We start from the raw sequence: 46848 nt of genomic DNA, 5'->3' as shown, positions 1-46848 counted from the left end.
GGGTGGGGGTGGCGAGAAGCGGGAAGCTCGCAGTGCGCTGCTCCGACGCTAGCGGCCAGGCTTTGGCGGTCCGGCGTGGGCCGTAGGCTAGCATCGTCGTGCCGGCGATGGCCTCCGCCGGGTAGAGCGTGGCGAACTTTCGGGCCGCCACGGTCCCCCAGGCGTTGGCGGTGGTCGTGTCCCAATGGCCGCGCGATTGGCGGAGCGAGGTGCCGACCATCATGCGCGGCGCATCGTCCTGCCAGCCGGGACGGCCGAGCGTGACGAGCGTCGCCTTGATCGCGGCTTCGTCGCCCGAGGACATCAGCCACCAGGACTGATTGCCCTGATCCGACAGGTCTAGGCGGGTGCCTTCATAGACGAGGCGGGTGCGCAGGATGTTTTCGCCTTCCGCGCGCAACGCGGGCGCGTTGGCGAGACCGGGGATGCGATCGAGCGCGGCGAGATAGTCGGCGAGGGTTGCGGTGGGCATCTCGGCGAGCGGGAGGCTGATCTGGCCGAGCATCGCGGGCGTTGCGGCGCCGGCTCTGGCGAGCGCGGACAAGGCGGCGACGCGCTGGAGGCGGACGTCGCCGTAATCCTCGCGCCGGAGGCGGCCGTCTAGGACTGCCTTCAGCGCCTCGATCATGCGGGTGCGGGCGGTGTCGGGGATCGACAGGCCGGCCTCTCCGGTGATCGACAGGACATAGGCGGTGAGCGCTTCGGAGCCGTTGAGGCTGTTGCCGGGGAAGTAGCGCAGCAGGCCGTCGGGTGCCTGATAGGTCGGGATCTCGCCCGCGAGGGCCGCCCAGCCGGCGGCGTCGCCGTGGACGACGATGCGCGACAGGCGTTGTTCGAAGCACTGGTAGGGGTAAGCGGCCATGTAATCGCGCACGCCCTTCAGCGGCGGGGCGAGGCTGTCGTCGAGGCGGATCGAAACGGTGCCGCGGCCCGGCAAGGCGCCGGCGGGGGCGGTGATCGGGATCTGCGAGCCGGCGCCGATGCGGGCGAGCGTCGAGGCCCAGATCTCCACGGGAATCGCGGGAATCACGTCCTGCGTCACGGTCAGGCGATCGGCGGCGCGGCCATCGGAAGTGCGCGCGCTGACTTGCCAGCGCAGGCGATCGTGGCCCTCGGGCGCGGTGAGGTTCCACGCGACGGCCTTGGCGCCGCCCGCTGGGATCGTCACCGTCAACGGACGGCCGGCGGCGACGCGGGGGAAGACGTCGACATTCGCCGTCACCGTCATCGGCTTGGCGGAGCCGTTGCGCAGCGTGAAGGCGGCGGCATAGGTATCGCCGGTGCGCACCATCGGCGGCAGGCCGGCATAGAGCGACAGATCCTGCGCGGTGCGGATGTCGGCGGTGCCGGTGCCGAACAGGTTCGCGCCATCGGTAGCGATGGCGACGAGCTTGAACGATGACAGCGCTTCGGACAGCGGCACGGGTACGCGCGCGCGGCCCTGCGCGTCGAGCGCGACGCGGCCGCGCCACAGCAGCACGGGCTGGAAGTTCTCGCGGTTGAGCCCCGAGGCGTCGCCGCCGCCGCCGCCGGCCTCGACCGCCTTGCGGCCGTAGTGGCGCTTTCCAACGACCTGAGTCTGCGCGGTAGCGGTGAGGACGGAGAGCGGGCGCTCCCCCATCATCGCGGACAGGACGTTCCAGCTGTCGTTGGGGGCGAGCTGGAGCAACGCCTGATCGACCGCGGCGAAGGCGACGTCGGCGGAGCGCGCGGGGCTGCCATCGGGCTTGCGCACCTGCACCGCGACTTGGGCGGTATCGCGCGGGGCGTAACGCTCGCGATCGGCCTTGACCGCGACGGCGAGCTGGTGCGCCTCCCACCCGACCTTTATCTTGGCGACGCCCATGCGGTAGGCGGGCTTGGCGAGATCGACCAAAGCGGTCGGCTCCTGCGCCTCGTCCGGCGTGCTGGACAGGCCGAGCGTGCGCGCGATGCGGTTGACCCAGGTCCAGAAGCCGCTTTCGACACGGCCGCGCACCACCATCACCGAAACGAAGACGTCGGGCGCATAGGCGCCGTCGAGCGGGACGGAGACGACCGGGTCGCTGCCCGACAGCTGCGTGACGAAGCTCGACAGCACGCCTTCGCGCTCGACCGTCACCAGCGCGGTCGCCTCGCGGAACGGCATGCGGACCTGGAAGCGCGCGGTCTCGCCCGATTTGTAGGCGAGCTGTTCGGGGACGACGTCCATGCGATCGCCATTGTCGCCGCCGAACCACCAATCCTCGTCGCCCGCCAGCCACACGCTGCGCACCGCGCGCGCGACGTTGCCGTCGGCATCGGTGGTGGTGGCGACGGCATAGACTTCGCCAGCGACGCCCGGGTCGGCGCTGCACTGCGCCAGCCCCTGTGCATCGGTGGTCGCGGTGCAGGATGCATCCAGCTTGGTGGTGCGCATCTGATTGTCATAGGCGTAGAAGCCGCCGATCAGCCGGCGGCGCGCGGTGAGGATCTCGCGGCTGTAGAGCGCGACCGATATCTTCTGGCCCTTGATGGGCTTGCCCGCGGTGTCGAGCGCGACGAAGCGCAGGCGCAGATCGTCCTGCTTCATCAGCCAGCCGTCGGTGCGGATGCCGAGCTGCACGCCCGAGGCGAAGATCGGGATGGTGCGCGACGCGGTCAGCGTTTCGCCGTTCGCATCCTGATAATCCATCTCGACCTGCATGTCGGCCGAGCCGTCGAGCGACTGCGGGACTTCGATCGTCTGGCGCGCGGTGCCGTCGCCGCCGAGTCGGGCGGGGAGCATCTGCGTGGGCGGGAGTTCGGTGCGTTCCTCCTCGCCGTCGCCGTTCAGGGGGCGCACGCCCTCCTGCACGGTGCGGCCGCCGAAGGTGAAATTCTCGTAGCCCTCGGGCGTGGCGGTCCGGGCGAACCAGCCGACGCGCAGGTCGACCGGCAGGCTGGAGGCGCCGCCGCCGGAGAGATAGCCGACGTAGAGATCGAGCGGCACGTTGGCGGGGCGGATCGCCGCTGCCTTCGGCCCGGTGACGGTCGCGCGCATGGTGGGCAGGCGATATTCGTCGAGCTTGAACGACTGGCTCGTCTCGATCGTGCGGCCTTCGGCGACGATCGACAGGTCGTAATCGCCCATCGGCGCGCCTTGCGGGGCGGTCCAGCTGTTCTCGCCGATGCCGTTGGCGTCGATCGCCAGCGGCAGCTCGAACTGCGTGTCCGAGCCGCGGTGCGACAGTTTGAGCGTGCCGCGCACGCCGGGGGCGAGCGCGAAGCCGGCGCCGACCGGGCGGCGCAGGATGTGCTTCATGTGGATCGTCTCGCCCTCGCGGACGAGCGCGCGATCGAAGAGGGTGTGGACGGTCTCGCCGCGGGCCGAATAGCCGTAGGGGAGATCGAAATCATACGGGCGGATGCCCTCGCCCCATTCGGTGAGCGTGAAGCTGTAATCGTCGCCGCGGCGGGCGGAGACCATCAGCGGGTGCGGGCTGCTGTCATAGTCGCAGCCGCCATAGGTTTCCGGCTCGGGCAGGCCGGCGGGGACGAACAGGCCGCCGGTGCGATCGGTGACGCCGCGCGCGAGCAACTTGCCGGTGCAGCTGTCGGTGATGCGCACCTCGGCATTGGCGGCGGGCTTGCCGTCCGAGAGTTGGGTAACCCAGGCGAGGCTGCGCTCGCGGCCCCATTTGAAATGGACCGCCATGTCGGTGACGAGTGCGGCGCTGGCGACATAGCGCGGCGTGTCGCGGCCGAGCAGCGCGCGGCCGAGGATCGGGCTGGCAAGCTCGACGACGTAGAAGCCGGGCTTGCCGAGCGGGATGCCGACGACCTCGAAATCCTTGCCCTTGCCGGGCAGCGCGACCTGCATCGGGGCGCCCTGCCCGGCCTTGAGGATCGGCTTCTCGCCGGTGTGATTGATGCGGATCGTCTCGCCGCCGCGCTCGACCTCCTCGATCTCGGTGCGGTCGGCTTGCGCCACTGTGCGGAGCCATTGCGCGATCTCGCCGTCGTCGGGGGCGACGCGGACGCGCTGGCCGCTGACGCCTAAGTTGCGGCCTTGCAGTTCGGGTTCGACGTTGCGGACGGTGACGGGGAGGACGCCGCCCTGCTTCGCCTCGAGGATGCCGAAGCCGGCGGCGAACTTCACCAGCGGCGGCGCCTGATCGAAGCGGATGTCGAGCGGGAAGCGTTCGGCGTTGGCGAGCGGGCGGCCGCTTTCGTCCTTGATCCCGGCCGGGATGGTGAGCTTCGCGGTGGTGGCGACAGGGAGCGGCGCGGCGAAGGTGATGTCGGAGATCGTGGCGTTGCGCTTGTCGCTATCCTCGAACTTGGGCGCGATGCTCTTGCCGTCGGCGGTTTCGATGCGGACCTTGGCCGCTTCGCTCATCGGTACCGGCGCGCTGAAGCGAACATGCGCCTTTTCGACCGGGCTGCATCCCGCCTGCGGGCCGACTCGGCCGCATTCGAAGCGGGCGGTGAACGGCTTGCGCACGGTGTAGTCGAAACGCTGGTCGGCGCCGGCGCGCTTGCCGCCCGCGCCGATGATGTTCGCGCCCCAGACCAGCGCCATGTCGCGGCCGGGCGGGAGCGCGCGGCGACATTTGAGCGCGGTGACGCTGGCGAGCGATTTCTGGCGATCGGCGGCGGCAGCCGGGATGGTAGTGGGGAGGCCGGCGGTTTCGAGAAAGTTGCGCGCCTCCCAGCGATCGCTGCCGAGTTCGGCCAGCAGCTTGCCGGGGGTGTCGGCGGGGAGCACGTCGACCGCGATCTTCTCGCCGAGGCCGTCGACTGCGCAATAAGCGTTGGCGGCGATCGACTGCGGCATCGCGGGCATGTTGGCGGCGACAAGGAAGACCTGGTCCTCCTCGATTTCCTCGCGCGTGCCGGGCAGCACCGCGCGCGCCGTCGGCCCGCCGGTGTCGAGGGTGAAGCTGCGCGTGTCCGCGAGGGCGTAGCCGCTGGCGCTTTTCAACCCGTCGCGAGTCTTCGCCTCGCACGTCGTGCCGCCGGGCAATGCGGTGGCAAACTCCCACACATAGGTCTGTTGATCGACCCAGCGGCCTTCGCCGTTGACGCTGCAGGTGACGGCGATCGGGGCGGCGGCGCGCGGGTCGCCGAGCGGGACCATCGCCTGGCTGAAGCGGATCGTGAAGCGGTCGATCGCGCCGCCGGCTCCACCCGGCGTGGCGAGCACGACCTGCGGGCTGCTGTCGCTGGCCACCGACGTGGGGGCGAGGAGCAGGGCCAACAGCGCAAAACCTACCGTCGGTTTCATTCACCCGCCCCCTTGTGGATCAACGCAGGCTAATGTCGGCGCACTTTATGTCCAGCGCATTGCGATCCTCTCCATCGCAGATGGGAGGACTAGGGGCGGCGCTTCAGCCTGGTCAGCGCGGTATCGAGCGCAGAGAGGAAGCGGGACCGGTCCTCCTTGCCGAACGGGGGTGGGCCGCCGATGCGGTCCCCGCCGGCGCGCAAGTCGCTCATGATCGCGCGCACCGCCACCGCATTGCCGATCGAGCTGCTGGTGAAGGGTTTGCCGTTGGGCGCGATCACCGCCGCGGCGCCGGCCTTGAGGCAGCGGTCGGCGAGGAGGATGTCGGCGGTGATCACCACTGTCCCGGCGGCGGTGCGCTCGGCGATCCAGTCGTCGGCGGCGTCGAAGCCATCACTGACCACTACGCGCTCGATCAGCGGGTGCTGCGGCACGCGCAGGTGTGCGTTGCTGACGATCGTGACCGGCACCTCCAGCCGATAAGCAACCCGATAGATCTCCTCCTTCACCGGGCAGGCATCAGCGTCGACCAGGATCCGGACCGCCGTCACTCGTAAACGATCGTGACGGCGTCGGCGGCCTCGCGGGCGATGCGGCGGGCGGTGTCGGTGTCGGCACCGCGGGCGAGTGCCACGCCCATGCGGCGATAGGGGCGCGTGGTCGGCTTGCCGAACAGCCGCAGGTCCACGTCAGCGCCGGGGGTGGCGAGTGCTTGAGCAACGCACTCGTAGCGGAAAGCGGTGGCATCGCGGTCAGCGAGGATCACCGCGGAGGCGGCGGGGCCGAGCAGCGCAACCTCCGGCACCGGCAGGCCGAGGATCGCGCGGGCGTGGAGGTCGAATTCGCTCAGGCCCTGCGAGATCAGCGTGACCATGCCGGTGTCGTGCGGGCGTGGCGACAGTTCGGAGAAGATCACCTCCTCGCCCGCGACAAAGAACTCGACGCCGAACAGGCCATAGCCGCCGAGATTGTCGACCACCTTGCGAGCCATGTCCTGCGCCTTGGCGAGCGCTTGCGGCGACATCGCGGCGGGCTGCCACGATTCCTGATAGTCGCCGCGTTCCTGGCGGTGGCCGATCGGCGGGCAGAAGCGCACACCGTCGCGGGTGCGGACGGTCAACAACGTGATCTCGTAATCGAAGGCGACGAATTGCTCGACGATCACGCGGCGGCGGTCGCCGCGCATGTTGTCGACGGCGTAGGCCCAGGCACGGTCGAGTTCCTCTGCGTCGCGGACGGTGCTCTGGCCCTTGCCCGATGAGGACATGACCGGCTTCACCACGCAGGGGAAGCCGGTGTGGGTGGCGGCATCGCGCGCTTCTTCCAGGCTTTCCGCATAACGGTAGCGCGAGGTTACAAGGCCGAGCTCCAGTGCTGCGACATCGCGGATGCGGTCGCGGTTCATGGTCAGCTGCGTGGCGCGGGCCGATGGCACCACGGTGATCCCTTCCGCCTCGACATCGGCGAGGATCTCGGTGCGGATTGCCTCCACCTCGGGGACGATGAAGTCGGGGCGGTGCCTGGCGATCGCGGCGCGTAGGGCGTCGCCGTCGAGCATCGAGAAGACCTCCGCCGCGTCCGCCATCTGCATCGCGGGCGCGCGCGGATAGCTGTCGCAGGCGATCACATAGGCACCGAGGCGCTTGGCCGAGATGGTGAATTCGCGGCCAAGCTCGCCCGAGCCGAGCAGCAGGATTTTGGCGGTGTGAGTCATCAGCGTTTCGCCACGGCGCGGGTGAGCGCGGTGCCGAGTTCCGCCGACTTGGCGTCACGCAGCGCGCCGCACAGGCGGATGTTCTCCAGCGTGCGATCGTAATCGAGCACGCCGGCGCCGGCCGCGCGGATCTGCTTGCCGACCCCCGCATCGATCTTCGCCGCGCGATCGATCCCGCATTGCAGCGCGAAGGTGCGCGCGATGCGGCCCGCGAAGATACCGTTCGCGCTGTTCAGCACCTTGTCGATGTTGGTGATGAACCAGTCCCCGGTGATCTCCACGGTGCCCGGCCCTTGCGCCAGCCGTTGGGCGAGATTGGCGCGGTCGAGCGACCGCAGCCGCTTGTCATCGAAGCCGAAGAACCAAGTGGCGACATCCACCCGGCCACTATCGGCCACCGCGCCGAACGCGGCGTCGCGCACCACCGGCTCCTCGCTGGCGAGGCCGACTTCCATGATCCGCTTGGCCGCGGGCAGCCCGCCGGCCTGGACGATCGCGCCGAAACCGTCGCCGAGATAGGTGACGTCGAGCGCGGCCCTGTCACCGCCGAGGTAGCGTTCGGCCGCCCCGCCGAGCTTGGCGAGCAGCGCCTTGTCCTGCGCCTCGCCGGCGAGCAGCGCGACGATGTCGGCGCGCAGCTTCTGGCGATCAGGATCATCCGACGCGTGGGCACCCGCCGCCGGATCGAAGCCTAATGCGGTGAGGCGCGGCGCAAAGGTGCGATCGAGGAAGGCGCGATAGGCCGGCACCGCGGTCGCCGGGATTACGCCGCGGCGGTGAAGCCCAGCGAGCCGCTGACCCCCATCGAGCGCGGCGTTGGAATCGGCGTTGCCGGCCATCGCCACGGTGCCCGCGAGCACGCGATCGGCGCTGGCGCGACCGGCGCGGAACGAGGCCCACAGGCTGTCGCTCGCGGCAATCGCCTCCGCGCCGGGCAGGCTCGCGAAGGTTGCGATCAGACGATCCCATTCGGCCGGTTCCAGATCGAAGCGGTAATAGCCGGTGCCGCCGGCGTTGGGCATCAGCGCGCCCGTGCCCGCCGGTGCGGCAAAGGTCGCGGTTTGACCGTCGAGCAACTGGCAGGCGCGGGTCGCGTCGACGCTGTAGCAGAAGGGCACCGTCCATTTGGTCGGCTGCTGCTGCTGCCCGATGAAGGTGTAGCGCGATTGGGTGGCGACGAGCTGGTTACCCTGGCGCTTGAGCGAGATCAGCGGCACGCCCTGCTGATCGACGAAGCTCTGCATGGCGGTGACGACGCGTGGATCCTGCGCGGCATCGGCGAGGCTCTTGAAGAAATCGGGCGTAGCAGCATTGCCATAAGGGTGGCGCTTGAGGTGCAGGCGAACGCCATCGCGGAACTTCTCGTCACCGAGATAGGCGGCGATCATCGCGATGACATGGCCGCCCTTGCCGTAAGTGATGCCGTCGAACGCGGAATCGATCTGGCTGTTCTCGGCGATTGGCTGATGGATCGGACGCCCGACCGTCAGCGAATCGGTGTTCATCGCGGTGAAGCCTTCCTCCAGCCCGCCGACGCCGATGTTGAGCTCGGGTCGCCATTCGCCGCCGATGCGGAAGCCCATCCAGTTGGCGAAGCTCTCGTTGAGCCACAGATCGTCCCACCACACCGGGGAGACGAGATCGCCGAACCATTGATGCGCAAGCTCATGCGCGACGACCATGCCGAACAATTTCTTCTGCGACACCGGCGCATCGGGGGCGAGCGCGATGATCCCGTCGCCGTAGATGTCGGCGCCGGCATTTTCCATCGCGCCGGGCATCACCGGCGAGCCGATCTGATCGAGCTTGGGGAACGGGAACGGCGTACCGAAATATTTCTCCAGCAGGCTGACGATGCGCGGCGTTTCGGCCTGGACGTAGGCCGTCTTGTCCTTGTGCGCCTGCGTCAGCACAGCCCCGAGCGGCAGCGGCGCGGCGCGCTCAGGCGTTGGCGGTACCGTCGCCATGGCGTGGACGAACGGGCCGGTGACCAGCGCGACGAGATAGGTCGGCAGCGGGCGGGTGGCGGCGAACTGGTGCTTTTCCAGCGCGCCGACGCGGGTGACGCCGGTTTCGGGCGCGTTGCTGACCGCCTTTGATCCGCGATCGGTGGTGATCGAGACGGTGAAGGGCGTCTTGAAACCGGGCTCGTCGAAGCTTGGGAAAGCGGCGCGCGCGTCGATCGATTCGAACTGCGTCCAGCTATACCATTGGTCGGCGACCTTGATCCGATAAAGGCCCGAGGCACTGTCGCCGAAGCTGCCAGTCCAGTCGAACACCAGCGTCACCGTGCCGGCCGGCAGCGGCTGCGCGAAATCGAGCCGCGCGGTGCCGGTCTTGTCGACCTGCGTGAAGGTGGCAGGGATGGTCTTGCCGGCGACGCGTGCGGATGCCTTCACCGCCAGGTCGCGGCCGTGAAGGTAGAGGCGTGTTGTCGCCGCTTTTACCGTAGCATCGATCTCGCCATGGCCGGAGAAGGTCTCCATCGACGGTCGGATGGTGAAATCCAGGCGGTAGGCGGTCGGCGTGGCCGCATCGGAAAGCCGACCCTTGGGCGCGGCCGGATCGGCGGTGATCGCGACCGGCGCTGCGGGTTGCGCCTGCGCCCATGCGCCGGTGGACAGGAGGGATGCCACTGTGGCGAGAAGGATGGCGCGCATGGAAGCTCCGTGACGGTGTTGGCGCAGGCGTAGGACCGCGGGCTGGCGGCGGCAAGATCGCTAGCCGCGCTTGTCGGGCGTCGACAGCGAAGAGCTGCCATCCTACGCCAGCGGCAGCGGTGCGCCGAGCGGGACCCGCGAGAGAAGTGGAGATAGCTTCATGGCCGATGCGCAGCCGCCCAAGGTGCTCGCGTTCGACGTGTTTGGCACGGTGGTTGATTGGCGTACCAGCATCGCCGCCGGATCCGCGGGTTATCTGGATCGGATCGGACGCGGGGACCTTGATCCGGCGGCGTTCACCGACGCGTGGCGTTCGCGCTATCTGAGCGGGATGCGCGCGTTTGCGAAGTCGGGGCGCCCCTTTACCGTGCTGGACGTGCTGCATCGCGAGATGCTGGACGACACGCTGCGCGCCGAGGGGATCGATCCCGCCACCGTGGATGAGGCGCTGCTGCAGGATTGGACCTTCGCCTGGCGGCGGCTGGCGCCGTGGCCGGATTCGGTGGAAGGATTATCGCGGCTCAAACGCGGGTTCCCGATCGTTACGCTGTCGAACGGCAACATCGCGCTGATGCTGGAGATGGCGCGGCGCGGCGGGTTGCCCTGGGACGCGATCCTCGGGGCGGAAGTGACCAAGGCGTATAAACCCGATCCGCGCGCGTATCTCGGCACGGCCGAAGTGCTGGGGCTGGCGCCGGGCGAGGTGTGCCTGGTGGCGGCGCATCATAGCGATCTGGCGGCAGCGCGCGCGTGCGGACTCAAGACCGCTTTTGTGGCGCGACCGCAGGAATATGGCGGGCGAGCCGCGCCGGACGCGCATCTCGCGCAGGATTGGGAATGGTCGGGAGATAGTCTGATCGCGCTGGCGATGCAGCTGGGCTGTTGAGGACAAACGACCTTCAGCGGCAATGCTTGCTGCTGTCACATGGTCAGCGAAGCACATATTGCCAGCGTTGCCAACGCGCATGAGTGGCCCTAGCGACGTTGCGAATTGTTCTCATTACCGGTGGTTCGCACAAGAGCATGACACGAGGGACGATCCGCGCCTGGTTCCTGGTCCACAAATGGACCAGCCTGATCTGCACCTTGTTCCTGCTGATGCTGTGCCTCACCGGGCTGCCGTTGATCTTCCATGACGAAATCGACCGGCTGATCGAGGGGCAGCCACAGGTCGGCGCGCCCGGCGTGGGCTCGTCCGGAACGAGCGCCAGCTTGCTGCCGCTCGACACGATGTTGGCGGTGGCGCTCAAGCAGCGGCCGGGCGAGGTGCCGGCGTTCATGGCTTTCGACAACGAACAGCCTTTGATGACGATCACCACCGCCCCCCGTCCGGACTCCCCCACGAATCAGATGACGGTGCTGGTGCTTGATCGCTCAACCGGAAAGCTGACGTCGACGCTGGATGAAACGGGCGTGATGCCCTTCCTGCTCCAGCTTCACACCGACATGTTCCTCGGCCTGCCCGGCATGCTGTTCCTCGGCGCGATGGGCGTCTTGTTCGTGGCCGCAATCGTGTCGGGCGTGGTGCTCTACGCGCCGTTCATGCGCAAGCTCGCCTTTGGCACATTGCGCGCCACGCGCAGTCGCCGGGTCAAATGGCTCGATTATCATAATCTGCTGGGCGTAGTGGCGCTCGCCTGGACCGTGGTGGTCGGGCTGACCGGGGTGATCAACGCGCTGGCGACGCCGATCAACCAGATGTGGCAGGCGAATGAGCTTGCCGGCATGACCCGCGCCTATGCCGGGCGCGGCGCGCTGCCGCCCTCGCAATATGGCTCGCTCGACAAGGCCATGGCCACCGCGCGCGAGGCGCTGCCCGGGTACAACCCGCAGTTCATCGGGTTTCCGGGCGGCGCCTTCAGCTCGGCGCATCATTATGCCGTGTTCTTCCAGGGCGATACGCCACTGACCGAACGATTGCTCACCTCTGCCCTGATCGACGCCGAAACCGGCACCTTCACCGACTCACGCCCAATGCCCTGGTATGCGGCGGCGCTCGCGCTGTCCCAGCCGCTCCACTTCGGCGACTATGGCGGGCTTCCGCTCAAGCTGTTGTGGGCTGCGCTCACGGTCTTCACGATCGTCATCCTGGGTTCGGGATTGTATCTGTGGCTGGGGCGGCGGCGCGCCTCGCCGGACGCGCTTGCCCGCGAGGTCGAGACGGGCGGCACGGCGGGGCTGGCGCGATGAAGCGGCCGCCGCAATCACTCGGGCAGATTTTCGCGGCGCCGCTCCTTATTGCTACGGCGAGCGTCGTCGGGCTGGTCTGCGCACTTACCGGCGAGGGATGGCGCGACGCCGTATCCTGGGCCGGGCTCGCGGCGCCAGTGACGGCCACCGTCTGGGCGATCAAGACGCGGCTGAGCTGAAACGCGGCACGCCCCAGCGAGGCGCGACCAACATCATTTCCATTCCGGAACGACGGAATTCTAAGGCGCGCACGATCTACATTGATGATCGGCACCCTTGATCCATGTTACGAAGAAAACGGATAGAAGCGGCCGTTACGGAAGCGACCATTCCGGCAATTGTTTGTTGGGGGCATCAGGTCTTTGAGCTTTGCCTGGCTTTATCGAACATTACCGGAGATCAAGCATGTATTTTCACGACAAGCGGCTCCAATACCCAGTGGTAGTGGAGAAGCCCAACCCGAATTTCGCCCGAATGCTTCAACAGGCGATCGGCGGCGTGGAGGGCGAAATCCGCGTCTGCATGCAATATTTCTTTCAGGCGTGGGGCAATCGCGCACCGACGTCCAAATATCGCGACATGCTGCTCCACACGGCAACCGAGGAGATCGGGCATATCGAAATGCTCGCCACCGCGGTTGCGCTGAACCTGGAGACGGCCCCCGCTTCGGTGCAAGAAGAAGGCGCGGCTGACGGCATCGTCGGCGCAGTAATGGGCGGCGGCAGCGCCAAGGCGTCAATCGAGGGCCTGATCCACAAGAACCTGCTGTCGAGCGGACTGTCAGCGATGCCGATGGATTCCGATGGCGTGCCGTTCAACATGAGCCACATCTACGCCAGCGGCAACATCGCGGCCGACATGTACAGCAACGTCGCCGCGGAAAGCACCGGCCGGGTTCTAGCCGTGCGGCTGTTCAACGCCGCGGAGGATGAGGGCATGAAGAAGATGCTCCACTACATGATCGCGCGTGACACGATGCACCAGCAGCAATGGCTGGCGGTGCTTGAGGAGCTTGGCGGCCCCGGCTCCAACCTGCCGATCCCCAATTCCTTTCCGCAGGAAATGGAAGACCAGCAGAACAACTACAACTTCTACGCCACCGCCGCGGACGGCTCGGTGCCCGAAGGTCGCTGGACCAGCGGCCCGACGATTGATGGCCGCGGCGAGTTCACCGTGTTCCAGAACCAGCCGCTGGGCGAAGAACCCGTGCTCGGGCCGGCACGTCCCGACAGCGCCGCTCAGGACAAGCAGATCGCGTAAGCAGCAGGCGGCCGGCCGCAGCTGCGGCCGGCCCAATTATAACAGGAGAGAACCATGACCAAGACGATGAGCCTGACCCTCGCGCTGGCGCTCGCCGGCACCGCCCTTCCCGTCGCCGCACAGACCCCGCCGCCGCCGCCGCCGCCCGAAGCCAAGATGCAGGCGCAGCCCTATGTCATGGCGGCCGGCAAGAGCGACCTGTACGAGATCAACTCGAGCCAGATCGCGGTCGACAAGGCGCAGAACCCGGCGGTGAAGCGCTACGCCCAGATGCTGATCCAGCATCACCAGAAGACCACGGCCGCCACCATGGCCGCGGCGCAAAAGGCCGGCATGACCCCGCCGCCTCCAGCACTCGACCCGGGCGCGACCCGCTCGATCAACGAGTTGCAAACTGCGGCCCCGGGCGATTTCGACCGCATCTATCTGGCGCAGCAGGTTCCCGCTCACCAGGCGGCGCTCGATCTGCACCGGAGCTATGGCGCCCGCGGTGACCAGGCACCCTTGCGTGCTTCCGCGAAGAAAGCGGTGCCGATCGTGCAGCAGCACCTCACCGCTGCCGAGCGGATGCTCAAGGCGGCCGGCGGCAAGAGGATGTAATCCGGGATGCGGGAACGTCGAGGTCCGACGTTCCCGCATCACCTTCGTTGTGCAGCACAACAAACAGGTCCGGCCATCGAGGCCGGCATTCATGTGCTGCTGGAAAAACTCATGGCGGCCAACGTTGCGGAGGCCGAACAGATCCAGGCTACCCAACGAGCAGGCGCCGCGCGCGCCAGAGGCGGTTCGATCAACCCTTGCCACAGCCCTCCAATCCGGTAATTTAACGACCGTAAATTGGAGAGGGGCTGACATGCTCAGCAAAGAAGTGCGACCGCCTGAGGACGCTATCACCGCCATGTCGCTGCCGTGGAGCGAGCGGGCAGTTACGGTCGAGCATCGCGAGGATGGCTGCACCTTGCTGCGCTCCCCCTATGTGATGCGCGACACGCCCCGCTCGATCGCGCACCTGTTCCTCGATCGCGTCGCCGAGCGCCCCGATCATCCGTTCATCCAGCAACGCGGCAAGGACGGCACCTGGCGTGGCCCGACCTACGCCGAGATGGAAACGCGCGCGCGCGGGATCGGTCAGTGGCTGCTCGATCACGGCGCGGGCGGCACCGGCGGGGTGATGATCCTGTCGGGCAATTCGGTCGATCATGCCGCGGTGATGCTTGGCTGCTATCTCGCCGGCGTGCCCTCCACCGCATTGAGCCAGGCATACAGCCTCGGCGCGAGCGACTTCACCAAGTTGCGTCACTGCCTCGCCACCGTCGCGCCGCGCGTGATCTTCGTCCAGTCGGGCGATGCCTTCGCTCCTGCGCTGGCCGAAATTCGCGCGCTGCGCCCCGACATGCTGATCCTGTCAGGGGACGGCACCAACAACAGCATCAGCCTCGATCAGGCCGCGGCCACGCCGCCGACGGCCGCGCTCGATGAGGCACTCGGCGCGCTCGACCACTCCACCGTCGCAAAATACCTTTTCACCTCCGGCTCCACCGGGATGCCCAAGGCGGTGCCGCAGACCCATGGCATGATGGCCGCCATGGTCGCCGCGCGGCATGGCCTGATGGCCGATCCGGACGAACGCTTTCCCGCGATCAGCGTCGACTGGATGCCGTGGAGCCACCTCAGCGCCGGCAACATCGGCTTCAATCACAATATCTGGGCCGGCGGCACGCTTTACCTCGACGACGGCCGACCGATGCCGGGCCAGTTCGCGACCACCTTGCGCAACCTGCTCGAACTCAAGCCACCGTTGTTCAGCTCGGCGCCGATTGCGTTCGAGATGCTGGTGTCGGCGCTGGAGAACGATCGCCAGGCCGCCGCCGACCTGCTGCCTGGTCTGCGCTACATGTCCTATGGCGGCGCGGCCCTCTCGCAAAATCTCGCCGATCGGGTGCAGCAACTCGCGCTGGACGTCACCGGCCGCACCATCCCGATCATCACCACTTATGGCGCCACGGAGGTGCAGGGCATCACCACCGTCCATTGGGACACCACCAAAGTCGGCATGATCGGGCTCCCGGTGCCCGGCGTAACGCTGAAGCTGACGCCGGTGGGCGACAAGCTCGAAGTGCGCGTGAAGGGCCAATCGGTGATGGCCGGCTACCTCAACGAGCCGGAAAAGAACGCGGAGGCCTTCGACGAGGAAGGCTATTACTGCCTTGGCGACGCCGCCCGCTTCGTCGATCCCGAGGATCCATCGCAAGGCGTCGCTTTTGACGGCCGGATTTCGGAGGATTTCAAGCTCACCAGCGGCACCTGGGTTTCGGTCGGCACGCTGCGCGCGGCGATCGTCACCGCCGCAAGCCCGCACCTGCGCGATCTCGTGATCACCGGCCAGGACCGCCCTTTCATCGGCGGCCTCGCCTGGCTGGCCGGCAATGATCCCGATGCAGTGGTGAAGCTGCGCGAGGCACTGACGGCGTTCAACCGTCAGGCCGGCGGCTCGTCGCGCCGCATCGCTCGCCTGCTGATCCTCGCCGAACCACCGAGCATCAGCGACGGCGAGATCACGGAGAAGGGCTACATCAACCAGCGCGCGGTGCTGGCACGGCGTGCGGCGGAGGTGGAACGCCTCTACGCGGCGGAGCCGGACGCTGACGTGATCCTGCTCGATTGAGCCCAGCGTCATTCCCGCGAAGGCGGGAATCCATACACGCAGGTCGCGCGGCCCTATCGCTGCCGCCAGAGAATATGGATCCCCGCCTTCGTGGGGATGACGGTGAGAGCAGACGTCACGGCCCAATTTCCCGTTCGTGCTGAGCCTGTCGAAGCACGTGCCACGCGAGCAAACCACTCCTGGCACGCCCTTCGACAGGCTCAGGGCGAACGGGTTATCGCGTGAAGGTCATTCGCCCACCCGCTCGATAATCAACGCCGGCGCCATGCCCCCGAACGCGCATTGCGTGATCAGCGCATAACGCCCACCGGTCCGCTCCAGCTCATCCAGCGCCGTGCCGATCAGCATCGATCCCGTCGCGCCGATCGGATGGCCGAGCGCGATCGCGCCACCATTGACGTTCACCTTGGCGCGATCGAGCCCGAGGTCACGGATCGCCTTCTCGGTCACGACCGCAAACGCCTCGTTGATCTCCCACACGTCGATGTCGTCGACGGTCAGCCCCGCCCGCTCCAGCGCCTTCTTCGCCGCGGGCACCGGCGCGTTGAGGATCAGCGTCGGGCAGTCGCCATGGTTCACCGCGGTGACGATCCGCGCACGGGCCTTCCAGCCGTTGGCCTTCAGCCCCTCCTCCGACGCGAGCAACAGCGCCGCCGAGCCATCGACCACGCCCGATGAAGTGCCGGCGTGATGCACCGGCTCCCACTCCAGGTCGGGATACTTCTTCTGGATCATCTGCTTCATCGTCGTGCCATCGGGCGAAGCGGCGACGTCGTTGATCGCGACAAAGCTGGGCTTCAGCGCCGCAAGGCTTTCCGCCGTGGTGCCGGGGCGGGGGAACTCGTCGCGGTCGAGGGCGATCGTGCCGTCGTCGTTATAGACCGGCACGACGCTGCGGTCGAACCGCCCTTCCGCCATCGCAACCGCCGCGCGGCGCTGGCTCTCCGCTCCGAACGCGTCGAGCTCTTCGCGCGAAATCCCCTCCATTCCCGCAATCGCGTCCGCCGCCACGCCGACGTGCGAAATCGGATGCGCGTCATACAGTGCATAATTGCCCTTGGCGCGGCCGAGCTGGGCGAACGGGGTGCCCTGTTCCCATGAATCCGCCTCGGCATGGTGGCTCATCATCTCGGTGCCGCCGGCGATCACGACATCCTCGAACCCGGCGATGATCTGCGACGCGGCAAAGCCAACGCTGCTGATCCCGCCGCCGCAATAGCGATCCAGCGTGACGCCCGACGCCTTGGTGTCATAACCCGCGTAGAGCGCCGACAGCCGCCCGAGATCGCCGCCCTGCTTGCCGCGCTGCTGACTGGTCGACCAGATGATGTCGTCCACCTTGGACGTATCAAGCTGGTTACGCTCCTTCAGCGCCTTGAGTACCGTGGCGCCCAGATGCTGCGGATGCAGGTGCGTCAGCGCTCCCTTGCCCAACTTCCCACCCCCGCGTGGGGTGCGGACGGCGTCAACGATATAGGCGGTGGTCATGTGATCGTGTCCTTGAAGACCGCCATTCGTCCTGAGCGAAGCCGAGGGGACATGCCGCGCGCGATACCGTTCGCGGCAGGGTCCCTCGACAATGCTCGGGACGAACGGAGCAGATTACCCTAATTGTTTATCCGAGCGTCACCGCGGCGCCATGCGGATCGCGCCGTCGAGCCGGATCGACTGTCCGTTGAAATAGGCATTGCGCACCAGTTCGAGAACCAGCGACGCATATTCCTCCGGCTTGCCGAGCCGCTTGGGGAACGGCACCGACGCGTTGAGATTGTCGAACACCTGCTGCGGCAGCTTGCCGAGCAGCGGCGTGCCGAAAATCCCCGGCATGATCGCGTTGACGCGAATGCCGAGGTCCATCAGGTCGCGCGCCATTGGCAGCACCATGCCGTTCACGCCCGACTTGCCCGCGCCATAAGCGACCTGCCCGATCTGCGCATCCTGGGCCGCCACCGAAGACGTCATGATGATCGTGCCGCGCTCGCCATCCTCCAACGGATCGAGGCTCGCCATGCCGAACGCGGCGAGCGACGCCATGCGATAGCTGGAAATCAGGATGCCGTCCGTGGCAAAGGCGAAATCCTCGGTCGAGAAGCGCGTGAACTCGCCAGTCTGCTTGTTGCGGCCGACTGTCTTGCCCTTGCGATTGGCCATCGCGCAGTGAACCAGGATGCGCTCCTGACCGTGCGCGGCGCGCGCCTTCTCGAACCCGGCGTTTACCGAGTCCTCGCTCATGATGTTGACGTGGCAGAACACGCCGCCGATCGCCTCGGCCACTTCCTGTCCCGCTTCCTCATTCAAGTCGAAGATCGCGACCTTGACGCCGGCGGCGGCGAGCGCCTCCGCACTGGCACGGCCCAGGCCCGAAGCGCCACCAGTCACGACGGCGGCAGTATCAGCGGTAATCTGCATGACGATATCCCTTGTTGGTCGAAGAAAAGCTCACGCGCCACGGCGCATCGCCACGGCGGCGCGCCAGAAGCAGAAAGCGGACAGGAAGGAGATCAGCGAGGTCGCGACCAGCGCATATCGCACCCCCTCCGCCTCGCCATAGCTGCTCGCGAACAGGTCGCTGATCAGGCCGGTCAGCAGCGCGCCAAGCCCCAGGCCGCCCGCGTTCAGCACGAACAGGAAGATCGCGGTCGCGGTGGAGCGTGACCGCTGCGGAATCATCCCCTGAATGCCGGCGAATACCGGGCCGAACCACATGTTCTTCAGGAACAGCGGCACGATCAGCAGCATCAGGATGGTGAGCCCACTTCCCGCGAAGAACACGCCGGCAAGCAAGGGGCCGGCGAGCAGCATCGAGATTGCCGCTACCATGCCGTAACCTCCCGCGTCCTTTGCCACGAACCGATCGCCCAGCCGGCCGCCCACCAACGTGCCGATCCCACCTGACACGCCAAGCACGATGCCCAGCGCCACGCCGACAAAGGCAAGCGGCCCGGCAAAGCCAACGCTCTGCGCCGCGGCGCTTAGCTCCGGCGTATAGTTGCGCAGGAAAAAGGACACGTAGAACGCTTGCTGGCCGTAGCCCACGAATGACGTGATCGCCGCTCCCGCCGCCAGCCACCAGAAAGCCGGCTGCTGGCGCAACTGGGCCAGCACTGCGCTGAGCGGCAGCAGGTTGGCGCGCGATGCGGGCGTACTGCTCGGGCGGGGATCGCGCAGCGTCGCAAAGGCGATCAGCGCGAGCAGGATGCCCGGCGCACCGGCGACCATGAACGCCGCACGCCAGCCATAGCTTTGTGCGACGATGCCGCCGAGCACGAGCCCCGCCAGCGATCCCACCGGCACGCCCATCGAAAAGGTGCCGAGCGCCGACGCGCGCTTGTTCACCGGCACGCTGTCGGCGATCAACGACTGTGCCGATGGCGTACATCCTGCCTCGCCAACGCCGACGCCGATCCGCGCCAGCAGGATCTGAACGAACGTCGTGGACATGCCGCACACCACGGTAAACCCGCTCCAAACGACCAGGCAGCCGGCGATGATCCGCCCGCGGTGATAGCGCTCGGCCAGCCGCGCCATTGGGATGCCAAGCGTGGTGTAGAACATCGCAAAGCCGAGGCCCGTCATCGCGCCAAGCTGCCAATCCGCCAGCCCGAGATCGCGCTTGATCGGCTCGGCCAGAATGTTGACGATCTGCCGATCGACGAAGTTCAGCATGTAGATGACGGTCAGCAGCCACACGCTGTATCGTGCGGCCGCCGCGCTGGGCAGCGGGAAGTCATGCGTCGCCGCGGGTGCGACCGTGTCGGCCTTTGCCTCGGCGACCTGCGCCAGCGGGTGTGTTGCGCTGCTCATGCCGCCATCTCCCCAGCGCTGTCTTCGGCGATCAGCGCATCGCGCAACCGCCGCTTGACCAGTTTTCCGGCGTCCGTTCGCTCGAGTGTCGATCGGAAGACATAACGGCGCGGCACCTTCACGGCGCTGAGCCCTTGGCGCGCGAACCTGTCCAGCTTGGCAGCAAGCTCAGGTTCGTTCGCCGCGGGCCACACGCGCGGCTCGACAAGCGCGACGACACGCTCGCCCATCTCAGCGTCCGGCATGCCGACCACCGCCACATCGGCGACATCGGGATGCTCCAACAGCCGATTTTCGATCTCCTGCGGATATATGTTCACCCCGCCCGAGATAATCATGAAGTTCGCCCGATCGGTTAGGAATAGATAGCCCTCGGCATCCACCCGCCCGATGTCGCCCAGCGTCGGCCAGCCATGCTGGTTGTACGCAGCTGCCGTCCGCGCGGGATCATTGTGGTAACTGAACGGGTTCGGATTGGCGAAGCGCACCAGCCCTTCCTCGCCCACCGGCAATTCCTCCCCGTCCTCGCCACAGATACGGATTTCGCCCTGCACTGCGCGCCCCACGGTGCCCGGCCGCGCCAGCCAGTCCGCGCACGTGGCGACCGTCAGCCCCACGCCTTCGGTGCCGCTGTAGAATTCGCCAATGATCGGCCCCAGCCAGCCGATCGCCTGTTGCTTGAGCCCAATTGGGCATGGCGCGCCGGCGTGGAACACCGATCGCAGCGAGGAAAGATCATGGCGCGCGCGCTCTGCCTCCGGCAGCGCAAGCATGCGCGCGAGATGCGTCGGCACCACTTGCGCCACCGTTACCCGGTGCTGCTCGATCGCGGCCAGCGCGTCGCTGGCATCGAACCGCTCCATGAGCACCACCGTTCCGCCGAGCCGGTGGATCGCCAAGCTCCAGCGCAGCGGCGCGGCATGATACAGCGGGGCGGGACACAGATAGACGCTGTCCTGCGCATAGCTGAAGAAGCAGGACCCGATTTCCACGGCGCGCGGCGCATGGTCGAAGCTGGCGGGCGTTGGCGACTTGATCCCTTTGGGAAATCCGGTGGTGCCGGACGAATAGAGCATGTCCGTGCCGGGCGCCTCGTCCGCCACCGGAGTTTCCGGCGATGTGCGGATGGCGGCGATCAGCGCATCGTCGAGCCGGGCCACCGGACACGGCAGAGCCGGCTCGCCCAGCCGCTCCAGCACCCTTGCCGACAGGATCGCCACGCGCGCCTCGGCATCGCGCAGGATGTACGACACTTCACCTTCGGTCAGCGCGGTCGGGATTACCAGATAATGCGCCCCAATCCGCTGCGCGCCCCACACCAGTTCGTAGAAGCGCGGGTGGTTCTCCGCCATCAGCGCAACCACGTCCCCCGTCTTCACGCCAAGCCCACGCAGCCAGTGCGCAACCTGATTGGCGCGCGTTTCAAGCTCGCGGTAAGTTACCTGCTCCCCGCTGCCCGCCATCACATAGGCGGGCTTGTCGGGCGTTGCGGCGGCAAAGCGGCGCGGGTGCATGAACGATCCTCTGCTTTGTTTGCGATCGGCAGCGTTGCTGCCTTATCGTTCGTTGGATGACCGGGAAGAACCGGGCCTCGCGGCGAGGCCCTGGAGCACGAAATCCACCGCGGCAGCTGTGTAGGTGCGGACAAAATTGTCCTGGGACGGCGCGCCATTCATCAGATTGCCGAATGGCACGCGCGTCGCGAACAGATATTGGCACGCGCCGACGATCAGGAAGTAGGCGTGATTGGGGTCGATCGGGCGAAATTCCCCCGCTGCGATCCCGGCCTCGATAATGCGGCGTTGCGCATGGATCAGCGGCTCGACGAAGCTTGCTTTGATCCGGTCGGACGCTTCGGTCCCCGATTCGCGAACCAGCCGGTTGAGCAGACCGTTGAGATACGGGTGCCGCGCATAGGTGCGGATGATGCCGGTGACATGCAGCGTCAGCTTTTGCGTCGGCGTGACGTCGAGGCTCAGCAAACCGTCTAGCTGTTCGAGCGACCTTGCAGTGTCTGACTCGACCAGCGCGGTCAACAAACCCTCCTTGCTGCCGAAATAATATTTCACCAGCGGCGCCGTCACGCCGGCACGGCGCGCGATCGCGTGGAGCGACACATCGCTGCTGCCGCTCTCGATCATCAGGTCGCGGGCTGCGTCGAGCAACACGCCGCGTCCCGAAGGGCTTGGCCGCGTGTTCGGCTGGCGCGCGGCGTCTGCAAGGGCATCGCTGTCAACGCTGGCGAGCGCAGCGCGCGATTGCTGCAGCAGACGCCCGCTCATGCGGTTATGTCCGCACGGCGGGCACACGAGAAGTTCCCGCCGCGCGACGATTGCGGTTCGGAAATCATCGCCCCTCCTGTTCGATGACGCAGCGCCATTACCCGGCGATGGGCCGATTTTTCACGCTTGTAAAGGCTTCGATGAAGGGGCATTAAGCCCGCCGTTGTTCATCCGTTAAGTGGATGAAGCGTGCACAAGCGTGTCGGCAGACAGCCTGCGGCGGGAACCGAGGTATCGGGCGCTGCAAGGCCAGGGATCGACGACGTGCGCAAGGGAGAGGAAAGGCCTGTGAAGCTTATCAACATGCTGGCGTGCTGCTCGGTTATCGCATTGAGCGCCACCACCGCCGCGGCGCAAACCCCGCCAACCGATCTCGGCACGGTTCCCGACGATGCCGTCGCCGGTGATGCGGCCAAAGGCACGCCCGGCCAGTCGCAGACCGACGCGCTCGATCCCGCCGCGGACGAGGCACCGCGCGCCTCCGCCTCTTCGACTGATGGCGACATCATCGTTACTGGCTCGCGCGTGGTTTCCAACGGCTATCAGGCCCCGACCCCGATCACCGTCGTCGGCAGCGAGGATCTGAAGAACGCGGCGCCCAACATCTCCGACGCGCTTCGCCAGTTGCCGCAGCTCACCGGCTCGACCGGTCCCTCCACCCCCAGCTTTACGCCCGGCGGCTCGGTGTCGAGCACGTCGAGTACCGCCAATCTGCGCAATCTCGGCATCACCCGCACGCTGGTGCTGCTCGACGGTCGCCGCCCGCCAGCATCGGGCGTCACCGGCACGTCCGACATCGCGGCCTTCCCGCAGCAGCTGATCAAGCGCGTCGACATTGTTACCGGCGGCGCCTCCGCGGCCTATGGCTCGGACGCGGTCGCCGGCGTGGTCAATTTCGTGCTCGACACCAAGTTCCGCGGTGTGATGGCGGAGCTGCGCAACGGCATCTCGACGCATGGCGACGGCCATAGCTGGGGCGCCGAGGCATCGGCCGGCTTCGGCTTTGCCGACGATCGCGGCAGCCTGATCGTCAGCGGCAGCATCATGGAACAGGATCCAATCGACGGCCGCCAGCGTGATTGGGCGAACCGCGGCTGGGCGACAATCCCGAACCCCACTTACACCCAGACCAACGGACAGCCGCAGCTGCTGCTGCGCGAGGACGTCAACCTCGCCGCGGCCACCTATGGCGGCATCATCACTGGCGCCCGGCGCGGCGCCACGCGCCTCACCGGCGCGAACCTCTCCGGCGCGCTGCGCGACATCCAGTTCGGCCCTGGCGGCGAACAATCGCTCTATCAGCACGGATCCCTTTTCACCGGAACCGTCGAGGTCGGCGGCGAAGGCCCGCGCTATCCGGCAGCGATCGTCTCGGATCTCAACAGCAAGAATGCCTTCGCGCATGCCGAGTTCGAGGTCAGCAACAATTTCTCGGTCTTTGCGGAAGGCTCCTACGGCTATTCCAAGAGCGCCTATCCGCTGCTGATGCCGTTCTTCATCGGCAGCAGTGGCATCGTCGTCCAGCGCGACAACGCCTATCTGCCGGCCAACATCCGCGCGATCATGGATGCCAATGGCTATAGCTCGATCGAGCTGGGCAAGCTGGACGGCACCTGGGGCCAGAACGAGGTGACCAACATCACCAAGACGCTGAACCTCACCACCGGCTTCAAGGCCGAGCTCGGCGGCTTCACCGTCGATGGTTATTACGAGCATGGCGAATCGCGCTACGAACTGCTCGCCGCCAATCAGCGCAACCGCGCCAACACGCTCGCTGCGGCGGATGCGGTGGTCAATCCGGCGACCGGCCAGATCGTCTGCCGTTCCTCGCTGACCAACCCCTCCAACGGCTGCGTCGCTTGGAATCCGTTCGGCACCGCGCCGATCACGCAGGCCCAGCGCGACTATATGGGCGGCAGCGGCTTCGCCCGGTCGATCGCCAAGCAGGACGTCGTCGCCCTCACCGTGCGCGGCAATCTGTTTTCCACCTGGGCGGGTGACGTCGCCGCAGCAGTCGGCGCCGAATATCGCGACCTGTCCGGGTCGATCGAGGTCGATCCGATCTCGGGCACCAGCGGCTTCATCGCCACCAATCCGCAAGGATCGGCCGGCAGCTATGACGTGAAGGAAGCGTTCGGCGAAATCCTGGTGCCGCTGTTCCGCGGCGACAATTTCCTGCAGTCGATCGATTTCAACGGCGCGGTCCGCCGCACCGATTACAGCACCAGCGGCGGCGTCACGACATGGAAGCTCGGCCTTACCAGCGAGATCATCGACGGGCTGCGGCTGCGCGGCACCTATTCGCGTGACATTCGCGCGCCCAACATCGGCGATCTGTTCGGCCCGCGCTCGCGCAACGTGGTCGCGATCATCGATCCGTTCCGCAACAATCAGGTGACGCAGAACGTCTTCACCTTCACCGGCAGCAACCCGAATCTGGTGCCGGAACGCGCAAAGACGATCGCGGCGGGCCTGTCCTACCGCCCCAGCTTCCTGCCGGGCTTCGGTTTCTCGATCGATTACTACAAGATCAAGATCGAGGACGCGATCACCACCTTGTCGGCGCAACAGCTGGTCAATCAGTGTTTCGCGGGTGACCAGTCGCTCTGCGCGCTCACTGTGCGCGGCGCCGACGGTCAGCTGAGCGATGTCAACGGCATCGCGCTCAACATCGCAACGGTGCAGATCTCCGGTCTCGATTTCGACGCCAGCTATTCGACGGACCTGTTCGGCGGAAAGCTAAGCCTGCGCGGCATCGCCACCTATCTCGACGATTACACGCAGGAAGCGCGCGGCGTGCAATCGGTGCAATATGCCGGCACCGGCTCCTTCCCGAGCTGGCGCGCGAACCTGCAGGCCACCTACACCTCGGGCGGCACCACCATTTCGTTGCAGGAACGGTTCATCGGCGCCCACCGGCGCGCCATTCCGCCCGTAACCGTCGATGTGGATCGCGTGCCGGAGGTGTTCTACACCAATCTCACGATCCGTCAGCAGATCGAGGCCGGGAACGCCAAGCCCGAACTGTTCCTGACGATCAACAACCTGTTCGACAAGGATCCGCCTCCGTCGGACACCAACAACATTACGCTCGGCACCTCGCGCGTGGTCGATCCGCTGCTGTATGACACGATCGGTCGCTACATCACGGTCGGGGGCCGTATCCGCTTCTGATCGCCGGGCGGCGGGCCTTGGGCTCGCCGCCGGCTTGTTCAATGGGCCAACGTGTGGCGAGCCGGCAGCCGCTTCACGACCTCGCGAAATGTTTCCAGCAACTGATCCGGGCTGACCGGCTTGGCGAGGATCGCGGCGGCATGGCGAAGCGCGCCTTCATGGTCGGGATTACCGGTGATGAAAATCGCCGGCGCCGACCCGACTTCGCGGTGAATCCGCCCCACGGCATCGGGTCCGCGCCCGCCGGCGCGCAGATCGACATCGCACAGGATCACGGCGGGCTTGTGCTGGTGGGCGAGGGCGACCGCCGCATCCGCCGTGTCGGCAATCGCAACCGAAGAGGCGCCGGCGCACATTGCGACATCCGCCACGAACTGCGCGAACAGCCACTGATCCTCGATCACAAGTACGTGGCGCATCCAGGTCTCCTTTGCGAGAACCGCTTCTTTCCACGCAAGTTCCAGAACACGACACCCGTCGACGGGCCGGAGCACTCGGGCGATGGAGGTAAGCGCTCAACATCCCGCCATGCTATAGCCGCCGTGACATGCGCCGCCACACACGACATCGTTGTGGTCGGCGACGCACCGGCAGGGCTGGCGTTCGTGCGCGCGCTGGCGAACAGCGGCTTTCCCGTGGCGCTGGGCGACCTGATCACCGGCGCCACCGTCACCAGCGTCATCACCGATGGTCGCGCCAACGTCACGCTGGCGGACGGGCGAACGACCCGCGCCCCCCTGCCGATTTGCCACTGAGCCTATCCTCCTATCGGCGATAAGAAGGACAGGAGCGACTCACGCCACCCATTCCGCCAGATCCGGCTGCTCTCCGATCAGCGCCAGTCCATGCGCGATTGAGGTCAGCTCACCCCCCGTCGCGATCCGCTCGCCGCCGAACCGCCGCTCGAAGATCGCTCGGATCGCCGGAATCAGCGATGACCCACCCGTCAGGAACACGCGATCGATCGCGGCCGCCTCAATCCCGGCCTTCGCCAAAGCGGCATCCATTGCCCCTTCGATCCGGCGCAGATCGTCCCCGATCCATTCCTTGAACTCGGCGCGGGTGACCGGCGCGGCAATCGCCACCCCGCCGCCGTCAAAGCGGAACTCCGCTTCTTCCGCTCCCGACAGCGCGCGCTTGACCTGCCCGACCGCGTCATACAGCGGAAAGCCTTGTTCATTCTCGATCAACGCGATCATCCGCCCGATCGGCGCGGGATCGGTCGCGTCCTTTTGCAGCCGCCGTAGCTCCTCCAGCGTGCGCCGGTTGCGCATCATCGCCAAACGGGACCAGTCGGCGAAATCGGCGAAATAGCCACCGGGAATGTCGAGCAACTTGCCGAATGATCGATACGTTCCGCCCTTGCCCAGCAGCGGCAGCAGCAGCTTGTCGACGATCCTTTGATCGAACCGGTCGCCCGCAATGCCGATGCCCGACGAGGCGAGCGGCACGCAGCGCCGCGCCGCCCCCGGCTCCGCCACCCGCACCAGCGAGAAATCGGTCGTCCCGCCGCCGAAATCGGCCACCAGGATCGTCGCCGGCTCGGTCAGTCGCGCGGCATAGCTGTACGCCGCACCCAGCGGCTCATAGACATAATGCAACTCGACGCCGAACCCTTCGAGCATCGCGTCATAGCGCCGCCGCGCCAGCGTTGGATCAGGCCGCGCCCCGGCATATTCCACCGGCCGCCCGACGATCACCCGCGCCGGCCGGGCGTCCAGCTGCCCGCCGGCATGCGTCACCAGCCGCTGCAGGAAGCGCTGCCCCAAATCCTCGAAGCGGAACGGCTTGCCGAAGATCAGCGCACGCTCGAACAGGGCGCTTGCCGCAACGGTCTTGAACGATTGCACGAAACGGCTGTCGAGCGGCGACTCCAGATATTCCCCGATCGCCCACGGCCCCGCCTCATGCGCCACGCCGTTCCACGCGCCTTCGTCTTCCCAGAAGCACAGGGCGGATCGAAACACCGCCCCAGTCGCAGCCTCGCCGGCAAACTCGATCAGCTGCGCCTCGCCGCTGCCATTGGCCAGCGCCGCAACGGTGTTGGTGGTGCCGAAATCGAGGCCAAGCGCGCTCGCGCTGCTGTCCACGGCCTGCTCCTTTGTCGCCGAAGGGAACCCGCCGTGCGGCGGCGCGCGGCTATGCCACGGCAGCAGAGCCCGAACAAGCAGGTGGCACTTGGTGAAAGGTCATCGTGCCGCTGAGCGCGCGCCACTTACCTCCAAACTGGCGTCACCCTGAACTCGTTTCAGGGGCCACCGTCCCTCACACCCCGTTCGGCGTGGGGGGGCGGTGGATGCTGAAACAAGTTCAGCATGACGGCAGCAGGGACTAGCTCACTCCTCCCCGGCACGGGGAGCGGGACCGCGACGCGCAGCGGCGTGGTGGAGGGCGCCGCCACAAGCGACACCGCCTGTGGACAGCCCCCCCACCAGCTTCGCTGGTCCCCCTCCCTGTGCCGGGAAGGAGCGAACAGCACACGCACTCAACCCCGCCCCTCACTCGTACCGCAGCGCCCGGATCGGGTTCGCCCGCGCCACCTTGAACGCATGCCCCGCGATCGTCACCACCGCGATCCCCAGCGCGAGCCCGCCCGCGACCAGGAATGGCGTGGGCGTCAGCGCCATTCGCGTGTCGAAGCCGTTCAGCCAGTCGCGCATCGCCCACCAGGCCAGCGGCCAGGCGATGACATTGGCGATCAACACCGGCCGGCTGAACTGCCACACCAGCAGCCGCACGATATCGGGCGTGCGCGCGCCCAGCACTTTGCGGATGCCGATCTCCTTGGTGCGGCGCTCCGCGGTAAAGGCGGCGAGCCCGAACAGCCCGAGACAGGCGATCACCACCGCTAGGATCGCAAAGCCGGCAAAGATCTGCGCACGCGTTTCTTCCGCTTCGTACAGATCCTGAACGATTGCTTCGCTGAACTGCGCCTCGAACGGCACGTCGCTGACGCTGTCCTTCCACACCCGCTCTACCGCCGCACGCGTGGCCGCGGGATCGCCGGTATAGCGGATCACCATGTGCGTCTGCCCCTCGCGCGTGCCGATGAACATGATAGGGTCGATCGGATCGCGCACCGATCGGAAGCGCGAATCCTTCACGACGCCCACAACGGTGATCGGCATCTCGCCATTGCCGGGCCCCACGCCCAGCCGGAACGTCTTGCCGAGAACCTCCTCCGGCGTGCGCGCACCCAGCTTGCGTGCGGCAAATTCGTTGACGACGATGTTCGATCCGCGCGCGACCAGCGCTTGCAATTCCTCCGGCTTTTCAGGGAAAGATCGCGTCTGATCGTCCATCGGCCGCGCCCGGTCGAACCAGCGTCCGGCGACCAGCTCGATCCCCATGGCCTCGCGGAAACCAACGTCCACCTTGTAGAAACCGAGGTTCACCGCCTCCGCGCGTCCGGGTACCAGCACGCCGGTGTTGTTGCTGTTCTTGGTCGCCACGCCGATGTCCGTGCGGCCGACCGCAACTACGCCGGGGATGCGCTTCATCCGCTCCGCGATCGGTTCGCCGCGCCCGATCAGCTGATAGCGGCTCATGTTGTCGACCTGCAGGATCTGGTCGCGCTTATACCCCGGATCGACCGAGCGAGCGTACACCGTCTGGCCATAGACGATCGCGGTGCAGATGATCAGCCCGATCGAAATGGCGAATTGCGCCACCACCAGCAGGCTGCGCAGCAGCCCGCTGCCCGGTGTTTCCGTGGAGGATTTGTTCGCCTTGAGCACGCTTGCCGGCTGGAAGCGCGACAGGAAGAACGCCGGGTACAGGCCACCGGCCACGCCGACGATCAGCATCAGCGCAAGCGCCGGCAGCAGCATGCCATTCTCGCCCAGATAGGTGAGGTGGAAATCGGCACCAAGGAACGCCGCGAACGGCCGCACCAGCAATTCGGCGAGCGCCAGCGCGATCAGCACGGCGATCCCCGCCACCAGCAGCGATTCGCCCACGAACTGGGCCACCAATTGCCGGCGCGTCGCGCCCAGTACCTTGCGCAGCGCCACTTCGCGCGCCCGCTGCCCGGCGCGGGCCGTAGCCAGATTGGTGAAGTTCACCACCGCCATCCCCAGGATCAGCACCGCGATGATGGCGAAGGTCGCGATGGTGCGGCGATCGTTGCCCGGCGACATCGCGCCCGCCTGAGCCTTGCCGAGATGAACGTCGGCGAGCGGAACCAGCGTCCAGTCGGTCTCGTCGCCGGCATTGTAGCGCGTGCCGCCGATGTTCTCGTCAGGAATGTTGCGCTTTTCCCAGGCGGGTAGCTGCGCGTTGATGGCGCCGGCGTCCGTGCCCGGCTTCAGCTTGGCATAGACCCAGCCGGACTGGCATCCCCAGCACGTCAGGAAATCGGGCTCCTGCGCGAAGTACGAAGGGAAGTCCCGCCGCACGATCGCATTGATGCGCAGGTGTGAACGTTTCGGCAAATCGGCCAGCACCGCATTGATGCGGTAATCGTAAGTGCGGCCCTTCTGGATCAGGCTTATCGTGCGTCCGACCACGTCGTCGGTTCCGAACTGACGGATCGCTTCCGAGCGTGTCAGCACCGCAGTATCGGGCGCGTTGAGCGCGGTCTTCGATCCCTTGAGGATCGGCAGATCCACCACGCGCAGGAAATCGCTGTCGGCGGTGAGGTAATCCTTGGCCGTCGTCACCTGCCCGTTCTTGGTGATCGACGGCGTACCGCCTAGCACATAGCTGACCGCCTCGACCTGCGGGAAATCCTTCTTCAGCCGCTCGGCGGTGATGTAGCTCGACATTTGGAGGAACAGCGGATTGCCGTCGCTCGGATCGGGCCACCACGTCTGGAATTGGTACGTGTTCTCGCCGTCCGGCACCCAGCGGTCGTAGCTGGTCTCATAACGGATAAACGCCAGGATCATCAGGCACGCCGCCATGCCGATCGCCAGCCCGAGCAGGTTGATGATCGAATACACCCGGTTCTTGGCCAGCGCGTTGACCGCGACGGTGAAGTAATTGCGCCACATGGCGGCCGTCCTCCTTCTGGCGTCAAGCCGCGCGGCGGCGTTCTTGCAGGATGCGCCCGTCGAGCATGTTGACGACGCGGCTGGCGTAATCGGCATGCGCTGGCGAGTGAGTGACCATCACGATCGTCGATCCCTCGCTGTTGAGCTGTTGCAGCATCCGCATCACTTCCTCGCCATGATTGGTGTCGAGGTTGCCGGTCGGCTCGTCCGCCAGGATCAGCTTGGGCGCCGCGACTAGTGCGCGCGCCACCGCCACGCGCTGCTGCTGCCCGCCCGATAGTTGGCTCGGCCGGTGCCGCGCGCGATGCGCGATGCCGACCCGGTCCATCACCGTCTCCGCTCGCGCCCGCCGCTCCTTGGCGGAGACATTGTGGTACAGCAGCGCCAGCTCGATATTGTCCTGCACCGTCAGTTCGTCGACCAGGTTGAAGCTTTGGAAGATGAAGCCGATGTTGGCCTTGCGGAAATCGGCCAGCTTCGCCTCGGACAACCCCGCTACTTCCGTCCCGTCGAACACGTACGATCCACCGGTCGGGCTATCGAGCAGCCCGAGGACGTTGAGCAATGTCGACTTGCCGCACCCCGACGGCCCCATGATCGCCACGAACTCGCCACTCGCAATGTCGAGATCGATCCCGTCGAGCGCCACCGTTTCGACGCTGTCGGTCCGGTACAGCCGTGCAACCTCGCGCATCCGCAGCATCAAACATCCTTTCCTTGAGTGAGGTCGAGCGCGTCCTTGTCGGCGAACCCGGTGTACGGGGAGATGATCACGCGCTCGCCCGGTGACAGGCCGTCGAGCACTTCGATCGAGTCGGCGCTGCGCCGTCCGAGCCGCACTTGGCGCTTCACCGCGGATCGCCCGTCCGGCGCCGCGACGAACACCCAGGCGCCGCCCGTGTCATTGTAGAAGCCGCCGTTGGGGATCAGCACCGCGGGCGCGGGATCGCTCAGTGTCAGCCGCGCCTGCACCGTCTGCCCGCGCTGCAAGCCCGCCGGCTCCGCCCCGACGAACTGCAATTCGATCTGGAACTGACCGTTCTGCACTTGCGGGAAGATCTTGGTGACGCGCGCACGATGATCGCGCCCACCAGCCTCGATTCGCGCGGTCTGCCCCACCTCGACACGGCCGAGAAAGAACTCATCCACCCCCGCCTGCAGCTTGTTGCGGCCGGGAGAGTCGATCTGCCCGATCCGCTCGCCGCGCTGCATGGACTGGCCGACCTGGATCGAGAAGCCCGACAATTGCCCCGCCACCGGCGCGCGCAGGTTGAGCGCGTCGAGATTGGCGCGCGCCAGCTCCAGCCCCGTCTGCAACGACGCGGTGGAGGCGCGCTGCTGCGCCAACTGGCCGCGCTGCAATTGCTCGTCGGTCGACCGCCCCTGCCGCACCACCGCCAGCCGTTGCCGCTCGTAGCGCAGCTGATCCTCGGTATCCGCGAACTGCCGCCCCGCGACAAATCCCTTGCGCGCCAGTGGCGCCTCGCGATCGAACTGGCGCTGCGCCTTTTCCAGCGCCAGTTGCGCCTCGAGCACCGATCGCTGGTTGGCGACACGCGTCTGCGCCAGGCTCAGTTCCTGCGATCGCATGTTGTTGATCTGCTGCTCGACCTCGGTCTGCCGCGCCAGCGTCGAAAGCTGAAGCTCCGCATTGGACAGGATCGCAATCGGCTGGCCCTTCGCCAGCATCGTGCCATCCTCGACCAGCACCTGCTCGACGCGACCGCCCTCGATTGCGTCGATATAAACGGTAAGCAACGGTGTGACGCGGGTGCGCAGGGGTATGTAGTCGTCGAACGTGCCACGCTGGACGGTGGCGATCGTCAGCCGCTCCGCCGCGATCGACTGCGTCCCCGCCCGCGGCGCCAGCCACCAGAAGAGCAATGCGGCGAGTGCCAGCGCGATCACGCCGCCGCCGATCACCGCTGCCCTCGGCAGCCGCTTGCGTTCCACCACCCGGTCCATCCCGCTGCCTGAAACGGGCGCGCGCGCGGCAGGTCGGTCCTGCGCCATCTGGAGAACGCTCATCGTGTCCGAATCCGGACAATGGTGTGCGAAACCGAACGGCTCACAGCGACACCGAAACGCTGAGATGCGGGGTATTGAGCGAGACGGCAAAGGTCGGCGTCACCGTCCGCGGCGCACGCACGAGAGAGATGGCCGCAATCAGCAGCAGCGCGAACAACAGCAAGCGGGCAAGAGGCGCATCGGTCATGCGAGAGGCCTTGCATGCGACGTGCCAATCGTCGTCATCCCCGCGGAGGCGGGGATCCATACGGGCGGACGGCGCGAGGACAACCGGCGCTGGCGTATATGGATCCCGCCTTCGCGGGGATGACGGAGGTGAGGCGAGCGTCATCCGCTTAACCGCCGTCATGCTGAACTTGTTTCAGCATCCACCGCGCCACAATCCATGACTTCGCCGGCGGATCGGTGGACCCTGAAACAAGTTCAGGGTGACGCCGCCCTTGGACAGCCGCGCCCCGCCAAAACCGACATGGCACAAGAATTGATTGTTCACTCCCGAACACTTGCATTACGAAAGTGGACGGGATGGGGCCTGAATTCGATCGCTGCGTAATCGTCGACGATGACGACGATATCCTGCTCGCCGCACGCCTATTGCTGCGCCCGCTGTTTCGCGAGGTGATCACTGCCCGCACCCCAGAGGACGCGCTGCCCAAAATCGAGCGCCACACCCCCGACGTCGTCCTGCTCGACGCCAATTTCGCGCGCGGTGCAACCGACGCCAGCGAAGGCCTCGCCTGGCTCGATCGCCTGACGCAGCTCGATCCGGAGATCGTTGTGGTGATGATCACCGCGCATGCCGGCGTCCATGTCGCCGTCGCCGCGATGAAGCGCGGCGCGACCGATTTCGTGCCCAAGCCCTGGTCGAACGATCGCCTGCTCGCCACGGTGCGCACCGCCGCGGCGTTGCGCCGTTCGCGCGTCGCCGCCGGCGCGCCCCGCCCGGCACCCGCATCCAAGTCCCCGCTACTCGGCCATTCCCCCGCCATGGCGCGCGTCCATTCGCTGATCGAGCGCGCCGCGCCGACCGACGCCAATGTCCTGATCCTCGGCCAGAACGGCACCGGCAAGGAAGTCGTCGCGCGCGAGCTGCACGCCCGCTCGCAGCGTGCCGGCCAGGTACTCCAAACGGTGGACCTTGGTGCAATCGCCACCGAACTGATCGACAGCGAATTGTTCGGCCATGTGAAAGGCGCCTTCACCGATGCCAAGACCGATCGCATCGGTCGCATTCAGGCCGCGGACGGCGGCACCTTGTTTTTGGACGAGATCGGCAATCTGCCGCTCCATCTGCAACCCAAGTTGCTCACCGCGTTGGAACAGCGGCAAGTCACCCCGGTCGGCGCCAACAAGCCGGTCAAGGTCAACATCCGTGTGATCGCCGCTACCAACATGCCGCGCGACCGGCTGATGGACGAACGCGTGTTCCGACAGGATCTGCTCTACCGGCTCAACACGGTCGAGATCGCTTTGCCCCCGCTCGCCGAGCGACCGGAGGACGTGATCGAACTCGCCGAGCACTTCCTGGCGCTCTACGCCGAGCGCTACAATCGCCCGCTCCCGACGCTTGGCGATGCCGCGCGCGCCGCGCTGATCGCGCATGACTGGCCCGGCAACGTGCGTGCGCTGCGCCACGCCGTCGAACGCGCCGTCATCCTCTCCACCCGCACGGTGCTCGATCCCGAGGATTTCGGGCTGGAGGCTGGCGTAAGCCGACCGGCCCCGACGCCGACACCACAAGCGGCCGACCTCAACCTCGACCGTGTCGAACGCCGCCTCGTCGAGGAGGCATTGCGCAAGCACGGCTACAATATCACCGGCGCCGCCGCCGAACTCGGCCTCTCCCGCGCCGCGCTCTACCGCCGCATGGAAAAGCACGGGCTGTAGCGCGTGACCGCCGTTATGATCGCCACCCCCACTTTCCTCGCCCGCCAGGGGGAGGTGGCAGCGCAAAGCGCCGACGGCGGGGGGCGACACGGAACACCCGAGAGCACTCCGCCGCCCGCGCCCTCCGACGCCTGTGGCACCACCTCCCCGTGGCAAGGGAGGAACGCCAGATCGCCGATCCGCCACCGATGGCCTCACCATGGGGTTTGACGGCCGCTTCACGCTCGGGCTGGTGTTCCGCGTCGCGCTGCTGATGTTAGCGTTGATGACGGTGGTTTGGGCGTTCCGCACCCCGTCGCTGCTGATGGTGCGCGTGGTGACGATCGGCATCGCCGCACTCGCCGCCGTCACCCTGTGGCGCCACGTTCAGCGCACCAACATCGAACTCGCCCGCTTCCTTGAGGCGCTGCGGCTCGGAGATTTCGCCGCGCATTTCCCCGAAAGCGGCGGCGCCGGCTTTGGCAAGCTCGGCGCCGCGCTCAATGGCACGGTCCGCCGCCTGCGCGAACAGCGCGGCCAGACCGATGCCGAGCTTCGCTACCTGGAGGCGCTGATCGACGACATGCCCGTGGCGGTGCTGACGGTCGATGGCGGCCGGGTGGAGCCGGGCAACAAGGCCGCGCGCGTGCTTTTCACTCGCCACTCAGGCGTTCGCCCGGAGGATTACAGCGTTTATGGCGCCACCTTCGCCCGCCGGTTGGCCGATGAGGACGCATCGGGCGAGGAAATGCTGATCCTCAACCTGGACGGCCGCGCCAAGCGCACGTTGGTGCGCCAGGCGATGCTCAATCGCCTCGGCCGCCGCACCCGCGCGGTGGTTGTGCAGCCGGTGCAGGAAACGCTGGATGCGGTGGAGATGGCGGCGCAGACCGACATCGTCCGGGTTCTCACCCACGAGATCCTCAATTCGCTCACGCCCGTCATGTCGCTGGCGCAGACCACCGCCGCCCTGCTCGGCGACGATAGCGTTGACGGCGCGCGCATCGCCGACGCGCGCGAGGCCGCCACGACATTGGCGCGTCGTACCCAGGGCCTGGGACACTTCATCGACAGCTATCGCGTCGTCGCGCGCGAACCCACCGTGGTGCGGCACCCCTTCCCCGCGGTCGAGTTCGCCGACGAACATGCCCGGCTATTCCGCGCCGAATGGCCCGACGTGATCTTGTCGGTCGATTGCACCGCCATGACAATCAACGCGGACCGCGCTCTGCTATCTCAGCTCCTTCTCAACCTGCTCCGCAACGCCGCCCAGGCCGCACGCGACCACCGCTCGGATCCTGCGGTGGCGCTGACGATCGCTCCCGCGCGCCCGGTGATGATCGAAGTCGCCGACAACGGCCCCGGCGTGCCGGCCAAACTGCGCCAAGAAATCTTTCTGCCCTTCTTCACCACCCGCGCGAAGGGCACGGGCGTCGGCCTCAACCTCGCCCGGCAGATCGCCGTCGCCCACGGCGGCACGCTAGAGGTCCATGACGCGCCGGCCGGCGGAGCGGCATTCCGCCTGCTGTTATGAGTCGGCACCTGCGGACGTTGATCGGGACCACTGCGACACCGATTGGTCATCACAAAGCTTCGTCACCCCGGCCTTGTGCCGGGTACAGCGTTCCACGAACTCAATAGCTCAAGGTGTGCGGCACCCTGGTGCTGGATCAGCGCGGCATGATGAAGTGCTCTTTCGGAGGACTCCACTTGATCCGGGGTCTCGCTTTCCGTCCCGTACCCCGCAAGCCCGACTGCGTGGGGCACACGCGCAGACTACGCCGCCGTCATCCCGGTGTTGTGCCGGGATCCACCGGCCCGCAAACTCGCCGGCACGAGAGCCGCGGAACGGTGATGCCGGAACAAGCCCAGCATGACCGGCCATAACGCCGGTCAGTTCGCCCGCGCTGCAAACCCGGAGGAACTCAGCGTCCGCCGCACCGCATCTCGCCATCCGGCAACCAGCGGCGCACGCACCTCTTCGTCCATCCCGGGCTCGAACAACTGCTCGCGCGACCAAAGCTTCGCCAGCTCATCCAGCCCCGACCAAACCCCCGTCGCCAGCCCCGCGTGAAACGCCGCGCCCCGCGCCGTCGTCTCCAGGTCGCCCGGCCGCTCCACCGCCATGCCGGTCAGGTCAGCCAGAAATCCGCACAGCCAGTCGTTCGCCGCCATGCCGCCATCGACACGCAGCCGCTCGGGCCGGCTGCCCCCATCCGCAACCATCGCCTCCGCCAGATCAAGCGTCTGATACGCCACCGCCTCCAGCGCCGCGCGGGCGAGATGCGCCGCGCTGCTGTCCAGCGTCAGCCCATGGATCGATCCGCGCGCCGCCGGGTCCCAATGCGGCGCGCCCAGCCCCACGAACGCCGGCACCATATAGACACCATGGCTGTTGGGCACCTGCGTCGCCATGTCATTCGTCTGGCTGGCATGGGTGATGATGCCCAGCCCATCGCGCAGCCACTTGATTGCCGCGCCCGCGACGAAGATCGATCCTTCCAGCGCATAGGTCGTCTCGCCGTTCAGCCGATAGGCCGGCGTGGTCAGCAGCCGGTGCTTGGACGTGATCGCTTCGGCGCCGGTGTTGAGCAGCATGAAGCAACCGGTGCCATAGGTCGATTTTGCCGCGCCGCGATCGAAACAGGCCTGGCCGAACAATGCCGCCTGTTGATCGCCCGCCATGCCGGCAATCGGAATCGAGCACCCGAAATGGCCCGCAACTGTGCTGCCGAAAACGCACGAATTGTCCTTCACCGCCGGCAAAATGCCCTCGGGCACCCGGAAAAGGTCCAGCAATGCCCGATCCCACCCCCCTTTGTGGATGTCGAACAGCATGGTTCGGCTGGCGTTGGTGACGTCCGTGGCGTGCACTTTGCCACCCGTCAGGCGCCACAGCAGGAAGCTGTCAATCGTCCCGAACGCCAGCTCGCCGCGCTCCGCCCGCGCGCGCGCGTCGGGCACATTGTCCAGCATCCAGGCGATCTTGGTGGCCGAGAAATAGGGGTCGATCAGCAGCCCGGTGCGGCTGCGCACCAGCTCCTCCGCCCCATCCGCGCGCAGCTTTGCGCACATCTCCGCGCCGCGCCGATCCTGCCAAACGATAGCGTTGTGAATGGGTTGGCCGGTCGCGCGGTCCCAAATGACGGCGGTTTCGCGCTGGTTGGTAATGCCGATCGCAGCAATGTCTTTGGGCTTGATGCCGCCCTTCCCGATCACCTCGCGCGCGGTGGTCAGCGCATCGCGCCAGATTTTCTCCGGGTCGTGCTCGACCCAGCCGTGCGCCGGATAATGCTGCGCGAACTCCGTCTGCGCGATCGCCACCCGCCGCGCCTGGTCATCGAACAGCACGCTCCGCGTAGAGGTCGTCCCCTGATCAATCACCAAGACGAACGAACCCACCACCCTCTCCCTCAAACCACCGCAATCGAACTTCACTGCCTTTCGTCCGAACGTCAAGTGATGTTTCGAGCTTTCGTATTTGCTTTCGTTTTCGATTGAGAGACGCTAATTGGGTTGGGGTTGGTGGAGTGGTTTGATGGATGGGGTGGACCTGCTGATCGTTGGCGGGGGGATCAATGGGGCGGGGATCGCCCGGGATGCAGCGGGGCGGGGGCTCAGCGTGCTGCTGGTTGAGCAGGATGATCTGGCCAGCCATACCTCGTCCGCATCCACCAAGCTGATCCATGGCGGGCTGCGCTACCTAGAATATGGCGAGTTCCGGCTGGTGCGCGAGGCGCTGATCGAGCGCGAGCGGCTGCTGGGCATGGCGCCGCACATCATCTGGCCGCTGGAATTCGTCCTGCCGCAGACGCAGTCGCCGCGCCCCGCCTGGATGGTCCGGCTGGGGCTGTTCCTCTACGACCACCTCGGCGGGCGCGAGAAGCTGCCGGGCACGCGCACCGTGAAGCTCGCCACCTCGCCATTCGGAAACGGGCTAAACCCCCGTGAAGGCAAGGCTTTCGTCTATTCCGATTGCTGGGTGGAAGACAGCCGGCTGGTCGTTCTCAACGCCATGGACGCCGCCGCCCGCGGCGCGCAGATCGAGACGCGCACGCGGCTCACCGACGCCCGGCGCGAGGGTGAGGGCTGGATCGCCACGCTGGAGGGCGGGCGCGAGGTGCGCGCCAAGGTGATCGTCAACGCCGCGGGGCCATGGGTGGCGGACGTGCTGGGCCGGGTACCCGATGCCCGCACCGACCGCGGCGTGAAGCTGGTCAAGGGCAGCCATATCGTGGTGCCCAAATTGTACGAGGGCAGCCATGCCCTGATGCTGCAAAACCCGGACCGCCGGATCGTTTTTGCGATCCCCTATGAGAATAAGTACACGCTGATCGGCACCACAGACGAGATCTGGCGCGACAAGCCCGGAAAAGCAGCGATCAGCGCCGGCGAAACCACCTATTTGCTCGATACAATCGCGCGATATTTCGACCGTCCGGTGTCGGAAACGGACATCTGCTGGAGCTATGCCGGAATTCGGCCGCTGTACGACGACCGATCCACCAATGCCTCTGCCGTGACGCGCGATTATGTGCTCGATCTGGATGCCGGTGAAGGCCGTGCGCCGATGCTGAGCATCTTCGGCGGCAAGATCACCACGTACCGCAAGCTGGCCGAGCATGCGATGAAGGAACTGGCGCGATTCTTCCCGAAAGCCGGGCCGGCGTGGACCGCGGGCGCGGTGCTACCGGGCGGCGACATGCCGGATGCGGACTTCGAGCGGTTCGTGCTGGGCTTGCAGGCGACGTACCCGGGCATGCCGCCCGCATTTTTGCGGCGGCTGGCACGCGCATATGGCACGAAAACCGAACATCTGCTCGGCAAAACGAAAACGACGCAAGAACTCGGCCGGTGTTTTGGCGGCGACCTGTACGAAGCGGAGATCGATTACCTCGTCGCGCACGAATGGGCGCGCACGGCCGAGGACGTGCTGTATCGCCGCAGCAAGCTGGGGCTCCACGTGCCGGAGGGCACGGCGGCGGCGCTCGACGCCTATCTCGCGGAACGGGCGCACGCGCCGGCATGAGCCAGCCGGTCGATCCGATGATCGCGCGGCATCGGGCGATCCTGGAGACCGCGCGTAACACCGGCAGCGTCTCGGTAGAGGCGCTGGCGGAAGCGCATGGGGTGACGCCGCAGACGATCCGTCGCGACCTGAACCTGCTGGCCCAGCAATCGATGCTGTCGCGCGTGCATGGCGGCGCGGTGGTGACATCGGGCGTCGACAATCTGAGCTATACCGAGCGGCGCCATGTCGCGGCCGACATCAAGGATGCGATCGGGGCGGCAGCGGCCGCGCTGGTGCCCGATGGCGCGAGCCTGTTCATCAACATCGGATCGACGACCGAGGCGATCGCGCGCCACCTGATCGGCCGCCGTGACCTGATGGTGATCACCAACAACCTTAATGTGGTGGACATACTGGCGGACAAGCCGGGCATCGAGGTGATTGCCGCTGGCGGGCGGGTGCGCGCCGGCGACCGGGCCGTGATCGGCGCGCTGGCGATGGATTTCATCCGCAGCTTCCGCGTCGATTATGCGCTGATCGGCGCGTCGGCGATCGAACGCGACGGGACGTTCCTGGATTTCGACATGGACGAAGTGCGCGTGTCGCAGACGATCATCGCACACGCGCGCAAGGTGATGCTGGCGGTGGATTCGACCAAGCTGGGGCGGCCCGCGCCGGTGCGGATCGGCGACCTGGGCGACGTGGATTATCTGGTTACCGATGCGGTGGACGACATACTGGAGGCTGCGTGCGACGCGGCGGGGGTGTGCGTGGTGGCTTGTCGGTGAGGGGTGACGTTTGCCGGCGACTTGTCGGTGAGCGGCGTGCCGCAGCCTCGGTCGTCATGCCGGGCCCGTCCCGGCATCCACGGTGCCACGTACTCTGTGACTTGGAATTTGCGGCATGGTGGCCCCCGGCACAAGGCCGGGGTAACGGAAGTGGTTTGTAGGCGGACGTTGAGCTTCTGGCGTGTCCCTCGACTTCGCTCGGGACGAACGGGGTGTGAGCGTGGAGCTTAATGGAGCTGCTTGGGTTTGGCATGTCCTCGCGCTGTCAGCTCAGCGATCGTCGCTGCTTCCCCGGCGAAGGCCGGGGTCCAGTTGGAAGACGCCCGACGGAGCTCACCGCGCTTCACACCGGCTTTCCCAACTGGGCCCCGGCCTTCGCCGGGGAAGTGCATTGCTTAAGAGGCGAGCATATTGATGGATCGGCTTGATTTCGACATGGCGCGCGCGCTGACGCGGCGGCGGTTGCTGGCAGCGGGTGTTGCGGGGAGCGGGGCGATGCTTGCAGCCAAGGCATTGGCCGCGGACGTCGACCTGCGGCTGCCGGGCGGGCCGTCGCGGCGGGCGATGACGAGCGACTTTCCGCAGAAGGGGGCGATGATCCTGCAGCGGGTGCGCCCTGCGCTGCTGGAGACGCCGATGGAGGTGTTCCAGCAATCGCTCTACACGCCCAACGACCGCTTCTTCGTGCGCTGGCATTGGGGCGATTTGCCGACCAGCATCGACGTCGAGACCTATCGCATCCGCGTGGGCGGGCATGTGTCGCACCCGCTGTCGATCTCGCTCGCGCAACTGCTGCGCATGCCACGGATCGAACTGGCCGCGGTGAACCAATGTTCGGGCAATTCTCGCGGGCTGTTCCAACCGCGTGTGCCGGGTGCGCAATGGGGCCATGGCGCGATGGGCAATGCCAAATGGATGGGGGTTTCGCTGCGCCACCTGCTCGACCTTGCCGGCGTGCGCGGGGGCGCGGTGGCGGTGCGCGTCGGCGCGATGGACAAGCCATTGGTCGCGGGTGCGCCCGATTTCGAGAAATCCTTGGGCGTGGATCATGCGCGCGACGGCGAGGTGATGCTGGCGTTCGCGATGAACGGCGAGCAATTGCCGCTGCTCAACGGTTTCCCGGTGCGGCTGGTGGTGCCGGGCTGGTATTCCACTTATTGGATGAAGATGGTGGACACGATCGAAGTGCTGCCCGCGCCCGACGATCGTTACTGGATGGCCAAGGCGTACAAGATCCCGTCCACCCCGCACGCCCATGTCGTGCCGGGGACGAAGGATTTCCCGAGCGAGCCGATCAACCGCATGAATCCCCGCTCGTGGATCACCAGCATCACCGATGGCGCAACCTATGGCTATGATCCGGTGCTGCCGGTCGAGGGGATCGCCATGGGCGGCGACGTCGGGGTCACGCGGGTGGAGATTTCGGGCAACGGCGGGCGGACGTGGGAGGCGGCGGCGTTGGGGCGCGAGGATGATCGTTACGGCTTCCGCCGCTTTACTGCGCGCATCGGCGTGCCGCGACCGGGGCGCGTGCAGGTGATGGCGCGGTGCACAAACGCACGGGGGGAAACACAGCCGATGGCGGCGAACTGGAATCCGGGCGGATATATGCGCAATTGCGTTGAGCCGATCACCGTGAGGCTGAGCTGATGCGCGCGCCGAGTTTTGGGGTGATCGCGCTGGTGCTGATCGGGGCGACTTTGGCGGTGCTGGTTGCGGTGAGCGGGCGTGAGCGTGCCGCTGTGCCGGTGGCGGCGGTCTCGGCGGCGCCGGATGCAACCTCGGTCGCTGGCGGGGGGATCACGCTGACATCAACGGCAATGGAACTCCCTGACGACGCGGCGGTGTTTCCGGAGGGGCCGAATGTGGATCTGGTCAACCAGCGGTGCCTGGCGTGCCATTCGACGACCATGGTGTTGAGCCAGCCCAAGATGACGGCACAGCAATGGCAAGCGGCGGTGGAGAAGATGCGCGACGCTTACCACGCGCCGGTGGCCGAAGGTGAGGTGGCGCCGATCGTGGCGTATCTGGCGGGACGGCAGGGGAGCTGATCGGGCGGGTGAAATTGGGGCTTTTATCCTCCCCGGCACGGGAAGAGGGACCAGCCGCAGGCTGGTGGAGGGGCGTTTCCGCAAACGTTACCTTTCGTAGGACCGCCCCTCCACCACCGCGCTGCGCGCGGCGGTCCCCCTCCCCTTGCAGGGGAGGATAGAACGTTTCCCCTCGCGCGTTTGTCACCTCCCGGACCGATACGACACGATCATGGTCGGACCTTCTTTTCTATCGCGCGGGCCATTTCGCGCCACGGACACGGCTGCGCCAGCGCCTACCTTTCTGGATGCTCCACTTCGCTCCCAAAGGCACCGATTGCGGACGCGATGGCGGCAGGCACGCGTGGTATAATCATGATGGCGAACAGTCCGCCTGCTATCATTGCAAGCTCGTGTTGAAGGGCACTCACTGGCCGAGCTGACGATCATGAGGGGGCTGAAGCAGTCTAGCCGCACTGCCGTCATGCTGAACTTGTTTCAGCATCCATCGTGCCGGGGGCACCGACCATGCGGGCGGATGGGTGGACCCTGAAACGAGTTCAGGGTGACGGCCTGGGTGGGGCGATGCTCCTATGTCCCACCGGCGGCTGACGGGTCGCACGCACCGATCGTCACGCCCGCGACATTATGTCCTATGGGACAGGCGCTCGGCTCGCTTATGGACGCCAGGATGAGCACCGCCCCGTCCGACACCGCGCGCCCTACCATCCGCGATGTCGCGCGCCTTGCCGGCGTTTCGATCAAGACCGTCTCCCGCGTCATCAACGACCAGCAATATGTCAGCGCCGAGAAGCGCGAGCGTGTGCGGCAGGTGATGGCGGAGATCGGATTTCAACCGAGCCAGGCGGCGCGTGCGCTGGCCGGGCATCGATCGCACCAGATCGCGCTGATCTGCGACAATCCCAATCCCTGGTATGTCTATGAGATTCAGCTGGGGGTGCGCGAACGCTGCGCACGCGACAAGATCCGCATGATCGCCCAGCCCTATGACCGCGCCTCGCCGACATTGCTGGAGGATATCGTCGCGCTGATCGACCAGTCGCATCCCGACGGGCTGGTGCTGGCGCCGCCCGCCTGCGACGACCAGCGCGTGATGGACGAGCTGATGCGGCGGGGGATCCCCTATGTGCGGCTCCAGCCGGGGATGCGGATCGAGGAAGGGGCGAGCGCGGCGATCGACAACAAGCGTGCAGCCTATGACATGACCGCGCATCTGCTGGAGCTCGGCCACCGGCGGATCGGCTTCATCGTCGGCGATCGCAGCTATGCCGCCTCGGGACAGCGGCTGGCGGGCTATGTCCGCGCGCTGGGCGACGCGGGCGAGGAGCTCGACATGGAATTGGTGCGGCAGGGGCGGTTCGATTTCGCTTCGGGCGAAGCGGCGGCGGAGGCGTTGTTGGCGCTGGCCGAGCCGCCGACCGCCATATTCGCGTCGAGCGATGACATGGCGGCGGGCGCGCTGGCGGCGGCGCACCGGCGCGGAATCCGTGTGCCCCGCGAATTGTCCGTCGTGGGGTTCGACGACGGGCCGACTGCGCAAATCGTCTGGCCGGCATTGACAACCGTGCGCCAGCCGGTGCGCGAGCTGGCCGATGCGGCGACGGACCTGCTGCTCGATCCACCAGGCGGGGGCGCGGCGCAGCAGCGACACTTGCCGCACGAACTCGTTATCCGCGGATCGTCAGCGCCGCCAAATGGTTGACGTGGCGCTGCGCGGGTGACACCGTTGTCCTACGACGGACGGAGAGGATGATGGTGGAAGGATTGGGCAGCACCCGCCGGTTGCTGATCGTGGGGCTCGCCTTCACTGCGATCATGCTGAACTATGTCGATCGGCAAATCATCGCGCTGCTGAAGCCGATGCTGCAGGGCGAGTTCGGGTGGAGCGACCGCGACTATAGCCACATGGCCTCCGCGTTCCAGTTTTCCGCGGCGGTGGCATTTCTGGGCACCGGCTGGTTCATCGACCGGATCGGGCTGCGGCGCGGGTTCGCGATCGGCGTGGGCGCGTGGAGCCTTGCGGGCATGGCGCATGCGTTCGTTTCCAGCGTGGGCGGGTTCGTCGGCGTGCGCGCGGCGCTGGGCGCGGCCGAATCGATCGGCACGCCGGCGCAGGTGAAAACCGCGGCGACATACTTTCCGCCCGAGCAGCGATCCTTGATGCTGGGGATCGGCAACATGGCGTCGAACTTCGGCGCGGTGGTGGCGCCGCTGACGATCCCGGCGCTGGCGCTGTGGCTGGGGTGGCGCGCGGCGTTCCTGATCGCGGGCGGGCTTGGGCTCGTCTGGGTGGTGGCGTGGCTGATCGTCACGCCGCGCGGGGCGGCGGGCAGTGCCGCCGCCGGGGATAAGGGCGCGAGCGTGCCATGGACGTCCTTGCTCAAGGACCGGCGGCAATGGGCGGTGATCGCAGCCAAGGCGCTGAGCGACCAGGTGTGGTGGTTCCTGCTGTTCTTCATGCCCGACCTGTTCCATCGCATGTTCGGGCTGAGCCAGGGCGAGCTCGGCGTGCCGATCGCGATGATCTATTTCCTTGCCGCGCTCGGCTCGCTGAGCGGGGGCATCCTGCCCACGTATCTGCTGCGGCGGGGCGTGGACGTGAACCGGGCGCGCAAGGGTTCGATGCTGCTCTATGCCTTGCTGATCCTGCCAGTGCCTTTGGTGCTGCTGACGGGCGATCCGTGGGTGGCGGCGGGGCTGCTGGGGCTGGGGCTGTTCGCGCACCAGGGCTTTTCCACCAACGTGTTCGCGATGACGGCGGATATCTTCCCGTCGCGGATGATCGGCACGGCGATCGGCATTGGGGCGTTTGCCGGCAACCTCAGCGGCATGGGGATGATCGAGCTCGCTGGCTGGTCGCTGGATCACGGGCATGGCTATACGCCGCTGCTGCTGATCTGCGGGGGTTCGTACCTGGTGGCGCTGCTGCTGATCCACCTCTTGGTGCCAAAGCTGGTGGTGGCGGAGCCGGGTGCGGCAAAGGTGGCGCCGGCGGGGCATTGAGGCGGGGCGGTTTCGTCCGATTGCTGCGCTTGAGCTTGCTTTCCGAGTTTCACCCCTCCGCCGGCGTCGGTGGAGCGGTGAATGCTGCAACAGGTTCAGCACGGCGGCGCGGGACCGCGACTTCCGCCTAGTTGCGGGTGCTGGTCGGGCACCGCTATGCTAATGCAGATGGCTGGGATCGGACCCGAAGAGTGGTTAGCGGCGGAACGCGGCGACCAGCAGGTTTCGCGTTCGCGATGAAAAGAGTGCTTGCGGGCATTTATTCACCCGCTTCGTTCGTGGTCTTGCCGGCAATTGCCTCGCTCCCGATCATGGCTGTTGAAGGAGAGGGCGACTTCATTGTTCCAGTAATGGGGGCGATGTGGGCAGCTTTGTCTTTCACTGCCTTCTGCGTCGGCAGAGGCTTTGAAAAACAGTCGGTTCGTCGCGCTTGTGCTACTGGGGCGGCCGTTTGGTCGTTGCTGCTCGCTCTTGCGATGTTCGGAATGACAATGGCCTTCATGGCCGATGGTGGTTGGGGCTGAATACCCACATCAGCCTCCGCTGCCCCCAATCCCCGGCATTGCGGTGCCTTCGCCTCGTGCCTTCATTGGATCCCGGACCAAGTCCGGGATGACAGCCGGGCCAGCGATCCGGATACAAGTTCGTTCCGCTCCTTTCCCCTCCCCGTCATGCCCCTCCACCCCGCACAAAAAAGACCCCCGGATTGCTCCGGGGGTCTTCAGCTCCTGATCCGAGCGGGGGTGGATCAGAAGTTGATGCGGCCGGTGACGCCGTAATAACGATCGGCGTCGCGCGGGATCTGGTAGCGGTAGGAGCCAGCCGGGCCGCCGTTCTGGATGGCGGCGGCGAAGCTCTGGTCGAACAGGTTGCGGACCATGAAGGTCAGGCGGAAGCGATCGTCCTGATCGCCGACGCCCGCCGACAGGTTGACCAGTCCATAGCCGTCGATCGTGCCCAGGCGGCGCTGCACCGCGTCGGGCGAGAAGAGCGCGAGCTGCTTCGACTGGTAATTACCCTGCGCGCCGAGGAACACGTCAACCACGCCGCCGGTGCGGACGCGATAATCCATGCCAAGCGATCCCTTCCACTTGGGCGCGAACGGCAAGGACGTGCCCGAGGGGATTACCGCCGTGGCCGGTGCGCCGGGTGGCTGGAAGAACTGATCGACGTGCGCCTCGGTGTAGGCGATGCCGCCCGAGATCGACAGATCGTCGATCGGGCGCAGCACCAGATCCGCCTCGATGCCGCGAGTGGAAACTTCGCCCGCGTTGGTGAAGCGGGTGACGACCACGCCAGCGACGAGATCCGGGTTATTGGCCTGGAAATTGTCATATTTGGCGTAGAAGGCCGCGAGGTTCAGCGTCAGCGCGCCGTTGAACAAGGTGTTCTTCAGGCCGATCTCATAGCTGTCCGACGTTTCGGCCGCGACGACATTGGTGCCGTTGCTGTTGAGATTGTAGAAGACGTTGAACGCCGGCCCCTTGTAGCCGCGCGTCCAGCCGCCATAGGCGACCACATCGCGGCTGACATCGAACTGGAGCGAGGCCTTACCCGACCAATTGTCGTTGGTCGTCTTGCCGCGCCAAGCGACGCCGTTCGACGCAGCCACGGCGCCGGTCTGCGCAGCGGCCGGCGTGGCGCCGGCGGCGAGCAGCTGGTTATAGCGATCGAACACGCCCTGGTCGAAGTTCGCGTTGACGCCGGGGCCCGCCAACGTGGTCGCGCGGCGATGCCACACGTTGAGCTGATCGGTGGTGTAGCGAACGCCGCCGATGAAGCGGAAGCGATCGGTGAAGTTCGCGGTGAACTGGCTGAACGCGGCGATATTCTGGAACACCGAACCGAAGGTCGCCACGCCGAACGGATTGGTGATCGCCGGCGCGCCCGGGCTGCCGCAAGGCACGAGCGCGGTCGGCGCCGCCGTGCCGCAATTCACCACCGAGCGCGAGAAGGTGCGTTCCGATGCTGCGCGCGAGTAATAAGCGCCAACCACGTAGGAAAGGAACTGCTGCGAGGGCGAGGTGATGCGCACTTCCTGGCTGAATGTATCGCCGGTCTGCGGGCCGAGATCGTGCAGCTGGGTGAAGCCGACATAGGGCGCGGCGAGGAAATCGCCGTCGCGCACTTC

The 46848-nt window shown here is 66.6% G+C and carries 34 protein-coding genes (1 of these 34 cut by a window edge); 17 read left to right on the top strand and 17 right to left on the bottom strand.

Translation table 11 applies throughout. From position 1 onward, the window contains the following. The 4 genes from SPHI_RS12360 to SPHI_RS12345 form a co-directional block, all read right to left on the bottom strand. The coding region (locus SPHI_RS12360) for an alpha-2-macroglobulin family protein (protein WP_076745262.1) at nucleotides 1–5227 on the bottom strand (5227 nt) is incomplete at its 3' end. A gap of 89 nt (nucleotides 5228–5316) precedes the next feature. After that, complete coding sequence (locus SPHI_RS12355; RefSeq protein WP_076745261.1) at nucleotides 5317–5778, bottom strand: YaiI/YqxD family protein; 462 nt, start codon at nucleotides 5776–5778, stop codon at nucleotides 5317–5319. Continuing rightward, on the bottom strand, nucleotides 5775–6941 hold the full coding sequence (gene purT, locus SPHI_RS12350) for a formate-dependent phosphoribosylglycinamide formyltransferase (RefSeq protein WP_076745260.1): 1167 nt from the start codon (nucleotides 6939–6941) through the stop codon (nucleotides 5775–5777). Before purT ends, SPHI_RS12355 begins: the two co-directional genes overlap by 4 nt. Further along, on the bottom strand, nucleotides 6941–9601 hold the full coding sequence (locus tag SPHI_RS12345) for a M1 family metallopeptidase (protein WP_076745259.1): 2661 nt from the start codon (nucleotides 9599–9601) through the stop codon (nucleotides 6941–6943). The genes purT and SPHI_RS12345 overlap by 1 nt, the downstream gene beginning before the upstream one ends. Nucleotides 9602–9761: 160 nt before the next feature. Between SPHI_RS12345 and SPHI_RS12340 the strand changes: the two genes are divergently transcribed. The 6 genes from SPHI_RS12340 to SPHI_RS12315 all read left to right on the top strand — a co-directional run bounded on the left by SPHI_RS12340 (nucleotide 9762) and on the right by SPHI_RS12315 (nucleotide 15716). Next, nucleotides 9762–10487, top strand: coding sequence for a haloacid dehalogenase type II (locus tag SPHI_RS12340; RefSeq protein ID WP_076745258.1), 726 nt, complete (start codon nucleotides 9762–9764; stop codon nucleotides 10485–10487). A 137-nt stretch (nucleotides 10488–10624) separates the two neighbouring features. Then, a complete protein-coding gene (locus SPHI_RS12335; RefSeq protein ID WP_076745257.1) occupies nucleotides 10625–11791 on the top strand; it encodes a PepSY-associated TM helix domain-containing protein in 1167 nt (388 codons plus the stop codon). Beyond that, nucleotides 11788–11970 carry a hypothetical protein gene (locus tag SPHI_RS12330; RefSeq protein ID WP_076745256.1) on the top strand — a complete coding sequence of 61 codons (183 nt, stop codon included), beginning with the start codon at nucleotides 11788–11790 and terminating at the stop codon, nucleotides 11968–11970. The genes SPHI_RS12335 and SPHI_RS12330 overlap by 4 nt, the downstream gene beginning before the upstream one ends. Before the next feature lie 226 nt (nucleotides 11971–12196). Beyond that, nucleotides 12197–13051, top strand: a complete 855-nt coding sequence (locus tag SPHI_RS12325) for a manganese catalase family protein (protein ID WP_076745255.1) — start codon at nucleotides 12197–12199, stop codon at nucleotides 13049–13051. A 54-nt stretch (nucleotides 13052–13105) separates the two neighbouring features. Next, a complete protein-coding gene (locus SPHI_RS12320; RefSeq protein WP_076745254.1) occupies nucleotides 13106–13651 on the top strand; it encodes a DUF4142 domain-containing protein in 546 nt (181 codons plus the stop codon). A gap of 253 nt (nucleotides 13652–13904) precedes the next feature. Continuing rightward, nucleotides 13905–15716 (top strand): AMP-binding protein, encoded by a 1812-nt coding sequence (locus SPHI_RS12315; RefSeq protein WP_076745253.1) that lies wholly within the window; start codon nucleotides 13905–13907, stop codon nucleotides 15714–15716. A 228-nt stretch (nucleotides 15717–15944) separates the two neighbouring features. Here the strand turns inward: SPHI_RS12315 and SPHI_RS12310 are convergent, their stop codons facing one another. From SPHI_RS12310 to SPHI_RS12290, 5 genes are all read right to left on the bottom strand, one after another. Beyond that, nucleotides 15945–17204, bottom strand: a complete 1260-nt coding sequence (locus SPHI_RS12310; RefSeq protein WP_076745252.1) for an acetyl-CoA C-acetyltransferase — start codon at nucleotides 17202–17204, stop codon at nucleotides 15945–15947. Nucleotides 17205–17342: 138 nt separating this feature from the next. Then, nucleotides 17343–18125: an SDR family oxidoreductase gene (locus tag SPHI_RS12305; RefSeq protein WP_076745251.1), complete on the bottom strand. Its 783-nt coding sequence runs from the start codon at nucleotides 18123–18125 to the stop codon at nucleotides 17343–17345. Between the two features lie 30 nt (nucleotides 18126–18155). Beyond that, the gene (locus SPHI_RS12300) at nucleotides 18156–19520 is read right to left on the bottom strand and encodes a spinster family MFS transporter (protein ID WP_076745250.1); all 1365 of its coding nucleotides are present in this window, start codon (nucleotides 19518–19520) and stop codon (nucleotides 18156–18158) included. Beyond that, nucleotides 19517–21034: an AMP-binding protein gene (locus tag SPHI_RS12295; RefSeq protein ID WP_076745249.1), complete on the bottom strand. Its 1518-nt coding sequence runs from the start codon at nucleotides 21032–21034 to the stop codon at nucleotides 19517–19519. The genes SPHI_RS12300 and SPHI_RS12295 overlap by 4 nt, the downstream gene beginning before the upstream one ends. Nucleotides 21035–21076: 42 nt before the next feature. Next, on the bottom strand, nucleotides 21077–21802 hold the full coding sequence (locus SPHI_RS12290) for a TetR family transcriptional regulator (RefSeq protein ID WP_076745248.1): 726 nt from the start codon (nucleotides 21800–21802) through the stop codon (nucleotides 21077–21079). A 288-nt stretch (nucleotides 21803–22090) separates the two neighbouring features. Here SPHI_RS12290 and SPHI_RS12285 point away from each other — a divergent pair, with 288 nt between their 5' ends. Then, nucleotides 22091–24976 (top strand): TonB-dependent receptor plug domain-containing protein, encoded by a 2886-nt coding sequence (locus SPHI_RS12285; RefSeq protein WP_076745247.1) that lies wholly within the window; start codon nucleotides 22091–22093, stop codon nucleotides 24974–24976. Between the two features lie 38 nt (nucleotides 24977–25014). Here the strand turns inward: SPHI_RS12285 and SPHI_RS12280 are convergent, their stop codons facing one another. Beyond that, nucleotides 25015–25395 carry a response regulator gene (locus SPHI_RS12280; protein ID WP_076745246.1) on the bottom strand — a complete coding sequence of 127 codons (381 nt, stop codon included), beginning with the start codon at nucleotides 25393–25395 and terminating at the stop codon, nucleotides 25015–25017. Between the two features lie 123 nt (nucleotides 25396–25518). Here SPHI_RS12280 and SPHI_RS12275 point away from each other — a divergent pair, with 123 nt between their 5' ends. Further along, nucleotides 25519–25731, top strand: a complete 213-nt coding sequence (locus SPHI_RS12275; protein WP_076745245.1) for a hypothetical protein — start codon at nucleotides 25519–25521, stop codon at nucleotides 25729–25731. A 39-nt stretch (nucleotides 25732–25770) separates the two neighbouring features. Here SPHI_RS12275 and SPHI_RS12270 read toward each other — a convergent pair whose 3' ends face one another. The 5 genes from SPHI_RS12270 to SPHI_RS15005 all read right to left on the bottom strand — a co-directional run bounded on the left by SPHI_RS12270 (nucleotide 25771) and on the right by SPHI_RS15005 (nucleotide 32185). Beyond that, nucleotides 25771–27066: an Hsp70 family protein gene (locus SPHI_RS12270; RefSeq protein ID WP_076745244.1), complete on the bottom strand. Its 1296-nt coding sequence runs from the start codon at nucleotides 27064–27066 to the stop codon at nucleotides 25771–25773. 408 nt (nucleotides 27067–27474) lie between these two features. Then, on the bottom strand, nucleotides 27475–29970 hold the full coding sequence (locus SPHI_RS12265; RefSeq protein WP_076745243.1) for an ABC transporter permease: 2496 nt from the start codon (nucleotides 29968–29970) through the stop codon (nucleotides 27475–27477). Nucleotides 29971–29992: 22 nt separating this feature from the next. After that, nucleotides 29993–30673 (bottom strand): ABC transporter ATP-binding protein, encoded by a 681-nt coding sequence (locus SPHI_RS12260; protein WP_076745242.1) that lies wholly within the window; start codon nucleotides 30671–30673, stop codon nucleotides 29993–29995. Then, a complete protein-coding gene (locus SPHI_RS12255; RefSeq protein ID WP_076745241.1) occupies nucleotides 30673–31998 on the bottom strand; it encodes an efflux RND transporter periplasmic adaptor subunit in 1326 nt (441 codons plus the stop codon). The genes SPHI_RS12260 and SPHI_RS12255 overlap by 1 nt, the downstream gene beginning before the upstream one ends. A gap of 40 nt (nucleotides 31999–32038) precedes the next feature. Then, nucleotides 32039–32185, bottom strand: coding sequence for a hypothetical protein (locus SPHI_RS15005; RefSeq protein WP_158049699.1), 147 nt, complete (start codon nucleotides 32183–32185; stop codon nucleotides 32039–32041). Between the two features lie 338 nt (nucleotides 32186–32523). On the opposite strand from SPHI_RS15005, the gene SPHI_RS12250 reads away from it, so the two are divergent. Then, complete coding sequence (locus SPHI_RS12250; RefSeq protein ID WP_076745240.1) at nucleotides 32524–33885, top strand: sigma-54-dependent transcriptional regulator; 1362 nt, start codon at nucleotides 32524–32526, stop codon at nucleotides 33883–33885. Between the two features lie 199 nt (nucleotides 33886–34084). Beyond that, complete coding sequence (locus SPHI_RS12245; RefSeq protein ID WP_076745239.1) at nucleotides 34085–35398, top strand: sensor histidine kinase; 1314 nt, start codon at nucleotides 34085–34087, stop codon at nucleotides 35396–35398. Between the two features lie 359 nt (nucleotides 35399–35757). Here the strand turns inward: SPHI_RS12245 and glpK are convergent, their stop codons facing one another. After that, on the bottom strand, nucleotides 35758–37269 hold the full coding sequence (glpK, locus tag SPHI_RS12240) for a glycerol kinase GlpK (RefSeq protein WP_408640490.1): 1512 nt from the start codon (nucleotides 37267–37269) through the stop codon (nucleotides 35758–35760). Between the two features lie 133 nt (nucleotides 37270–37402). Here glpK and SPHI_RS12235 point away from each other — a divergent pair, with 133 nt between their 5' ends. From SPHI_RS12235 to SPHI_RS12205, 7 genes are all read left to right on the top strand, one after another. Next, nucleotides 37403–38893 (top strand): glycerol-3-phosphate dehydrogenase, encoded by a 1491-nt coding sequence (locus SPHI_RS12235; protein ID WP_076745237.1) that lies wholly within the window; start codon nucleotides 37403–37405, stop codon nucleotides 38891–38893. Next, complete coding sequence (locus SPHI_RS12230) at nucleotides 38890–39663, top strand: DeoR/GlpR family DNA-binding transcription regulator (protein ID WP_076745236.1); 774 nt, start codon at nucleotides 38890–38892, stop codon at nucleotides 39661–39663. The genes SPHI_RS12235 and SPHI_RS12230 overlap by 4 nt, the downstream gene beginning before the upstream one ends. Nucleotides 39664–40077: 414 nt before the next feature. Next, nucleotides 40078–41313 carry a molybdopterin-dependent oxidoreductase gene (locus tag SPHI_RS12225; RefSeq protein WP_076745235.1) on the top strand — a complete coding sequence of 412 codons (1236 nt, stop codon included), beginning with the start codon at nucleotides 40078–40080 and terminating at the stop codon, nucleotides 41311–41313. Continuing rightward, nucleotides 41313–41714 (top strand): hypothetical protein, encoded by a 402-nt coding sequence (locus SPHI_RS12220; RefSeq protein WP_083719973.1) that lies wholly within the window; start codon nucleotides 41313–41315, stop codon nucleotides 41712–41714. The genes SPHI_RS12225 and SPHI_RS12220 overlap by 1 nt, the downstream gene beginning before the upstream one ends. Before the next feature lie 670 nt (nucleotides 41715–42384). Further along, a complete protein-coding gene (locus SPHI_RS12215) occupies nucleotides 42385–43416 on the top strand; it encodes a LacI family DNA-binding transcriptional regulator (RefSeq protein WP_076745234.1) in 1032 nt (343 codons plus the stop codon). Nucleotides 43417–43466: 50 nt separating this feature from the next. Then, nucleotides 43467–44717, top strand: a complete 1251-nt coding sequence (locus SPHI_RS12210; protein WP_332888921.1) for an MFS transporter — start codon at nucleotides 43467–43469, stop codon at nucleotides 44715–44717. A 236-nt stretch (nucleotides 44718–44953) separates the two neighbouring features. After that, on the top strand, nucleotides 44954–45241 hold the full coding sequence (locus tag SPHI_RS12205; RefSeq protein ID WP_076745232.1) for a hypothetical protein: 288 nt from the start codon (nucleotides 44954–44956) through the stop codon (nucleotides 45239–45241). Nucleotides 45242–45465: 224 nt separating this feature from the next. Here the strand turns inward: SPHI_RS12205 and SPHI_RS12200 are convergent, their stop codons facing one another. After that, nucleotides 45466–46848: the 3' portion of a TonB-dependent receptor gene (locus SPHI_RS12200; RefSeq protein WP_076745231.1), read on the bottom strand. 1086 nt of this gene lie beyond the right edge of the window; the window shows 1383 of its 2469 coding nt (coding positions 1087–2469); the start codon falls outside the window, past its right edge; the stop codon is at nucleotides 45466–45468.

This window comes from Sphingomonas jeddahensis (genome assembly GCF_001981525.1).
GTDB lineage: Bacteria > Pseudomonadota > Alphaproteobacteria > Sphingomonadales > Sphingomonadaceae > Sphingomonas > Sphingomonas jeddahensis.
This window is presented reverse-complemented; position numbering and strand designations above follow the sequence as displayed.

What these genes read in the sequence shown, in the direction of transcription:
- purT (WP_076745260.1), bottom strand. Translation starts at nt 6,941, where the DNA reads ATGACTCACACCGCCAAAATCCTGCTGCTCGGCTCGGGCGAGCTTGGC.
- SPHI_RS12345 (WP_076745259.1), bottom strand. Translation starts at nt 9,601, where the DNA reads ATGCGCGCCATCCTTCTCGCCACAGTGGCATCCCTCCTGTCCACCGGC.
- SPHI_RS12340 (WP_076745258.1), top strand. Translation starts at nt 9,762, where the DNA reads ATGGCCGATGCGCAGCCGCCCAAGGTGCTCGCGTTCGACGTGTTTGGC.
- SPHI_RS12335 (WP_076745257.1), top strand. Translation starts at nt 10,625, where the DNA reads ATGACACGAGGGACGATCCGCGCCTGGTTCCTGGTCCACAAATGGACC.
- SPHI_RS12330 (WP_076745256.1), top strand. Translation starts at nt 11,788, where the DNA reads ATGAAGCGGCCGCCGCAATCACTCGGGCAGATTTTCGCGGCGCCGCTC.
- SPHI_RS12325 (WP_076745255.1), top strand. Translation starts at nt 12,197, where the DNA reads ATGTATTTTCACGACAAGCGGCTCCAATACCCAGTGGTAGTGGAGAAG.
- SPHI_RS12320 (WP_076745254.1), top strand. Translation starts at nt 13,106, where the DNA reads ATGACCAAGACGATGAGCCTGACCCTCGCGCTGGCGCTCGCCGGCACC.
- SPHI_RS12315 (WP_076745253.1), top strand. Translation starts at nt 13,905, where the DNA reads ATGCTCAGCAAAGAAGTGCGACCGCCTGAGGACGCTATCACCGCCATG.
- SPHI_RS12310 (WP_076745252.1), bottom strand. Translation starts at nt 17,204, where the DNA reads ATGACCACCGCCTATATCGTTGACGCCGTCCGCACCCCACGCGGGGGT.
- SPHI_RS12305 (WP_076745251.1), bottom strand. Translation starts at nt 18,125, where the DNA reads ATGCAGATTACCGCTGATACTGCCGCCGTCGTGACTGGTGGCGCTTCG.
- SPHI_RS12300 (WP_076745250.1), bottom strand. Translation starts at nt 19,520, where the DNA reads ATGAGCAGCGCAACACACCCGCTGGCGCAGGTCGCCGAGGCAAAGGCC.
- SPHI_RS12295 (WP_076745249.1), bottom strand. Translation starts at nt 21,034, where the DNA reads ATGCACCCGCGCCGCTTTGCCGCCGCAACGCCCGACAAGCCCGCCTAT.
- SPHI_RS12290 (WP_076745248.1), bottom strand. Translation starts at nt 21,802, where the DNA reads ATGAGCGGGCGTCTGCTGCAGCAATCGCGCGCTGCGCTCGCCAGCGTT.
- SPHI_RS12280 (WP_076745246.1), bottom strand. Translation starts at nt 25,395, where the DNA reads ATGCGCCACGTACTTGTGATCGAGGATCAGTGGCTGTTCGCGCAGTTC.
- SPHI_RS12265 (WP_076745243.1), bottom strand. Translation starts at nt 29,970, where the DNA reads ATGTGGCGCAATTACTTCACCGTCGCGGTCAACGCGCTGGCCAAGAAC.
- SPHI_RS12260 (WP_076745242.1), bottom strand. Translation starts at nt 30,673, where the DNA reads ATGCTGCGGATGCGCGAGGTTGCACGGCTGTACCGGACCGACAGCGTC.
- SPHI_RS12255 (WP_076745241.1), bottom strand. Translation starts at nt 31,998, where the DNA reads ATGAGCGTTCTCCAGATGGCGCAGGACCGACCTGCCGCGCGCGCGCCC.
- SPHI_RS15005 (WP_158049699.1), bottom strand. Translation starts at nt 32,185, where the DNA reads ATGACCGATGCGCCTCTTGCCCGCTTGCTGTTGTTCGCGCTGCTGCTG.
- SPHI_RS12250 (WP_076745240.1), top strand. Translation starts at nt 32,524, where the DNA reads ATGGGGCCTGAATTCGATCGCTGCGTAATCGTCGACGATGACGACGAT.
- SPHI_RS12245 (WP_076745239.1), top strand. Translation starts at nt 34,085, where the DNA reads ATGGGGTTTGACGGCCGCTTCACGCTCGGGCTGGTGTTCCGCGTCGCG.
- SPHI_RS12235 (WP_076745237.1), top strand. Translation starts at nt 37,403, where the DNA reads ATGGATGGGGTGGACCTGCTGATCGTTGGCGGGGGGATCAATGGGGCG.
- SPHI_RS12230 (WP_076745236.1), top strand. Translation starts at nt 38,890, where the DNA reads ATGAGCCAGCCGGTCGATCCGATGATCGCGCGGCATCGGGCGATCCTG.
- SPHI_RS12225 (WP_076745235.1), top strand. Translation starts at nt 40,078, where the DNA reads ATGGATCGGCTTGATTTCGACATGGCGCGCGCGCTGACGCGGCGGCGG.
- SPHI_RS12220 (WP_083719973.1), top strand. Translation starts at nt 41,313, where the DNA reads ATGCGCGCGCCGAGTTTTGGGGTGATCGCGCTGGTGCTGATCGGGGCG.
- SPHI_RS12215 (WP_076745234.1), top strand. Translation starts at nt 42,385, where the DNA reads ATGAGCACCGCCCCGTCCGACACCGCGCGCCCTACCATCCGCGATGTC.
- SPHI_RS12210 (WP_332888921.1), top strand. Translation starts at nt 43,467, where the DNA reads ATGGTGGAAGGATTGGGCAGCACCCGCCGGTTGCTGATCGTGGGGCTC.
- SPHI_RS12205 (WP_076745232.1), top strand. Translation starts at nt 44,954, where the DNA reads ATGAAAAGAGTGCTTGCGGGCATTTATTCACCCGCTTCGTTCGTGGTC.